General features: G+C 39.5%; 45 protein-coding genes, 1 other RNA gene and 7 pseudogenes (2 of these 53 running past the window's edge). 33 read left to right on the plus strand and 20 right to left on the minus strand.

All coding sequences use genetic code 11. From position 1 onward, the window contains the following. The 3 genes in view from AC4MBN_RS03215 to AC4MBN_RS03225 are tightly spaced (at most 8 nt apart) and all read right to left on the minus strand, a layout consistent with a single transcriptional unit that may run on beyond the window. Window positions 1–187 carry the 5' portion of an acyltransferase family protein gene (locus AC4MBN_RS03215; RefSeq protein WP_491880643.1) on the minus strand. Its footprint begins 920 nt before the window's first position, so 187 of the gene's 1,107 nt are visible here — the first part of the coding sequence; the start codon lies at window positions 185–187; its stop codon lies beyond the left edge, outside the window. Between the two features lie 3 nt (window positions 188–190). Next, a complete protein-coding gene (locus AC4MBN_RS03220) occupies window positions 191–3,802 on the minus strand; it encodes an AAA family ATPase (protein WP_491880644.1) in 3,612 nt (1,203 codons plus the stop codon). Window positions 3,803–3,810: 8 nt separating this feature from the next. Continuing rightward, complete coding sequence (locus AC4MBN_RS03225) at window positions 3,811–5,064, minus strand: exonuclease SbcCD subunit D (RefSeq protein WP_419375206.1); 1,254 nt, start codon at window positions 5,062–5,064, stop codon at window positions 3,811–3,813. A 628-nt stretch (window positions 5,065–5,692) separates the two neighbouring features. Between AC4MBN_RS03225 and AC4MBN_RS03230 the strand changes: the two genes are divergently transcribed. Both AC4MBN_RS03230 and AC4MBN_RS03235 read left to right on the plus strand, forming a co-directional pair. After that, on the plus strand, window positions 5,693–6,139 hold the full coding sequence (locus AC4MBN_RS03230; RefSeq protein ID WP_419363095.1) for an ABZJ_00895 family protein: 447 nt from the start codon (window positions 5,693–5,695) through the stop codon (window positions 6,137–6,139). A gap of 193 nt (window positions 6,140–6,332) precedes the next feature. After that, complete coding sequence (locus tag AC4MBN_RS03235) at window positions 6,333–7,238, plus strand: TIGR01777 family oxidoreductase (protein ID WP_491880645.1); 906 nt, start codon at window positions 6,333–6,335, stop codon at window positions 7,236–7,238. On the opposite strand, the gene thiO is transcribed toward AC4MBN_RS03235, so the two are convergent. Both thiO and hemB read right to left on the minus strand, forming a co-directional pair. Next, the gene (gene thiO, locus AC4MBN_RS03240; RefSeq protein ID WP_491880646.1) at window positions 7,227–8,348 is read right to left on the minus strand and encodes a glycine oxidase ThiO; all 1,122 of its coding nucleotides are present in this window, start codon (window positions 8,346–8,348) and stop codon (window positions 7,227–7,229) included. The genes AC4MBN_RS03235 and thiO overlap by 12 nt on opposite strands. 20 nt (window positions 8,349–8,368) lie before the next feature. Next, entirely contained in the window at window positions 8,369–9,382 is a 1,014-nt protein-coding gene (gene hemB, locus AC4MBN_RS03245) for a porphobilinogen synthase (protein ID WP_034171477.1), read from the minus strand. Window positions 9,383–9,487: 105 nt separating this feature from the next. Here hemB and AC4MBN_RS03250 point away from each other — a divergent pair, with 105 nt between their 5' ends. The 3 genes from AC4MBN_RS03250 (at window position 9,488) to AC4MBN_RS03260 (ending at window position 12,928) form a co-directional block, all read left to right on the plus strand. Continuing rightward, complete coding sequence (locus AC4MBN_RS03250; RefSeq protein ID WP_034703122.1) at window positions 9,488–9,985, plus strand: thioesterase family protein; 498 nt, start codon at window positions 9,488–9,490, stop codon at window positions 9,983–9,985. Between the two features lie 264 nt (window positions 9,986–10,249). Further along, on the plus strand, window positions 10,250–11,395 hold the full coding sequence (locus tag AC4MBN_RS03255; protein ID WP_419363104.1) for an HlyD family secretion protein: 1,146 nt from the start codon (window positions 10,250–10,252) through the stop codon (window positions 11,393–11,395). Window positions 11,396–11,401: 6 nt separating this feature from the next. Continuing rightward, window positions 11,402–12,928, plus strand: coding sequence for a DHA2 family efflux MFS transporter permease subunit (locus AC4MBN_RS03260; protein WP_491880647.1), 1,527 nt, complete (start codon window positions 11,402–11,404; stop codon window positions 12,926–12,928). A gap of 47 nt (window positions 12,929–12,975) precedes the next feature. Here the strand turns inward: AC4MBN_RS03260 and glpK are convergent, their stop codons facing one another. Beyond that, window positions 12,976–14,460: a glycerol kinase GlpK gene (gene glpK, locus AC4MBN_RS03265; RefSeq protein WP_491880648.1), complete on the minus strand. Its 1,485-nt coding sequence runs from the start codon at window positions 14,458–14,460 to the stop codon at window positions 12,976–12,978. Between the two features lie 130 nt (window positions 14,461–14,590). Between glpK and ssrA the strand changes: the two genes are divergently transcribed. After that, window positions 14,591–14,950: a transfer-messenger RNA gene (gene ssrA, locus AC4MBN_RS03270) on the plus strand. 96 nt (window positions 14,951–15,046) lie between these two features. On the opposite strand, the gene AC4MBN_RS03275 is transcribed toward ssrA, so the two are convergent. From AC4MBN_RS03275 to AC4MBN_RS03295, 5 genes are all read right to left on the minus strand, one after another. Beyond that, window positions 15,047–16,216 (minus strand): tyrosine-type recombinase/integrase, encoded by a 1,170-nt coding sequence (locus AC4MBN_RS03275; RefSeq protein WP_491880649.1) that lies wholly within the window; start codon window positions 16,214–16,216, stop codon window positions 15,047–15,049. A gap of 497 nt (window positions 16,217–16,713) precedes the next feature. Then, on the minus strand, window positions 16,714–17,322 hold the full coding sequence (locus AC4MBN_RS03280; protein ID WP_491880650.1) for an HAD family hydrolase: 609 nt from the start codon (window positions 17,320–17,322) through the stop codon (window positions 16,714–16,716). A 125-nt stretch (window positions 17,323–17,447) separates the two neighbouring features. Then, complete coding sequence (locus AC4MBN_RS03285) at window positions 17,448–18,194, minus strand: hypothetical protein (RefSeq protein WP_180131593.1); 747 nt, start codon at window positions 18,192–18,194, stop codon at window positions 17,448–17,450. 18 nt (window positions 18,195–18,212) lie between these two features. Next, window positions 18,213–18,560 carry a hypothetical protein gene (locus tag AC4MBN_RS03290; RefSeq protein ID WP_491880651.1) on the minus strand — a complete coding sequence of 116 codons (348 nt, stop codon included), beginning with the start codon at window positions 18,558–18,560 and terminating at the stop codon, window positions 18,213–18,215. 661 nt (window positions 18,561–19,221) lie between these two features. After that, a complete protein-coding gene (locus tag AC4MBN_RS03295) occupies window positions 19,222–19,965 on the minus strand; it encodes a hypothetical protein (protein WP_491880652.1) in 744 nt (247 codons plus the stop codon). A gap of 628 nt (window positions 19,966–20,593) precedes the next feature. On the opposite strand from AC4MBN_RS03295, the gene AC4MBN_RS03300 reads away from it, so the two are divergent. Continuing rightward, a complete protein-coding gene (locus tag AC4MBN_RS03300; protein ID WP_004730533.1) occupies window positions 20,594–21,517 on the plus strand; it encodes a MobA/MobL family protein in 924 nt (307 codons plus the stop codon). Between the two features lie 42 nt (window positions 21,518–21,559). Here AC4MBN_RS03300 and AC4MBN_RS03305 read toward each other — a convergent pair. After that, window positions 21,560–21,846: pseudogene (locus tag AC4MBN_RS03305) on the minus strand (IS3 family transposase); the annotation flags it as partial. Between the two features lie 329 nt (window positions 21,847–22,175). Between AC4MBN_RS03305 and AC4MBN_RS03310 the strand changes: the two are divergent. The 6 genes from AC4MBN_RS03310 (at window position 22,176) to AC4MBN_RS03335 (ending at window position 30,392) form a co-directional block, all read left to right on the plus strand. After that, window positions 22,176–23,744 (plus strand): type I restriction-modification system subunit M, encoded by a 1,569-nt coding sequence (locus AC4MBN_RS03310; protein ID WP_491880653.1) that lies wholly within the window; start codon window positions 22,176–22,178, stop codon window positions 23,742–23,744. Next, a complete protein-coding gene (locus tag AC4MBN_RS03315) occupies window positions 23,744–24,931 on the plus strand; it encodes a restriction endonuclease subunit S (RefSeq protein ID WP_491880654.1) in 1,188 nt (395 codons plus the stop codon). Before AC4MBN_RS03310 ends, AC4MBN_RS03315 begins: the two co-directional genes overlap by 1 nt. A 44-nt stretch (window positions 24,932–24,975) precedes the next feature. Next, window positions 24,976–26,088: a hypothetical protein gene (locus tag AC4MBN_RS03320; RefSeq protein ID WP_491880655.1), complete on the plus strand. Its 1,113-nt coding sequence runs from the start codon at window positions 24,976–24,978 to the stop codon at window positions 26,086–26,088. Window positions 26,089–26,099: 11 nt separating this feature from the next. Then, a complete protein-coding gene (locus AC4MBN_RS03325; RefSeq protein ID WP_491880656.1) occupies window positions 26,100–26,951 on the plus strand; it encodes a hypothetical protein in 852 nt (283 codons plus the stop codon). An 18-nt stretch (window positions 26,952–26,969) separates the two neighbouring features. After that, window positions 26,970–27,335, plus strand: coding sequence for a hypothetical protein (locus AC4MBN_RS03330; protein WP_104498412.1), 366 nt, complete (start codon window positions 26,970–26,972; stop codon window positions 27,333–27,335). 180 nt (window positions 27,336–27,515) lie between these two features. Continuing rightward, window positions 27,516–30,392 (plus strand): type I restriction endonuclease subunit R, encoded by a 2,877-nt coding sequence (locus AC4MBN_RS03335; protein ID WP_491880657.1) that lies wholly within the window; start codon window positions 27,516–27,518, stop codon window positions 30,390–30,392. A gap of 41 nt (window positions 30,393–30,433) precedes the next feature. On the opposite strand, the pseudogene AC4MBN_RS03340 reads toward AC4MBN_RS03335, so the two are convergent. The 5 genes and pseudogenes from AC4MBN_RS03340 to AC4MBN_RS03360 all read right to left on the minus strand — a co-directional run. Then, window positions 30,434–30,550, minus strand: a pseudogene (locus AC4MBN_RS03340) (IS5/IS1182 family transposase); the annotation flags it as partial. 130 nt (window positions 30,551–30,680) lie between these two features. Then, window positions 30,681–31,184 (minus strand): hypothetical protein, encoded by a 504-nt coding sequence (locus AC4MBN_RS03345; protein ID WP_491880658.1) that lies wholly within the window; start codon window positions 31,182–31,184, stop codon window positions 30,681–30,683. Window positions 31,185–31,446: 262 nt separating this feature from the next. Continuing rightward, window positions 31,447–32,361 (minus strand): IS5 family transposase, encoded by a 915-nt coding sequence (locus AC4MBN_RS03350; RefSeq protein ID WP_491880659.1) that lies wholly within the window; start codon window positions 32,359–32,361, stop codon window positions 31,447–31,449. A gap of 236 nt (window positions 32,362–32,597) precedes the next feature. Further along, a complete protein-coding gene (locus AC4MBN_RS03355) occupies window positions 32,598–32,846 on the minus strand; it encodes a hypothetical protein (RefSeq protein WP_491880660.1) in 249 nt (82 codons plus the stop codon). 103 nt (window positions 32,847–32,949) lie between these two features. Continuing rightward, on the minus strand, window positions 32,950–33,117 hold the full coding sequence (locus AC4MBN_RS03360) for a hypothetical protein (protein WP_491880661.1): 168 nt from the start codon (window positions 33,115–33,117) through the stop codon (window positions 32,950–32,952). Between the two features lie 136 nt (window positions 33,118–33,253). Here AC4MBN_RS03360 and AC4MBN_RS03365 point away from each other — a divergent pair, with 136 nt between their 5' ends. The 8 genes and pseudogenes from AC4MBN_RS03365 to AC4MBN_RS03400 form a co-directional block, all read left to right on the plus strand. Then, window positions 33,254–34,000 carry a YdaU family protein gene (locus tag AC4MBN_RS03365; RefSeq protein WP_491880662.1) on the plus strand — a complete coding sequence of 249 codons (747 nt, stop codon included), beginning with the start codon at window positions 33,254–33,256 and terminating at the stop codon, window positions 33,998–34,000. Window positions 34,001–34,011: 11 nt separating this feature from the next. Beyond that, window positions 34,012–34,749: an ATP-binding protein gene (locus tag AC4MBN_RS03370; RefSeq protein ID WP_075175388.1), complete on the plus strand. Its 738-nt coding sequence runs from the start codon at window positions 34,012–34,014 to the stop codon at window positions 34,747–34,749. A 108-nt stretch (window positions 34,750–34,857) separates the two neighbouring features. Continuing rightward, complete coding sequence (locus AC4MBN_RS03375; protein ID WP_491880663.1) at window positions 34,858–35,457, plus strand: DUF6088 family protein; 600 nt, start codon at window positions 34,858–34,860, stop codon at window positions 35,455–35,457. A 160-nt stretch (window positions 35,458–35,617) separates the two neighbouring features. Beyond that, window positions 35,618–36,378 (plus strand): annotated as a pseudogene (locus AC4MBN_RS03380) (IS3 family transposase); the annotation flags it as partial. A gap of 89 nt (window positions 36,379–36,467) precedes the next feature. Further along, on the plus strand, window positions 36,468–37,487 hold the full coding sequence (istA, locus tag AC4MBN_RS03385) for an IS21-like element ISAba8 family transposase (protein WP_159153814.1): 1,020 nt from the start codon (window positions 36,468–36,470) through the stop codon (window positions 37,485–37,487). Continuing rightward, window positions 37,487–38,260 carry an IS21-like element ISAba8 family helper ATPase IstB gene (gene istB / locus AC4MBN_RS03390; RefSeq protein WP_160232339.1) on the plus strand — a complete coding sequence of 258 codons (774 nt, stop codon included), beginning with the start codon at window positions 37,487–37,489 and terminating at the stop codon, window positions 38,258–38,260. Before istA ends, istB begins: the two co-directional genes overlap by 1 nt. Continuing rightward, window positions 38,260–38,727: pseudogene (locus AC4MBN_RS03395) on the plus strand (IS3 family transposase); the annotation flags it as partial. The gene istB and the pseudogene AC4MBN_RS03395, both read left to right, overlap by 1 nt. 18 nt (window positions 38,728–38,745) lie before the next feature. Continuing rightward, a pseudogene (locus AC4MBN_RS03400) lies at window positions 38,746–38,922 on the plus strand (methylenetetrahydrofolate reductase C-terminal domain-containing protein); the annotation flags it as partial. Between the two features lie 38 nt (window positions 38,923–38,960). Here the strand turns inward: AC4MBN_RS03400 and AC4MBN_RS03405 are convergent. Beyond that, a pseudogene (locus AC4MBN_RS03405) lies at window positions 38,961–39,179 on the minus strand (IS701 family transposase); the annotation flags it as partial. A gap of 419 nt (window positions 39,180–39,598) precedes the next feature. Here AC4MBN_RS03405 and AC4MBN_RS03410 point away from each other — a divergent pair. The 3 genes from AC4MBN_RS03410 to AC4MBN_RS03420 all read left to right on the plus strand — a co-directional run bounded on the left by AC4MBN_RS03410 (window position 39,599) and on the right by AC4MBN_RS03420 (window position 44,774). After that, window positions 39,599–42,550: a S8 family serine peptidase gene (locus AC4MBN_RS03410; RefSeq protein ID WP_491880664.1), complete on the plus strand. Its 2,952-nt coding sequence runs from the start codon at window positions 39,599–39,601 to the stop codon at window positions 42,548–42,550. A 474-nt stretch (window positions 42,551–43,024) separates the two neighbouring features. Further along, window positions 43,025–43,279, plus strand: coding sequence for a hypothetical protein (locus AC4MBN_RS03415; protein ID WP_491880665.1), 255 nt, complete (start codon window positions 43,025–43,027; stop codon window positions 43,277–43,279). A 109-nt stretch (window positions 43,280–43,388) separates the two neighbouring features. Then, window positions 43,389–44,774 carry a methylenetetrahydrofolate reductase C-terminal domain-containing protein gene (locus tag AC4MBN_RS03420; protein ID WP_005267252.1) on the plus strand — a complete coding sequence of 462 codons (1,386 nt, stop codon included), beginning with the start codon at window positions 43,389–43,391 and terminating at the stop codon, window positions 44,772–44,774. 276 nt (window positions 44,775–45,050) lie between these two features. On the opposite strand, the gene AC4MBN_RS03425 is transcribed toward AC4MBN_RS03420, so the two are convergent. Next, a complete protein-coding gene (locus AC4MBN_RS03425) occupies window positions 45,051–46,592 on the minus strand; it encodes a PepSY-associated TM helix domain-containing protein (RefSeq protein ID WP_075175392.1) in 1,542 nt (513 codons plus the stop codon). A gap of 402 nt (window positions 46,593–46,994) precedes the next feature. Beyond that, window positions 46,995–47,663, minus strand: a complete 669-nt coding sequence (locus AC4MBN_RS03430; protein WP_075175394.1) for an epoxyqueuosine reductase QueH — start codon at window positions 47,661–47,663, stop codon at window positions 46,995–46,997. A gap of 443 nt (window positions 47,664–48,106) precedes the next feature. Between AC4MBN_RS03430 and AC4MBN_RS03435 the strand changes: the two genes are divergently transcribed. From AC4MBN_RS03435 to AC4MBN_RS03475, 9 genes and pseudogenes are all read left to right on the plus strand, one after another. Beyond that, window positions 48,107–49,408 carry an MFS transporter gene (locus tag AC4MBN_RS03435; RefSeq protein WP_067728744.1) on the plus strand — a complete coding sequence of 434 codons (1,302 nt, stop codon included), beginning with the start codon at window positions 48,107–48,109 and terminating at the stop codon, window positions 49,406–49,408. A gap of 353 nt (window positions 49,409–49,761) precedes the next feature. Further along, window positions 49,762–50,760 carry a putative oxygenase MesX gene (locus AC4MBN_RS03440; RefSeq protein WP_166137904.1) on the plus strand — a complete coding sequence of 333 codons (999 nt, stop codon included), beginning with the start codon at window positions 49,762–49,764 and terminating at the stop codon, window positions 50,758–50,760. 43 nt (window positions 50,761–50,803) lie between these two features. Then, window positions 50,804–51,832, plus strand: a complete 1,029-nt coding sequence (locus AC4MBN_RS03445; RefSeq protein ID WP_166137901.1) for a methionine synthase — start codon at window positions 50,804–50,806, stop codon at window positions 51,830–51,832. Between the two features lie 97 nt (window positions 51,833–51,929). Further along, window positions 51,930–52,424, plus strand: a complete 495-nt coding sequence (locus tag AC4MBN_RS03450) for a flavin reductase family protein (RefSeq protein ID WP_144725265.1) — start codon at window positions 51,930–51,932, stop codon at window positions 52,422–52,424. A gap of 41 nt (window positions 52,425–52,465) precedes the next feature. After that, window positions 52,466–53,266, plus strand: coding sequence for a sulfite exporter TauE/SafE family protein (locus tag AC4MBN_RS03455; protein ID WP_144725263.1), 801 nt, complete (start codon window positions 52,466–52,468; stop codon window positions 53,264–53,266). Window positions 53,267–53,373: 107 nt separating this feature from the next. Beyond that, a complete protein-coding gene (locus AC4MBN_RS03460) occupies window positions 53,374–54,291 on the plus strand; it encodes a LysR family transcriptional regulator (RefSeq protein WP_253168107.1) in 918 nt (305 codons plus the stop codon). Between the two features lie 378 nt (window positions 54,292–54,669). Next, window positions 54,670–55,602 carry an IS5-like element IS17 family transposase gene (locus tag AC4MBN_RS03465; protein WP_419365521.1) on the plus strand — a complete coding sequence of 311 codons (933 nt, stop codon included), beginning with the start codon at window positions 54,670–54,672 and terminating at the stop codon, window positions 55,600–55,602. A 53-nt stretch (window positions 55,603–55,655) separates the two neighbouring features. Beyond that, a pseudogene (gene ampC / locus AC4MBN_RS03470) lies at window positions 55,656–56,606 on the plus strand (class C beta-lactamase); the annotation flags it as partial. A 272-nt stretch (window positions 56,607–56,878) separates the two neighbouring features. After that, a protein-coding gene (locus AC4MBN_RS03475) for a LysR family transcriptional regulator (protein WP_491880666.1) crosses the window boundary here: on the plus strand, window positions 56,879–57,671 show its 5' portion. 125 nt of this gene lie beyond the right edge of the window; 793 of the gene's 918 nt are visible here — the first part of the coding sequence; it begins with the start codon at window positions 56,879–56,881; the stop codon falls past the right edge of the window.

Below are 57,671 nucleotides of genomic sequence, written 5' to 3' on the forward strand. Positions count from 1 at the left end.
TAAGCACAAAAAAGATCATCACAGCAGCCTGGCCTAATAGACGTACCCAGGAATATAAGCTCAGATCAAAAGGTGCAATAAAGGCCTGAAAACTATGACTAAATAGCACCACAATGGCGCTGATCCCCCGCAAGCTCTCGAGCTGTAAGCTGAAATGGGGCGAGAGCTTGTTCGGGGTGGAGTTCATGCTTTAACCTATAATCTGAATGGTACTGGCACCGGCACCAACCGGTTTAACCTGAATCTGAACCGGAATCCGTTCATGCATCTCCTGCACATGTGAAATCAGCACTACTTTACGGCCCTGACTCTGCAAATGATCCAGTGCATTCATGACCATATGTAAGGAAGCCGGGTCTAAAGTACCAAAACCTTCATCAATAAATAGCGATTCTAGTTTCATTGAGCCGGAAGCCATATTGGCAATCGCCAAGGCCAGAGCCAGAGAGACCAGGAAGGTTTCACCGCCAGAGAGTGACAGGACAGGACGCACTTCGCTGTTCATATCCAGATCGATAATCGCCAGACTTAAACTGTCTGGAATCCGGTACAGCTGATAACGCGGAGCCAGGGGCTGTAGTTGCTGATTGGCATATTCGACCAGAATATCCAGATGATGTTCCTGCGCGATTTTCTGGAATTTGGTGCCTTCCTTATGGCCGATCAGATCATAGATCCGGCCCCAACGATATTCTTCAGCTTTGACCTGTTCAATCTGATGCTGGTAGCGTTGTAAGGTCGACTGGTTATTGGCATGTATTCTTAATTTGGTGGCTACTTCATTACAGGCATTTTCCTGTTCAGCTTTTTCCTGTGCCAGACTACTTAAGCGCAGTTCAACTTCTTCAAAGCTAAGTTCAGGCTTGGACTTCAAATGATGCTGATATTGTTCTTCCAGAATGTCCCAAGCCGTTTTGGCATTTTCAACCGCCTGATGTTGTGCCTGTAATTGCTGGCGAATTTGCTGATGCTGTTGCAAGTCAATATTCAGGCAATGCTGGATATGTTCGGCATCAAACGTAGGATGTGTATTTTGCCAGTCCTGAATAGATTGCTGGCATTGCTTGATCTGTTGTTCCAGTTGCTGAATCTGGGTGATGAAACTCTGCTTTTTCAGCTCAGCCTGTCGTAAATGCTGATCATGCTGCTGGGTAACCAGACTCTGTGCCCGTAACTGTTCATCCAACGCCTGTTGTTGTTGCTCCAAATGGTCACGCCATTCCTGTGCTTTAGGATAAATCTGTCCGGCATGGGTGAGGGTCAGATGGTTGAGCTGTTCACGTAGTGCTTTGCCCATATTCAGCGCCGTATTCATCTTTTGCTGTAACTGAGCATCATATTGTTGATGCAGGCTGAGCTGATCACGTGCCTTTTCAATCTGCTGGTTTAAGCTTTGCATATGAGTCTCCAGGGTTTTGAATTCCTGAGACTGTTTCTGACGTTGTTGTAGTTGTTGAGATAACTGCTGACAACTTGATGAGGTATCAGTAATCCAGGATTTCTGCAAGGACTCAGGCAGTAAATTAACAACCGGCTGAATCATTTGTTCTAACTGTGAATGCTGCTGCATGCTAAAACGTAGCTGATCCAGCTGTTGCTGTTGCTGGCGCCATTGTTTCCAGTCACTTTGCTGATTTTGCAGGGTTTGTGCTAGCTGCTGTTGTTCTTGTTGAAGTTGAAGCACATGCTGGCCAAGCTGTTGCTGCAAATGATCTGTGCTCTGGCTTAGATCAAACTGTAAACCGAAGTGTTGCAAATCCTGACTCAGTTGAGCCTTTTGCTGTGCAAGGGTCGTATTGAGTTGACTGCTGCGTTGCTGATGTTGCTCAATTAGGGTTTGTAGTTGAGATTGCTGGATTTGTGCTTGCTGATATGCTTGAGTCAGTTGCTGTAGTTTTTTCTGAGCTTCCTGAAGCTGCTGATCATGTAGCTGTTGCAAAGCATTTTCTAGCAGTTCCTGATGCTGTACAAAAGGATGCTCATGACTGCCACAGACCATGCAAGGTTTATTTGGTTTCAGCTGTGCACGTAATTCCTGCACACTTTGTGCCTGTAATAAACGTTGCTGAGCCAGTACTTGTTGCAATTGTTCAAAGGCTTGTTCTGCTTCCTGGCGTTGTTGCTGTAATTGAACAAGTTCAGTTTCTAGTTGCTTTAAGCGATCATGATGGTTTTTTAAATCTCGGTTCAATTGCAGGCTTTCAGCTTCTAAGCCAACCATTTGCTGTGCGGTGCGCATTAAAGCTTCAAGCTTCGAATGCTGGGTACTGAGTTGCTGTTGTTGGGTCTGGAACTGTTGGATCTGCTGTTCAAGCTGATCCAGATGAGTATAACGCTGAGTGAGTTCCTGCAAGCTGGCAGATAAAGCCTGTTGCTGCTGTTCCAGTTCAGTGCGGCTGGATTGGAAAAGTGCCGGGTGCTGCCACATGAATTTCTGGTGCAGTTCTTGATAATCCTGTAAGCGTTGCAGAGTCGCCTGCGGTTCGTCATCGAAAACCGCTAAGAAGCTCTGATGTTCCAGTTGCTTTTGAATCTGATGGTACTGAGCCTGAACCTGTTGTAAATGCTGTTCAGTCTGCACCAGTTGATTCTGAACAGGCTGAATCTGCTGGGTTCTATAGGTCTGCTGTTCAGCTAGAAGCTGTTTATACTGCTCGCCAATCGACAGCATTTCATGATCCAGCTTGAGTCCCTGATCCAGATAAGGTTTGATCTTCTGAAAGTCTTGTTGCTGCTGTTGTTGCTGTTGCTGAATGTGGTGCAACTTGTGCTGTTCACTATCACGCTGCTGCTGCACTGACGTGAATTCGGCAACAAAGTTTTGTTGCTCAGTCAGTAAATGGCTACGCTGCTTCTGAAACTGCTGTTGCTGGACAAACTGTTCCCGAATCTGCTGAAACTGGTCCAGTTGATCTAATAACTGTTTTTGCGGTGCCATTTTCTGTTCAGCATCCAGCTGAACCGTATAGATTTCTTTTTTGGCCTGAATTTCAGTATAGAGATAATGCTGTTGGCGATGCCATTTCAGGTCATTTTCCAGTACCTTTTCGCTCTGGTTTAGATGCTCAACCGCCTGTTTTAAAATAGTGTGTTGCTGCTGTAAGGCAGCAATATCTTCTTCAGATAATAGTTCCAGATGACCGATTAATTTTTCCAGGTCAGCGCGTTTCTGCTTCACTTCACTGTGTTTTTCAAATGCTTTCTGGCTGACCAGACTGAAAATCTGAGAATTGGTCAGATATTCGAGTAAATCGGCACGTTCATTATCTTTGGCTTTTAAAAAGGCACCAACCTCAGACTGTGCTAATAGAACCGCACGGGTAAACTGCTCGAAACTCAAGCCGACCAGTTTTTCAATCAGCGGCGTGCATTCAGAAATCTTCTGGTTTAGAATCCGTTGATCATCCAGACAGGTAATGGCACGATCGACCTTTAAATTACCATCCACTTTCTGCCGGGCACGACGAATTTCCCAACGTGCGGTATAACGTTTTTGGTCTAAGGCAATAAACTCAAGCTCGGCAAAACCCTGTACGCAACCACGGCGCAGAATATTTTTGGAATCCTTGATCGAGACATCCTGTCCACCTGCATCTTTCAGACTACCTGTGGCACCTTTTAAACGTGGAATTTCGTTATACAGCGCCAGGCACATGGCATCGAGCAGAGTAGATTTACCAGCACCGGTTTTTCCGGTAATCGCAATCAGTCCGGCATGTGCCAGTGGATTCGATTCAAAATCAATATGATGTGTACCAGCGAGAGAGGCGAGGTTATTTAGGCTCAGACGGATAATTTTCATGGCTGATCCTAAGCTTGTTGTTTTTGTGCAAGTTCATGTTGGGCTTCGACCAGTAACTGCTGAAAATCCTGCTGCACCGAATGATCCTGGCTATAGCCCATTTTTTCCCAGATATTGAAAAACAGTGATTCAGGTGTTGGAGGTGCCAAGTCAATTTTAGAGCTATCAGCCTGATCTTCTGCTTGTCGTTGATAAATTCGGCTGATGCGTAGCAGACGATAACGATTTGGCGGCAGTGCCTGTTCAATCTGCTGACGTAAATCTACCGGTGGCGGTGCATCGGTAGTGTATTCAATTTCCAGAAAATGTCGTGCTGCCAGATGCTCAATTTCCCCAGTCGGCAGTGCTTTTACTTTGCTGAGCAGATTTTCCAGATTTTCCCGGATTCTAAACAGCTCGACAGTACGAGGAACTTTCAGCGCTTCAAACTGAAAACGCTGTTCAGCATTTTGCTCAGGATCGATTCTGACTTCAACGACCTGATGCGAATAGTTGATCTCACTAAAGGATAAGGGAATCGGGGAGCCACTATAGCGGATATGCGGCTGACCGACTTTTTGTGGTTTGTGCAGATGTCCCAGAGCGACATAGTCAATGACTTCATCAAATAACGCCGTTGAGAGAGCTTCTTCATTGCCGACAATAATGGGGCGTTCGGAATCGGAAGTTTCACCGCCTTGCATATGCGCATGTGACATGAGAATCAGTGCCTGATGTGGCTGCTTACGTGCTTTGGCTTCGGCAATCAACTGTTGGTGCAGATAGCTGATGGCATTCTGGCTATTATGGGTATGTTCATTAATGCCGGTAATTTCGGCACTGCGTAAATAAGGCAAGGTTAGGCACCAGGCAATAATCTCTTGCTGCTGGTCATAAATCGGAACCAGCAAACGATCCAGATCAAGAGCATTGTCCGCAGTCCGGCCGACAATACCCACCGCTTTGGCATTAAATTTGGTCAATAAAGGCTGAACCTGTTCAATTCGATAACCTGAATCATGGTTGCCGGCAATCATCAGGGTTTGCATATACGGTGCCAGTTCATGGGCATCAGCAAGAAACTGGTATAGCTGTCTTTGGGCACTGGAAGCAGGATTGATGACGTCAAAAATATCACCAGCAATCAGTAGGGCATGTGGCTGTTTTTCCTTGATTTGTTCAAGGAGCCAATTCAGGAATTGTGCATGTTCAAATTCACGGTCATGGTTATGGAAAAACTGTCCCAAATGCCAATCAGAAGTATGTAGAAAATGAACTGCCATGTATACCCACCTTTATTTTTGCCTTCCTACTATAGAAAAAAGCCCAGCTAAAAATCTACTTGAAAAAAATATTTTGATCTATTTCATTGCTACACGTCATTGAAACTATTTTCAGCGTAGTTTTGAATATCAGAATAATACTAGTGAAATCAATAAAATGTGATGTTCATATATAAAGTATTGAATACAGCGTTTTTATTTTAAATTTTACTTCAGGCAATTTCATAACATCTGAATCGCAGAACCAATATTTTTTATAAAAATTGCTAAAAACAGACTTGAAAAAATGCAGCCGATCATTATTTTATGCTGCATAAGAAACTGATAAAAATTTGCAGGCGAATTGCTAAAAACGGTTCGTCCAAAAAATAAAAACCGACGATTCGAGTGATGATGAAATCGTCGGTCAAAGATTTGTGTATAGTGAAAATTTTGGCTGCTATTCAAAATTTTCTAAAACACTGGACTTATTGCTTTAGCAAAGAGAACGAAAATTTGTGGATGCCAGTCCAAATTTCCGAACCTTGTACCCTATATAACGTCAGCATCTCGCTTTAGGTTGACAATAAAATGAAAAAAAAATTAATTTTTTTTATACTAGTTGATTAATCGTCCTTGAGTCCTGCTGATGGTGTCTCTAACTCGCTATTTTCTCTGGTTTTTCTTCCTATGCTTTATTTTTACCTGCATTTGCGGGGTTGTGGCGGCGTTGATGCCGACTGGCATGGGCGCAGTATTAACCATTGTGCCTTATCTGGTGGCGATGATCTGGGTACTGTTTAAGTTTTTAAAAAAGGAACAACGGGCGCCCACCCAGGTAGAGCGTAAAAAATTCACCTTGGGATTTAGCCTGATTTATTGGGGCTATAACCTGGCATTTTTAATTTTAGGGATTGCCATTGCGACGCGTTCCAATCCGAATGCCTGGCAGGACTTTTTACTATATCTGCAACAGCCACAATTTATGAGCATTGTCGTGATTATGTTCCTGCTCATCGCGATTCCGCTTTATCTGCTGACCTACTGGTTTTATGGCAAACAGGCACAGCGTATGGCTGATAAAATGTTTGGCTAAAATTTCCTACGCTTTATATCAAAATCGTTGAGATCAAATTCAAGATGCTAAATCAGGCTGATAGAAAATCAGAAGTTTTCCGTATAGCCTGATAACAATTCCTCATTTACCGATCCAGCCTATTTCATCCAACATTCTGATTCATAAGTGACGTATAATTTGGGCAATACAATAATAATGGCTCAGAATAACCATGTATAAACCTGTAGTCCTTATGACAGGCGCCAGCGGTTTTATTGGCAGCCATCTGGTGAAATTTTTACTGGCTCGTGATTATGCAGTGATCGGCCTGACCCGACAGAAAAAATTGCGAGAAGAACATCCTGATTTTCACTGGATTAATGATCTGGAAGAATTGAAAAATCATCAGATTGACTATGTGATGAATCTGGCTGGTGAAAGTATCGGTCAGGGTCGCTGGACAGCCGCACGCAAAAAGAAATTGCTGGACAGTCGATTAAATACCACCAAGCAGTTATATGATTATCTAGAGAAAAATCAGATCAAGCCCAAACGTATTATTTCGACTTCAGCGGTTGGCTACTACGGAATCGATCCGCAAGAACGCTGGGATACGGTGTGTACTGAACAAAGTCCACCACAATCCATTTTTATGTCAGAACTGTGTGAGAAATGGGAAAAACTGGCCTTGTCCTATACCGGGCAGGACACCAAAATTGTTCGCTTTGCTGTGGTGTTTGGTCAAGGAGGCGGGATTCTTCCGCAGATGTTATTGCCGATTAAGCTGAATATGTTTGGCCGGATTGGCCATGGGCGCCAACCGGTGACCTGGGTGCACCTACAGGATGTCATGCGTGCGATTGAATTTCTGATGCAGCAGCCAACCCAGCAACAGGTATTTAATGTAGTTGCTCCAGAAAAAGTCAGTCAGGCGCAGTTTGCCCGGATCGCGGCACAGGTGCTGAAAAGAAAACCTTTATTGCCCTTACCAGCTTGCAGTATGAAAATGATGCTAGGTGAACAGTCACAACTGATTCTGAATGGTCAATATGTCCAGCCCAAAGCTTTGCAGGAAGCCGGATTTGAATTTAGCTATCCGACCCTGAAAGAAGCCTTGATTGAAATTTTAAACCGTTAAAGAGTGCAGCTGTAAACGCTGTATCGGACTATAAGGCTGTGGATCTACGATAGTCGGTTGTTCCAGGATTAACTGAGACAGCAGTTTTCCAGAAGCAGCGCCCATACATAAGCCATTACGGAACTGGCCGAAATTGGTCCAGAGATTGTCTAGGTGCGGAATTTTGCCGATATAGGGAATGCCATGAGGAGAGCTTGGTCGTAGACCAGCCCACTGTTTCACAATTGGGAAATCAGCCAATTCTGGTACCATTTCCAGGCAGGCTTCCAAAATATCCTGACGGATTTCAGCAGAAGGCGAAGTATCAAAACCGACCTGACGCATGCTGGAACCACACAGTACATGACCATCACGACGTGGAATCAGATACATGACCTTGTTCATGCACATGGTTGGCAGCCAGTTTTCTGGTGTTTTAAACAGTAGCATTTGTCCTTGAACCGGATGAACTGGAATATCCAGACCGAGCTGTTCAGACCAGTGTGCAGACCATGCACCGGTGGCAATGACGAACTGATCTGCTTTAAAGCTCAGGCCATTTTCAGTAGAAACACTGTGCACATGATCTTGCCGGATACTTAGCTGAGTGATTTTGCAATGCTCTTGCCAGCTGACACGCGGATGCTGCTTGAGGTAAGCAATAATGGACTGTAATAGTCGCGGATTGCGGATATTGGAAAGTTCTGGAAAATAGATCGCCTGTTTAAATTTTGGATCTACTTTACTATTAATCTGCTGGATTTGAGGCTGATTCAGATATTCGGCATGTTGCTGTGGATCCTGATATTGCTCGGCATAGCGCAGTCCGATTTCAAAATCCGTTTCATCAAAAATCAGCATACCGGTTTCATGAATCTGGAAATCAATCCCGGTGATCGGTTGCAGTTTCTGGTTCCAGGCTTGATACAAGGGTTTGGCATGGCGGGCGAGGGCATTGACGGCATCGGGATAACGCCAGGGATACATCGGGGAGAGAATGCCACCTCCGGCCCAAGAAGCTGCCTGTCCAGCCGCGTGTTGATCAAAAATCGTAATAGAACATCCCTGTTCAAGCAATTCCAGAGCTGACATCAAGCCGGTGATGCCTGCTCCGATAATGGCGATATGCATTGCGCCAAGGTCCTTCTATTTTATTTCATGTCTTTCAGTTTGAGCGCAGCTTCTTCCGCGAAGTACGTCCAGATACCATCTGCACCGGCACGGCGGCAGCACATCAAGGATTCAAGAATCACGCTATCAGATAACCAGCCATTCTGAATCGCAGCAGCCAGCATGGCATATTCACCACTAACCTGATAAATAAAGGTGGGTATGCCGAAGGTATCTTTGACTTCACGAACCACATCCAGATAAGGCATGCCCGGTTTAACGATGACCATATCTGCACCTTCCTGAATATCGAGGGCAATTTCATGCAGTGCTTCGGCACGGTTACCGAAATCCATTTGGTAATTGTATTTATTGCCGCCTTTCAGGTTGCTGGCAGAACCAACCGCATCACGGAATGGACCGTAGAAGCTAGACGCATATTTGGCTGAATAAGCCATAATAGAGGTATAGATATGGCCATTCTGTTCAAAGGCCTGACGAATTGCACCGATGCGGCCATCCATCATGTCACTTGGCGCGACAATATCGGCACCAGCTTCAGCATGGCTTAAAGTCTGTTTGATCAGTGCTTCAACGGTTTCATCATTCAGCACATAACCGGTTTCATCAATGATGCCATCTTGGCCATGCGTGGTATAAGGGTCTAACGCGCCATCAGTAATCAGCACCATTTCCGGTAATTCTTTTTTCAGCAGGCGAACAGTCTTCTGTACCAGACCATCTTCATGCCAAGCCGCTTCTGCAGTCAGACTTTTATCTTCTTGTGGTGTGACCGGGAACAGCGCCAGTTTATTGACACCCAGTTCCAATAAACGTTCTGATTTTTTTAACAACAAGTCAGCAGACAGGCGCTGCACATTTGGCATACTTGGAATGTCTTGGGTCTGGTTTTGTCCCGGCAGCACAAATACTGGATAAATCAAGTGATCAGCACTGAGATGGGTTTCACGTACCATAGAACGTAAATGCTCATTTTTACGAATACGACGCATGCGAGTTGCAGGAAACGCGGGACGATTGAACGTATAGGTCATAAAAATCTCAGTAATCAGTATTAAACTAGGCCCCTATTGTAACCCTATCTGAATTTTTTGGGCATAAATTAGCGGTTTTTTATTGTTGTAGCTTCGGGCAGACTTATGACTAAGACAGAAAGAAATTGGACAGGTAATATACATTTAGGTGCAAAAGTGGATATTGAAGTGGTCTTAAACCAGTTGGTACACGCTTTTAATACCTCTCCTTTTTTTAAGCATAATGGCATGACCATGCGGGTGGTTGATGGTCAGATCGAAGCATATGTTGAAATGCAGGATTTCATGATTGGCAATGTGGCTTTTCAGATTCTGCATGGCGGTCTTGCAGCCACCATACTCGACAGTATTGGCGGAATTGTGGCGATGGGGGAACTGTACAAGAAAGCCGAACCGGAAACCATTGCCGATACGATTAAAAAGGTATCACGTCTGGCGACGGTAGATATGCGCGTGGATTATCTGGCGCCCGGTCGTGGCAAATATTTTATTGCCCGTGCAGAAACCTTACGTTTGGGGCGTAAGGGTTGCACCATGCGCATGACCATGGTCAACGATGATGACAAGCCGATTGCCACAGCGATTGCTTCATATGCCTATTAATTAAATTTATCTTCTCGATTTTGGCTCACTCTGGGCCCGAACTAAGCCCTTATTCCTGGAATAGGGGCTTAGTTTTTTAAACTTCCGAGTAATATTTTTTTGCATATTTTCTAATTTTTATTATTAGAATGCATGAAAATTAAATTAATACGGCTTTCTCATTTTACCCATTGATCAATAAACGGGATATGAATCTATACATTCATGTCAGTGCTGGTCAGTGTGGCTGCGTGACCAAGTCTGTTGGATTTAGGAAAAAAATCAATGACAGATGTACAAGACACCCTGCCAGAAAACGCATCTGATGCAACTTCGGATCAAGCTTTAAAAAATAAACGTAAAAAGGCCCTGAGTATTGTTGCCATTCTTATAGTGATTGCACTGGTGCTATTTCTGGTTTGGAAATTCTTCCTGAACAATTCAGTCAGTACAGAAAATGCCTATGTGGGTGCTGAAACGGCTTCTATTACGTCTATGGTGAGTGGTCAGGTCGCTGAAGTATTGGTTCATGATACCCAAGCGGTCAAACAGGGCGATATCCTTGCCAAAATTGATGACCGTGATGCCAAAATTGCAGTGGCTCAGGCACGTGCAGAACTGACCAAAGCCAAGCGCCAGTACAAACAGACTGCGGCCAATAGCGGGGCTTTAAGCTCACAGATTGGGGTTAGTGATGATGCAATTCGCAGTGCCGAAGCCCAGCTGGCTCAGGCTCAGGCAGCTTTACATAAAGCACAAGATGAATATACGCGTCGTGAAAAACTCAGTGCGAGCGGTGCAGTGTCTAAAGAAGAACTCAGTACAGCACAATCTGCATTGGATACGGCCAAAGCTGGCGTAGCTTCTGCTGAAGCGGGTCTGGCACAAGCAAGATCCAGCCAGAAAGCCGCACAAAGCAATTTAGCGGCGAATGAAGCCTTGATTCAAGGTGCGAATGAAAATTCGACTCCTGATGTACTTGTGGCTGAAGCCAGACTGAAACAGGCCGAGCTAGACTTAGAACGTACTGTAATTAAAGCACCTTTTGATGGGGTGGTTTCACGCCGTTCAATTCAGGTGGGTCAACGTGTTGCGCCAGGTACAATGCTGATGATGGTCGTACCAGTAGATCAGCTCTATGTTGATGCCAATTTCAAAGAAAGCCAGCTGGAAAAAGTCCGTGTCGGGCAGAAAGCTGAACTGACGTCTGATCTGTATGGTAAATCGGTGAAATATCACGGCACTGTGGTTGGCTTCTCTGGCGGTACAGGTTCAGCTTTTGCTCTGATTCCGGCTCAGAATGCAACGGGTAACTGGATCAAAGTGGTACAGCGTTTGCCAGTGCGTATTCAGCTGGATCCGAAAGAGCTGGCTGAGCATCCGCTACGTGTGGGTCTGTCGATGGAAGCTGAAATCCACTTCAAGAAGTAATTCCCGATGAATAAATATGTTCCATATGGGAATCTGACTGGCGGCAAGCTGATGCTGGCGGCCTTTGTGCTGGCATTGGCCAATTTCATGGTCGTGCTGGACATGACCATTGCCAATGTCTCGGTGCCGCATATTACCGGTAGTCTGGCAGTTTCCAGCTCGCAAGGCACCTGGGTCATTACGTCTTATGCAGTCGCAGAAGCGATCTGTGTACCTTTGACAGGATGGCTGGCGGGTCGCTTTGGTAGCGTGCGCCTGTTTGGTGTCTGCCTGCTGGGTTTTACCATTTTTTCAATTCTGTGCGGGATTTCAACCAGTCTGGAAATGCTGGTATTTTGCCGGATCGGGCAGGGGCTGTTTGGCGGTCCAATCATGCCGCTGAGTCAGACTCTATTGCTACGCATCTTCCCACCTGAAAAACAATCCCAAGCGATGGGTATGTGGGCGATGACCACCGTAGTCGGTCCAATTCTTGGTCCAATTCTTGGCGGTACGATTAGTGATAACCTGTCCTGGCACTGGATTTTCTTTATTAATATCCCGGTGGGTCTGTTCTGTGGTCTGGCTGCATTGAAGCTATTAAAACCAGCCGAAACTGAAACCAATGCTTTGAAGATTGATAAAGGTGGTTTGTTCCTGCTAATTCTGTGGATTGGTGCGCTGCAATTGATGCTGGATCTTGGTCATGAACATGACTGGTTTAGCAGCTCCTTTATCGGCACATTGGCGGTGCTTGCCATAGTTGGTTTAATCATCTTTACCATTTGGGAACTGACCGAACGGCATCCGATTGTAGATATCCGGATCTTCCGATATCGCGGTTTTACTTTTGCCGTACTGTCACTGGCCTTTGCCTTCGGTGCCTTCTTCTCCAGTATTGTTCTCATTCCACAGTGGGTACAGATCAATCTCGGCTATACCGCCACTTGGGCAGGTTATTTAACCGCGACCATGGGTTTTGGCAGTCTATTGATGTCACCGATTGTGGCGAAGATGGCGACTAAATATGACCAGCGCATTCTGGCCAGTTTTGGTTTGACCTTGCTTGCCGTGGTGACCTTAATGCGGGCATTCTGGACTACGAATGCGGATTTTATGGCATTGGCCTGGCCGCAGATTCTGCAAGGTTTTGCGGTACCATTCTTCTTCATTCCACTCTCCAATATGGCATTAGCCTCAGTACAGCCACAAGAAATGGCATCAGCCGCAGGTTTGATGAACTTTCTGCGGACTATGGCTGGAGCGATTGGTGCTTCAATTGCAGTCACGATCTGGGATGATCACAGTAAAGTGGCACGCAGTGAGCTGGTCGGTAAACTGAATGTCGAAGAAACTCAAAATACCCTAATAGCTCAGGGCATGAGTTCGGACAGTGCCTTAGGTTATATTTCCAGTCTGGTGGATAAAGAAGCATTAACGCTGTCTGCTAATCACCTGTTTTTGATTTTGGCAATGGTCTTTGTTTTTGCTGCTTTAATCGTCTGGCTGGCGCCACGGCCTAAAGCGGGTGTGGGTGGAATGCCATCGCATTAATATTTTCCAAAAAAGCCGCTGAATATTCAGCGGTTTTTTTTGGGGGCTTATAAATCTGATTTGGCTCGTTTTAAAGCATTCTGCCACTTGGCTAAATGTGCTTCACGTTCATCGGACTGCATTTTCGGTTCAAAGGCCCGGTCTAGCTGCCAGGATTGAGAAATTTCATTTAGGTTAGAAAATACCCCGGACTTTAGACCTGCCATGGCTGCTGCTCCCCAAGCCGTGGATTCCAGCATCTTCGGACGTAAAACAGGCACATTGAGCAGATCAGCCTGGAACTGCATCAGCATATCATTACAGCTCGCACCGCCATCAACCCGTAACTCTTTTAAAGGGTGGGCAATATCCGATTGCATTGCAGTCAGTACATCGGAGACCTGAAAAGCAATGGACTCTAATGCAGCTCGGGCAATGTGGGCTTTATTGGTTCCTCGCGACATGCCACAAAGCAGGGCACGCGCTTCACTATCCCAATGCGGTGCACCGAGCCCAGTAAAGGCGGGGACTAAGACCACGCCGTCAGTATCTTCTACTTTACAGGCCAGCTTCTCTATATCACTGCTTTTCTGAATGATGCCGAGCCCATCACGCAGCCACTGCACCACAGCACCGGCCATAAAAACGCTACCTTCCAGGGCATAACTGGTCTGTTCCTGTGCCTGCCAGGCGAGGGTAGAAAGTAATTTGTTCTGGCTGAGCTGAATATCATGACCGGTATTGAACAGCATAAAACAGCCGGTGCCATAGGTATTTTTTGCCATACCGGGTTCGAAGCAAGACTGGCCAAATAAGGCAGATTGCTGATCACCCAGAATACCGGTAATGGGAATCGTAGCCCCTAATAAACCCGGTGCCGTATCTGCAATATGACAATCAGAACTGATGATTCGTGGCAAAACTGAAGCGGGGATATTAAACAGGTCGAGTAGTTCGTCATCCCAGCGTTGAGTTTGCAGATTCATCAACATGGTGCGGGAAGCATTACTCGCTTCAATAATATGCTCAGCACCTTGAGTCAGGTTCCAGATCAGCCAGCTATCAATGGTGCCAAAAGCCACATGACCTTGCTCTGCGAGTGTACGTAAGCCATCAATATTTTCTAATAACCAGACCAGTTTCCCGGCACTAAAATAGGGATCAATCCGTAATCCGGTTTTTCGTTGTACCTGATCCATCAAGCCCTGCTGAATCAGCTGATTACACCAGTCGGCTGCACGACGATCCTGCCAGATAATCGCTGGTGCAAGAGGCTTCCCATTACGACAATCCCATACCACAGTCGTTTCACGCTGGTTGGTCAGGCCAATCGCTTTAATATCTTTGGCCAGAATCCGGGCAGTAGCAAGCGCCTGTTGTACCACTGCAATTTGCGAGCTCCAGATTTCCTGTGCATCCTGCTCAACCCAGCCGGAATGTGGGGTCTGGATATGAGTTTCGCGTTGAGCTGTTGCCTGAATCTGTCCGTGTTCATTAAAGATGATTGCACGGCTAGACGTCGTTCCCTGATCGAGTGCCAATAAATAGCTCATAATTTTTTTAAATGCTGACTTGAATTATGAAATATTAGCGCAATTATGTAATCAGGCGCATTCAAAAGTGTATTTGTGTAGAAAATGCATCGTATTTTTTGCCAGTTATGCTATGATGAGCTTGTACTTTGGGGATGTTCTTGGCTTCGACGCCGATGATGAAACTCATAGATGCATGCCGAGAGCGCATTTTCTCTCGTAAATAAAATTTGCATTTAAATAGTCGCAAACGACGAAACTTACGCTCTAGCAGCCTAAGGGCTGCTTGTCCGCATCTCTGAATACTTGTGGTTAGAGATCCCGACTGAAGCGAACGCACACAAGTCCGTATAGAGTCAAGCCTCGGGGCTTTATACCAAATCTAGAGGATCGCACCTTGAACCCTGTTCGTCGGGTCTCTTGGTGTTAAAACAATAGACGATATCTAAGCATGTAGTATTCTCGAGCGTAATGTTGGCGGACGCGGGTTCAACTCCCGCCATCTCCACCAAAATTCTTGTTATAAATCAGCCACTTATATTAAGTGGCTTTTTTATTGCCACATATTTGCCACATTTTTTATTCCAAGAGCTTTTGATTTCAAAGTTTAGGCTGTACGTGCTACGCTAAGTTTCGCAATTTCTTGCTTATTTTTATCCCCGTGCAACCATTTTGTATAGCGTTTGATCAGCATTTGTAGGCTATGTCCAAGTTGATCGGCTACAAACATTGGATTGACGCCATCCATGAGCAACATCGTCGCATAAGTATGCCTTGCATTGTATGCAGGGCGGTGACGTATAGAACACGCTTTCATCGCTTCTACAAGACGCTCTCTAGGTGGTTTTTCATTAAAGAAGGGTTCCTTAGTCTTAGGACATAGCATCACATAGTCTGTTTGGTAGCCTTGATCCTTTTTAAATTGAAGCAAAGCTTTCAAAGCCAGAGTTGATCGTTCATTCAGATATACTTCTCGAGACGTATGTGTTTTTGTCACCTTTTTTTCTAAACCACGTACACGGCTTTTGCTGACCTTGAATGTACCGTTGAACCAGTCAATATCACTTTCTCTAAGAGCAATCATTTCGGAAGGTCTACAGCCTGTCCAGAAGGCAAACTCAAAATACCACCGATAAAATTTGTCCTCATCATGTAAGCTTTTGTCGAGCCAAGCTAGTAAGGCTTCCATCTCCTTACGTGTGAAGGGGTCAGGTGTTTCCACCTGAACCTTACGATTCTTAATTTTATTCATAGGGTTTACAGAAATCTGATTATGCTTAACAGCCAACTCGAAAACTCCACGTAAAGGCGTGGCGCAATTATTAAATGTTTTCGCTGTTTGAAAATCACGATCGATAATGACTTCCTCAATATCTTCAGTCGTGATATTGGCTATTGGTGTTAATGCAAAATAAGGCATCCAATGACATTCTAAAATTTTGCGATAGCCATTTTTTGAATCTTTATTGGCAATCGAAAACTTTAAAAATTTTTGTGCAACTTCTTGAAATAAGACTTGCTGACCATCCATTGATTCAGTTTCTGTAACATCAAGGCCTTTTGCTTGTGCTATATCATTCTCAGTTAAAATCCCCCATTTGGCTTTATTTATGAGGTCACTTCTAATTTTAGCGGCTGTACGGATACCTTCCGCAGTCGGCGGGTGTGGGAGTGTAATGTAGTAGCGCTGCTTTTTAGAGGTGAAGTTGATTTCGAGTGCATTCTCCCTAATTCTAACGCCGGTTGGTAACGTTTTTGAGTTTGTTCTGTCAACCATTGGTTATAACCTCTAAGTGAGTAGTAAATATTTCCATCTTGTTTTGTCCAAACTAAATCTTGTGGCCAATTTTTTCGCCGATGTGTAAGTTTTTGTTCTTCAATGCCTGTAAGCTTTGAGAACACTGAAGCATCTACCCAATCGATAGCTGTAAGCCCTAGTTCTAAAAGAACATCTAAAATTTCGTTTTGCATAAAATTACTTAGCCAATTGAGCTGATCTAAAAATTATTCACGGCTAGGCATAAATTTCCCTAGTCATAAATCGTCATGTGGAAAACTTAGCACATGACATTTTTTAAAAACTCGTTTCGTTTAAAACTTCAAAAAAATGGTTATTCAAAAAAATTATGAAATAAAAAAATCATATTTATGCTTACTGAATTAATGATTTAATCCCATTTGTTAGGTACAAAATTTGGTACTTAAATCCTCAATATCATGAGTTAAGTACCAGATTTGGTATCTTAAAAATCAGCTCGAAAAAAGATTTATAATTTATTTTTTTAACAAGGGTTGGAGCACATCTAAAAGACTCTCACCATTTTTACGATCAATTATTTTTGCAGACATGCCTAATTTTTGCGGCCCATCCACATCAGCAATTTGAGTATCACCAATGAACAGAACTTCATTGGGGTGGCATTGCAATTGATTTAAAAAGTATTGGTATATCATCGAATCAGGCTTATAGGTGCCTACCTTGAAACTCCATGCATAGGCATCTAAAAGCGGAAGTATGCTTTGTGCTCTTTCACCATAAGGTGTCGCTGCATTGGAGCAGATCGCCAATTTGTATCCTAGATTTTTAAGTTCAATGAGCGTTGGAATTGAATCTTCAAAAGCATGCATATGCTTTAAATCATTTTGAAGATCGTTGTTCATTTCAGCTAACAAGGGAGCGGGTAGTTGATAACCGAAATAAGAAGCGATTGTCTCAAAATTGCCATCTAGCGACATGATCATCGCAGCATCATTTGGTTGTGGTTTTCGCCCTTGTTGTTTAAGCCATTTCATCATTTTTTTATAAGGTGATTGACTATTTTTAATTTCAATTAGCGTTCCAAAAACATCAAAGGCTACTGCTTTATAAGGTCGTTTACTCACTATTCTTATCTCATTAAAAGTTTAAGCATATGGTCTAGCGTTTTATATCAACTCTTTTATTCATCAAAATTTAAGTCAGAATCATTTAAAGAGGATGGCGAACTGAACTTTCCTGCTTTATTTGATTAACTTAAATTCAAACCTATCTGTTCAGGTGAATGCCAAAGCATTTTTAAGTGTCCTAGTTGGTCTCTGAGATGAGCGGCTTTACGGATGATATATTTTTTTTGTTTCAGCCATTCATCCAGGCGCGCATCGTCATAATGGATGTCTATCTTCAGTTGTAAAAGCTGGTTATATAAGCCACGCTTTTCAGATGACATGGCTTCTAGAATAGATGGTGGAGCCATGGGCTCTAATGGATGTAGCAACCCACCTTCAGCCTGACAAGACTTGGTCTTTGCTTGTTGAGAAGAAGCAGACACTCCGCTAACGGTTAGCCCTTTTTTCATTAACTTTGATAATGGCAGAGTTGGAGATTCAGCCTGATTGTGATCTTCAGTTTCAGCATTTGCAGGTTCAGTAGATTCTTTCAATAGCTCGCTGATTTTTCGGTAATTAATGCTATAAAAGTTGGTTTGAATCCATTTATTTTGAGATAGTTTTTTGACAACCAAAATGCCCACTTTCTTTAGCTTGGAAACTATACGTTTGATCGTGGAGGGACTGTATGTACCTAAGGTCTTAGCCCATTGCTCATAGCTGTGATAAAAGTACTTTCGTTGCTGTATTACTTGAGCTTCACCACTTTGCAGGCAGTAATGAAGCTTTTGAAGGAAGATCGCTGATGGCACTCCATACGCTTGGGCAAGCGTAGGAGATGCAATAAGAGGATAGTCGCCTTGGACTAACAGCTTTGTTTTTTTAGTCATGAGAATACTCACTTAAGGCTAGTAAGTGGTATTAGAGGATTTTGGGCGTGGACGTTGCTGAGTTCGGCGTAGCCAATCTTCAGGATACTCCTGACTATAAGAATCGCAATGCTGACCAGACCAATACTCCTGATTGTACTCATTTTGGAATTCATAGCTGGGAGTAGCAGTTTGAAACGGTTGCTCAGTTTCAACATGGAGTGGAATGTCTTTAGGAGTGTTTATTTCTACTTGGTCTAAAGTCTGGACAATATCCAACAAAGCTTGACGCTGTTTGTGAGATAGATGTTTTGCGCTTTCAATAAGAAGTTGTTTGGCAAGTTTTTTTGGCGTGCAAGGGGGTGCACCATTGAATTTGTGATTCATAGCAGTAATCCTAGATAGGTTTTGATGACCTACCACCTTCTCACTTTCCACTTGAGATGGTGGCGGTATAACAGGGGTGGAAATACTGAATCTAGGATCAGCCAGCCGAAGCTGCCCTGTCAAACCGCCATAACGACTGCTTAACAGTAGACAAAAAAATAGCCGCAGGCGCGACAATTTATTGCCCCTAGATAGTAACAACAGGTTTTCCACTCCTGAACACAGATTTTGCTGTGTTGAATTTAGGTTATCCCGCTATGCTAAATAGGTCAAGGCCTTGAAATAAAATTTTTTAAAAAGATGAAAAGTAGAGTGATAGCTAACATGTGCTAAATATATTAAATTATTTTATTTCTTATTTTATTTATAAAGAAGAACAGATCAATTTGACCTAATGGAGCGGATCTGTTTGAGATGATCGTAAGTTTCAGTATGGTCTTAACTGCAACTTAAGGCACTTTGTGAGTTTCCAGTTATAGAAATATTTTTATAAGAAGCAGATGTACTTAGTCCTATTCTTAATTTTTGATCAATCGAACATTTGAGTGTGAGTTAAATAGAGAACAGTATTCGGCTCATTGGGTGAGCCGAATAAGATTGAATTGAAGTGTGTTATCAGAAGGTAATGCCAAAATGTTGAGAGCTATTCATTGGTTTAACTCTAATCAATATCTTTTTTAAGTGATGGATTTCTAGGATCTGATGAAATCGCTTTCAGTGTTTCATCAAGTTTTGAAAAGTTAGGAAGATGCTTGTTTTTTTCAAAATCAAAAATGTCGCGTAGAGTTGGATGGTGCTCAATCTTAGATTTATATATGAAATAAACATACATCATATCTATTAGGGTATCTATTATGGGACGACCGTACACAGCAAAAAATGCTTCATATATCTTACTGAAAGATGCACCAAAGAAAAATATTACACTATTTCTCTTTTTCCTTTGTTTTAATTTTTCAGCTAGAAGCTGTTTTTCATATTCAGAAAGAGTATTTTTAGAAATACATTGTTTTATTTTTTCATTATTATTAATGCGATAACTATTCAGTAATTCTTGCAGATTAAAGTATTCATGATGATTAAAATCTAAATACTCTTTTTCTTTTTGTAGAATAATTTTTTCAATATCTGTTAAATTTTTAGATGGAATGGTTTTTATATGTTTTAATGTTTGATAGTTTTTGCTTCTTTGATTTTCTTTATATTGGCATGCATTGATTAGGGTTTTATTAATTTCTGAAAATTTTTTTAAATCTATTTTTGTTAAATCTGTATTCTCGAGAATGTTAATTAAATTTATTTCACATGGATATTTAGGCGTGATAAATAATTCTTCTTTTTGTGTATAAAGAAAATTATATAAATCACTTTTTGTGATAATTTTTTTAGGTCTACCTGCTGCCATTTTAAGGCTCCTTGTATTACGTTAGAGGAAAGCTCTATCTTTAACAGGAATCCAAAATGCATGATGAGTTTCATGCAAAATCTCAAAAAAATAGCTATCCTGCTCTCCACTTAGTTACCCGATTAATAAAGCTGGCGCTTTTAAGAATTTTTTGGGCTGCGCACAAAAAATTCTTATCTCGTCTCCGTGTCTTTTTATTCCATCATTTGCATTGCAAATGTTGTACTAAAAAGACACTACTACTCGCCCTGTGGGACCAAAAGCCCAATTAATATAATTTTAAGATTTTGATATATATGTATATATTTTAAGGGGATGCTTTCTGTATGTACGTTACACTATAAAGGGTAAAGCGTTACACTATAATTTATGGTGCGTTACACTATAAAAAATGTGCGTTACACGATAGAAATAGGCGTTACACTATAAAAATCATCTAGAGGTTCGATTTCTGATTATTGAAGATCACTTTTTGATCTTCAGATCTTGATTAAGATCATATCGCTACTGAATCAATCATGAAAAACCTATTTAGAAATATAACCACTTTCCTGAACTTTTTCTTTTAAATTAAATTATTAGAATATTTAAAAATATATTAACTCTTTGATAAGAGAGTTAATAAAAAATGTTTTATTTTGATTTAAGACATAATCGTAAACAGAGTTCTAAAAGTTCATTTAATGGCTTTTGTTATATTACTCGAACTAAGCATTTTAAGTTAAACAAGATTGAGTTAAATGAAGAAGTTGAATTTGTTTGCTCAGGTAATATGCCTAAGTGGGCAGAATATAAGCCGGATAGATTTTGGGTTGCTGCTGATAAATATGAAAAAAATAATAGTCGTACATCCAGTCATATTACTATTGCTTTACCTAAGCAATTAAATTCTGAACAGCGAATAGAATTATCAAAGAGTTTAATAAATGCTTTTTGTGAGGAATTTAAATTTCCATATAGCTGTGCTATTCATAATCACAAAGGGGTTTTAGATGGTGAGAATGATCAACCTCATTTACATTTACAATATTCTGAACGAACAACCCTTGATGATTTTGAACGACCACCCGAGCTGTTTTTTAGGCAATACCGGCCTAAAAATCCTGAACGTGGCGGAGCACAGAAGATTACTGCTGATGTGTTGGGTTTGGGACGACATCAAATTAGACACATGCGGCAACTCACCGAAAAACTAATCAATGAGTCTTTAGAACTATATGCACCGATGAAGACAGTTCGTATATACGATATTGAACTTCAAGTGCCTAACCGAGTTTCCTGTCTGTCTAATGAAGATTACAATGCCAAATTTGGAACGAAACTTAAAGATACGCCTCAAATCCCACATTGGAAGCTTTATAGTTCAGATCCGATTGATCAGTTGGATATAAAGCCCTTAATTGAAAAAGTGAAGACCATCCGACAAGAAAATTTATATGAATTATATAAAGACGAATACGAATTGGAACTCCAGCGTATGCATACGATGAAAGCTGAAATCAACAAAGTAAAAGTAAAAAATCATGATGCAGATTGTGGTATGTCTATGTGACTTTACAATTAATTATTTGGCCTAACTGTCAAGTACGATCAGTTGAATATTCAATCCTTTGAGCAGATATGGATATTTACGGTGAGCTTGATTGGCCTTACTTAGATTTGGTTTACGATATAACGCATTAATGCCCATTTTCTTCATTAAAGTACGTGTATAACGTCGTCCTATATGATGTCCTTGACGGTTCAATAAATCGCGCATCATACGGCTACCTACAAAAGGGTATTGCATATGTAATTGATCCATACAGCGCATCAGCTTCAGATCTGATGCACTCACAGGTTTTGGGGGATAGTAATACAACCACGGGAGACTTTCAGCAGCAGCTTTAAAATCTTTGAATGATTTCTTCTTGGTCTACGTGCCATAAAATACTGCTTATACCGATGCTTATAACATCATTCGAGGAGCAAAATATCACTTATAGTTGTTGTTCAAATTTCCTGATCCACCTCTGTTTTTCTGTAGTGAAGATTACTGGAGTAGGCTGCTATATAGTTTAGATTATGTCTCTATCTAGCGCCTGAATTGACAGATTACATCGCTTGACCACGACAATTCATGTCCTTGTCCACCTTTTTACTGCTGCATAATTTAGAATTTTAGGTAAAATCACTTGATTAATGATTTACTTATTTGGAATTCTATAACAATGACCCAGGTGCAACTGCAACAGCTACAAAAACAACTCTGGAATATTGCCAATACTTTGCGCGGCACCATGGGCGCCGATGAATTCCGTGATTACATTCTGGGTTTTATTTTCTTTAAATATTTATCAGAAAAATCGGTGAACTTTGCCAATGAATTGCTCGATGGTGAGGAGGTCAGCTTTTTAGAATTAGATGAAAATAATGCTGAGCATGTGCCGTACATCGAAGAAATTAAAAAGAATGCCATTGCCGAAGTGGGTTATGCGCTTACACCCAAACAGCTATTCCATACCTTAGCCGAGCGTGGTCGTCAGGGCGAATTCATTTTGGATGATTTAACTGCGACCTTAAAATCAATTGAACAAAGCACGTTAGGCACCGACTCTGCCGATGACTTTGCCAACCTGTTTGAAGACTTAGATCTAAACTCGACCAAGCTTGGCAATAATGCCAGCGACCGTAATGCACTGGTGGCGAAAGTCCTGAGTCATTTAGATGATATTGATTTTGATATTAGTAATACCGAAGCCGATGTACTGGGCGATGCCTACGAATACCTGATTGGCGAATTTGCCTCAGGCGCGGGCAAAAAAGCGGGGGAATTCTATACCCCGCAAACGGTATCGACTTTACTGGCAAAGATTGTCACCCAAGGCAAAGACCGTTTACGTTCAGTCTATGACCCGACTTGCGGTTCAGGTTCGTTATTGCTTCGGGTAAAACGTGAAGTGAAAGATGTCGACATGATTTACGGTCAGGAGATGAACCGTACCACCTACAACTTGGCACGCATGAACATGATTCTGCATGATGTGCATTTTGCCAAGTTCGACATCAAGCAGGAAAATACTTTAACCCGTCCGCAACATTTAGATAAAAAGTTTGATGCGGTGGTAGCGAATCCTCCATTTTCTGCAAAATGGTCTGCCGATCCGTTATTTTTACAAGATGAACGCTTTGCCGCGTATGGCAAACTGGCGCCAAGTTCTAAAGCTGATATGGCTTTTGTACAGCATATGCTGTATCAACTGGATGACAATGGCACGATGGCGGTGGTGTTACCGCATGGCGTCTTGTTCCGTGGTTCCAGTGAGGGCGTGATTCGTCAGTATTTGATTGAACAGTTGAACGTGGTGGATGCAATTATTGGTCTGCCTGCCAATATTTTCTATGGTACCTCGATTCCGACCTGTATTTTGGTGTTGAAGAAAAATCGTGAGCAGAGCGGTAATATTCTGTTTATTGATGCCAGCAATGATTTTGAAAAGCAGAAGAACCAAAACAAGTTATTGCCTGAGCATTTGGATAAGATTGTTGCGGCATTTGAACAGCGTGAAAATATTGAAAAATATGCGCATGTGGCGACTTTGCAAGAAGTGAAAGATAACGATTACAACCTGAATATTCCGCGTTATGTGGATACTTTTGAAGCGGAAGCCGAGATTGATTTAGATGCGATTGCAAAACAGCTTCAAGCTTTGGAACAAGACAGTCAAAAGACCGATGCCATCATTGCAGATTTCTGCAAAGAGCTAGGCATTGTTTCACCTTTTGCGGAGGTGAAGTAATGGCTACGCCAAAGTTAAGATTTAAAGAGTTTGATGGGGATTGGTCTGAATCAAAATTAAAAGATTGTATAGATTCAATTGATTCAGGTTGGAGTCCTCAATGCGAAAGTTATCCTGCTGATGAGAATGAGTGGGCTGTTTTAAAAACCACATCAGTAGATTGGGATGGCTTTAAGGCTAATTTTAATAAAAAACTTCCATCTAATTTAGAAGCTAGATTTGAGATTGAGGTAAAGCCTAACGATATTTTGGTTACTCGAGCTGGCCCAACTGAACGTGTAGGTGTAGTGGCAGTCGTTCCACATAATGTACGCTCGAAATTAATGATTTCCGATAAGTTAATTAGATTGAAAGCAAATAATGAGAATAATCCTGAATTTTTAGGAATTAGCCTGTCATCTGTAAAATGTCAAAATCAGCTTCAATCTAAAACTTCAGGATTAGCAAAATCGCAGACAAATATTTCTCAGAAAATTTTATGTGATGTAAGTTTGATGACTCCTGCAAAAGCAGAACAAACCAAAATCGCTTCTTTTCTATCGAACGTGGATGAAAAGATCAGTCAACTCACGCAAAAACATGAGCTGTTGAGCCAATATAAACAAGGCATGATGCAAAAGCTGTTTAGCCAGCAGCTTCGTTTTAAAGCGGATGATGGTAGTGAGTTTGGGGAGTGGGTAAATTCATATATTGGTAATGAGTGCAAAATTACTACTGGAAACAAAGACACACAAAATAAAGTAGATGATGGGTTGTATCCATTTTTTGTGCGATCTCAAACTGTTGAAAAAATTAATTCATACAGTATGGATTGTGAAGCAATTTTGACTTCTGGTGATGGTGTTGGCGTTGGGAAAAACTATCATTACATCAATGGTAAATTTGATTTTCATCAACGTGTATATTGTCTATACGAGTTTTCTGAAAGGCTTGTAGGTAGGTATCTATATATTTATTTTTCTAATTATTTTTATGATCGAGTGAAGAGATTATCGGCAAAAAATTCTGTAGATTCTGTTCGTATGGATATGATTTCAAAAATGGAAATTAAATTACCTTGCTTAGAGGAACAAACTAAAATCGCCAATTTCTTATCTGCCATTGATCAAAAAATTGAAGTCGTGGCACAACAAATTGAACAAGCGAAAACTTGGAAAAAAGGCTTGTTGCAGCAGATGTTTGTGTGAATTTTAAGCTTTAGAGTTTTTTAATTTTTTTGTATGGGTGTGGAATGTTGGACTGGCAAAAGTGGAAATATGAAAATAGAGACAAGATTAAGCATATTGTTGGGTATGAAGAAAAATTTGTAGATGAAATTTTAAGTCAAATGCCAGAAATCTCCCCCGATGATGTTATCGCTCAGTATCCATTTAAAGATAATAAATCTGGTAATCGGTATATTGATTTCATGATCGTTAATAAAAGCAAAGGCTATCAATTGCCAATTGAGTTGGACGGTTACGCAAAAATCAATAATAAGGGGTATGAAAAGTTTAACGACTTTCTCGAGCGTCAGAATGATTTAATTCAACAATTTGGAATTGTCTTACGCTATACCAATAAAAAAGCATTTCAACAACAGCAACAAGTGATCCTTGAGATTCGTAAAGCATTACAAGCTCAAGTGAGCCATCAAATTACTGAACAATCTAAACAAAAACAGATTCAAGTGCTGATCGCTGAATATGAAGCTAAAATAGCCAATTATGAAAAACAGCAAACTACAAATAATTCACTAAATCATTCAGATGTTTCAAATGAGCTAAGCAATGTCAGAAAAGGTATAGATGCATTTAAACAAAATCATTTACAAGAACTACAAAATGTACAAAAAGAACTTTCAGAGATGAAAGGAAGGCAAACACAAGAGCTTGGCTCAGTTAAAAATGAAATCAAAAAACAGATTTATATCGGAGTAGGTCTTGTTGCCTCTATTGCGCTAGGCGCAGTGTTATATATAAAATCAACCTCACAATCTGCTGAAAATATACCCATAACACAGCAAGTTTCATCTAGTTATCTTTCATCAGATGTTCAGGCAGATCAAAATTCAACTTCAAGTACTAATCATATTCAATCTATTCAAGCTAGTATGTATATTGGTCAAAATCGAATAGTATGCGGTAAGGTAGCCCAATTAAAAGAGTTCTCAAAAGGGGTGTATTTGAACTTTGATCAACCTTATCCAAAAGCAACATTTACAGTAGTCATTTGGAATAATAACTCTCACATCAGCAAACAACTGCGAAATGTAGAAAATAATACACTCTGTGTAAAAGGGATGATCGAGAATTACAAAGGCAAACCTCAGATGATTCTAGGCTCATTGGATCAAATCGTGTAAAGAGATATTTAATGATTGCTTTCATAATTTTTTTTGCTGGCTTAGTTGCTATCGGGATTGTTTTAAGTATTTGTAATTTCTTTTCAGAAACCTATCAGAAGGTGAAAGAAAAAGAGCGATACGATCTTGAACAAAAGAAAAAACAAGATGAGTTTGCGCTAGAAGCACAGAGGAAGAAGGCTGAACAAGAATTAGAGTTTAGAAAGCAAGCAGGTCTTGATCCTATATACCAAGAACAGACTCGCAAGAATAAACAATATAAGGCTGTAATTGTTAGCTTGATTGGTTTGATAATTTTTATTGGTGGCTATATTTTATTTTCAAACAATGAATCTCCAGTTGCTAGAGAAGATCACATACTTCTTAACGCAGAAGAAATAGCAGATGCCACACGACAATTGCCAGTGGACAGTCAACAAAATCAAGACTTGCCAGAAAGATTTACGCCATCGAATGTGCATGAGCAACAAATAGAAACTGATACAGCATCAACTACTAAACCAATTGATCAACCTAAAATTGAAGAGCCAAGACAGGCTGTTTTAAATCCATTTGAAGGCAATATAGACGATACAAATTTATCGACATCTGGTCAAATTTCAGTATATGAAGCAGATGCACATATTGGAGAAAGTACGACTGTGTGTGGTGAAGTGAGTCAAATTTCACAAACATCAAAAGCAACGTATATAAATTTTGGAGGTATATATCCAAAACATAAATTCAGTGCAGTAATTTGGTCAAACAACATCATGCCGACATCAGAGGGTAGCAATATTTGTATCACTGGCTTAATCGAAAGCTATAAAGGTGTTCCTCAAATTGTGATTCGCTCTGTTGAAAATCAGATTTCAAGCTATTAAATACTTAAGGTGTTCCCTATGCTAAAAAAAATATTAATTACTTCTTTGTTGTCTATGGCGAGCTTAAATGCTTTTTCGCAGGAAATTAAAATTGAGGCAATTAAAGCTCCATTCCATGTTGGTAAGACCGTGATGGCATGTGGGCAGTTAGCTGAGATTAAGCATTTAGAAAATCGGCATTATTTAAATCTTGATCGAATGTATCCGAATCAAACGTTGACGCTTTTAGTTTGGGACAATAACTACAAATGGTTTGAAGAGCGCTTCGGTCGTATTGATGGCATGGTAGGTAAGCGTTTCTGTGCTCGAGGAACAATTGAAGAATATAAAAACAATTTGCAAATGAAGGTGAATAATCCTCAGTTTTTGAGATTAATGCACTGATTCTTTAAAAGTTTTCTATGTGGTATTCCTCTTATCAAGTCTTTAAATGAGATTAATGAAAAATATGCGTTGCACAGATTTTGTTTAAATAGAGTCTAAAATTTGATAAATAGCTAAAACTATGCTTAGTTATTGTATTGGTTAAGTTGTTGTTAAATATTGATTTAAAGTGATGGTGAAATGACAGTACAAAGCGAATATCAACTTGAAAATGAACTGATTAGCCAGCTCAAGCAATTGGGATATGCTGCGGTGACCATCAAGGACGAAAGCCAACTACTGTCTAACCTAAAAAACCAAGTCGAACGTGCCAATGGACTTGCGCCACTGTCAGAAACGGAATGGAAACAGGTCATCAGTTTTTTGAACACGGGCACCGTGTTTGAACGCGCCAAGAATCTGCGTGATCTGTTCCCAGTCAAATTTGATGATGGGACCAGTAAACACCTTTTTTTCCTGTCTGATGATCCTAGCAAAAATATTTATCAGGTCACCAATCAAATCACCATCGATCACCGCGACTATAATGGCCGTACCAGCCGTTTTGATGTGACCTTACTGGTCAATGGTTTGCCTTTGGTACAGATCGAGCTGAAAAAACGCGGCATGGAAATTGCCGAAGCTTTCAATCAAACCCAACGTTATATTCGTGAAGCCTATTGGGCAGGGCAAGGGCTGTTTGGTTTTATTCAGCTGTTTGTCATTAGTAATGGTGCCAATACCCGTTATTACTCCAACGGCACCACAGGCATTGAGTTTGCCTTTCCCTGGGCCGATGTCAGCAACAAACACATCAATGAAATTGTCGACTTTGCCGAAGCTTTTTTAAATCAGCAGCATCTAACCCAAATGCTGACCCAGTACATGGTGCTGCTAGAAACCACCAAAAGCCTGATGGTACTGCGTCCCTATCAGATTTATGCAGTACAGAAAATTGTGCAGCATGTGCAAAACTCCGATCAGAACGGCTATATTTGGCACACTACAGGTTCAGGCAAAACCCTGACCTCATTTAAAGCCAGTCAGATCATCATGCAAATGCCTGATGTGGAAAAAGTCCTGTTTGTGGTGGATCGTAACGACCTCGACACACAAACCTCACGCGAATTTAATGCTTTTAAAGCCGACAGCGTCGACAGCACCGATAACACATCGACCTTGGTAAAACAGCTCGATCAACGTCATGACAAACTGATTGTGACCACCATCCAAAAGCTCAATCGGGCCATCAGCACTGAACGTTATTTAGAATCGATTGATTATCTTAAAAATAAAAAAGTGATCTTTATTTTTGATGAATGTCATCGCAGTCAATTTGGTGAGACTCATCAGAACATCAAAAAATTCTTCAGCAATGCACAGATGTTTGGTTTTACCGGTACGCCTATTTTTGAAAAGAACAGCCAAAGCAAAGCAGGTTTAAAACTCACCACAGATTACCTGTTTAATGAGTGTTTGCATAAATACGTGATTGTCGATGCCATCCGTGATCGTAACGTCTTGCAGTTCCAGATTGATTATCGTGGCAAATACACCGCCAAAGGCATGGCGACGAATGAAAGTTATGAGGAAGATGTAGAAGGCATCGATACCAAAGAACTGTATGACAACCCGCAACGCCTAGAAATGATTGCCCGCTACATTGTCAATATCCACGATACCAAAACCCGTAATCGTGAATTTACCGCAATGTTCTGTGTCAGTTCGGTCGAAACACTGACCCAATATTACGACCTCTTTGAAAAGGTGCAGGCTGAAAAGCAAATTGAAGATGAAGCACAAGGTCGGATATTTAAACCGTTGACCATTGCCACTATCTTTTCTTATGCGGCAAATGAGGCTGTACCGACTGATGACTTAAATGGCTTAATTCATGAAGAAGCCGCAGATATTCCAACTCAGGTCAATTCATCCAGTCGGGATAAGCTGGATCGCTACATTGCGAATTACAATCGACAGTTTAAAACCAACTACAATTCTGGTGATCAATTTTATGCGTACTACCGCGACATTGCACAGCGCGTAAAAAACAGACAGATTGATATTCTAATCGTGGTCAATATGTTCCTCACGGGCTTTGACTCTAAGCCGTTAAATACCTTGTATGTCGATAAAAACCTAAAATATCATGGCTTGATTCAAGCATTCTCTCGTACCAATCGTGTCTACAATGATAAAAAACCATTTGGCAATATCATCTGTTTCCGCAATCTGAAACGCGCCACAGATGAAGCGCTGGCGCTATTTTCCAATAAAGAAACGACCAAAATTGTACTTGTTCCTAGCTATGCGGAAATTGAACAGGATTATCAAGCAGCGGTGAGCAAACTGTTTGCCTTAACGCCCAATTACCAATCAGTCGATGATCTTGTTACTGAAGAACAGCAATTGGAATTTATTAAAGCTTTCCGTGAAGTGATGCGCTACAACGCGCAATTACAAACTTTTATTGAATATGACCAGGATCAAACCGCATTAGATAAACAGCACTTTGCCAACTTTGCTTCCAAGTATGCTGACCTATGCCGTGCCGTTAGAAAGACCACCAAGAAAGAAAAAGTATCGGTGCTGGATGATGTCGATTTTCAACTGGATTTACTGCATAGTGATCGCATTAATGTTGGTTATATCATCAACCTGCTACAGCTTGTTGTTGATACAGACTCAGAGGACAAACGTCAGAAGTACCAAGCGCAAATTTATGACTTAATCAGTAGCGATATTAGCTTGCACGATAAGCAAGGCCTGATTCAAAAATTCATTGAAGAAAACATGCCGAAGATGATCAACGGCCAAAGCGTACAGGATGCCTTTGCACAATTTTGGGATATAGAAAAAGAACAGGCTTACCAGCAGCTTTGTGAACAGGAAAATCTAAAGCCTGAAGTGATGAAAGATGTGCTGGAACATTATGAGTTCACTCAGCGGCTGCCACGTAAGGAAGAGTTGAAGGACTTACCGAACTATAAAGTAAAACTTTTTGAACGGGATAATGTCTTCACTAACTTGCTGGTCAAGACACGGCAGTTGATTGAGAAGTTTTATGTGGGATTTTAATTGAGGTAAGGCTTTGTTGCACAAACCTAGCTTAGAAGGGGCGCATACCATTGCGTAGCAGGATCAAACCAAATGGCAATATTTCCGCGACTCATGAGTGCTCGGTTATATGCGGGCCAATTGGTTGTGCGGTAGATTTTGTGTGTAGGCTTCTTCATTTGAAAATTATATCGCTGAAAAAGCCTTTACAGATAGGTTTGTGCAACAAAGCCATTTTATTTTGGAAGAAGTGTAAATTTAATATCTACACTTCTTTTAATATTATGTATATAGAATGCTAAAATAAGATTATTCTTTGATTCTATTTAGATACTGCAAATTAAAAGGTTTTGAAAAAAAAGTATATATTAAAAATATTAATCCATATACAATAAATAAAAATATTAATGCCAAACTTTTCATTATCACTTCTCCCGAAGTTATATTAAAAATACTCAGCATAATATTACTGTAAATAAAATTAAAAATTGGATAACCTATCAAAAATATAACAAATAATTTTACTGTAATTTTACTCTTTCCATATATGCGAAACAATAATAAAAAAATAATCATAATTAAGACTGGAATCATAACCATGACTAAAAAACTATTTGCAGATGGCAAACTGTTTAGATGACTATAGTTTTCTCTCAAAGAGGAACTATAATCAACGTAAGCACCTGCCGCACTGCCAAAAGCCAAAAAACACTGAAATATTAAGTAAATCAAGAACCACTTAAAAGCGGAACTTTTGTTATATAACTCATGATTTATCTTTTCTTCATCAGATAAGTATTTCCAATTTGCCATAAATTCCCCTCATTGCATATTTTCACTGAAAAACATAAAGATTTAAAGATTTTTTACTTTTCAATATGTTACTACAAACTAGCCTTAGTTCAATTTGTTTTATCAGCATTTAATAGAAAGTATCATCCTAGCTATAAAATGTGTATTTTTAAAGCTAAATATTAGACCTCTTGCGAAAGTAAAAACTACCTCAATATAGATTTCATGAAAGGCTTTGTTGCATAAAGGTTTGAAAGGCTGAGTTCCCTTAAGCTACTCAAATTTAAGAGACAACTTGGGTATGAGGGCGACCTAATTCTGTGAATTTATTCAAGACTGCCATGCGTGCATGGATCTCATTCACCTGACTTGGAAAACTCCGCGCTGTTAATTTATCGCCTAATAATTTGATGCAATGCATCTTGGTTTCAACCAAACTTCGACGGTGATAACCAGACCACTTTTTCCAAAGCGATCTGCCTAGCCGTTTGACTGTCTTTAATAATTCGTTCTGCTGATCCTTCCAAGGCTTTGCATTCTTTCTAGGTGGAATGATCGCATGTGCATCTCGATCTAAAATGACTTGTCGGCAGTGCTTTGTGTCATAAGCACCATCTGTATAAACAGAATCAATTGGTTCATCCAAGGGAATTTGAGCAAGTAAATCTTCGAGTACTTGAGAATCACTGACATTATTTGTGGTGAGTTGTACTGCACGTATTTGCAGGGTTTTAGCATCTATAGCAATGTGAAGCTTACGCCATTGGCGACGATATTCAGCCCCATGTTTCTTGCGTTTCCATTCGCCCTCACCTAGAAACTTCATGCCTGTAGAGTCTACAAGTAGATGCAGCCCCTCGCTACTTTTTTGGTAGCTGATTGCAATATCAATATGCTTTTGTCTTCTACAAAGCGTACTGTAATCTGGTGCGGTCCAATTTAATCCGCAAAGTTCAATCAGACTTTGCACAAAGCCAGTGACCATACGTAAAGATAGACGGAATAAGGATTTAATCATTAAGCAGCATTGGATAGCTGCGTCGGAGTAGGTTTGATTTCGCCCTTGTTTGCCTTTTGATGGAGCATACCATTGCGTAGCAGGATCAAACCAAATGGCAATATTTCCGCGACTCATGAGTACTCGGTTATATGCGGGCCAATTGGTTGTGCGGTAGATTTTATGTGTAGGCTTCTTCATTTGAAAATTATATCGCTGAAAAAGCCTTTACAGATAGGTTTGTGCAACAAAGCCCTTTTAAACTCAATTATTTTTAGGGGGGATTACCTTTGCATTTATATAAACCTTAAAAATTATTTACTAACAAAAGATCTCTTGCTTTGGTCAAAATTTAATCAGTGATAAGCGTTGATTTTTTAAATAAATATCAAAGTCTAAAATAGTCAAAAATGATACTTTCGCAAGAGGTCTAAAAATTAAAGCTTTCTAAATAATTCTTTTGCATTTAGATATTCTTGTTGGTCAATACCTAAATATCTTAATAAAGCAGGTGTTTTTATTGAATCTAAATTATATAAAGCCCAATAAAATGTTTCATATCTATTTTGCTTTTTAAAATCTTTTATTTTTCCATTTATATAGGATTCATCTAAATCATCTTCAATAAATAATTCAATTATTTTTAAAGCGATACGGTTTAAATTATTGATATCAATATTTTTCATTTTTTTACCTATTTGGATGAATTTTAATACACAGAATTATGTATTGCCAATTATTTTTATTTAAAATTCATTGAAAAGTGAAATAGTTTTTTTTGGTTAATATTTAGAAATTGACAGGATTTTTAAATATTGCCACATTTACCACATTTACCACATTTACCACATTTACCACATTTACCACATTTACCACATTTACCACATTTACCACATTTACCACATTTACCACATTTACTACATTTACCACATTTACCACATTTACCACATTTACCACATTTACCACATTTACCGTTTGTTCTTAATTCCTACAGTATAAAAAACAATTTTTCGATTTTTTATATGAAATCAATCTTCGTTTTCTTAGATGGATTAATATTGAGAGAATTTATTTAACAGGTTAAAGAGAAAAAATGAATTATTTCAATTTTCACATTGGTGATTTTAATAGTTCAACCCGTCATCTAAGTATTATCGAGAGAGCAATATATCGAGATTTATTAGATATTTATTATGAAACTGAAAAACCGATTTCTGCAGATGAGCTTGATAGAATTTTCCGAAAAATTCTATGTAAAAGTGAAGAAGAAAAAAATATTACAATGAGTATCCTTGATGAATTTTTTGAATTGCGAGATGGTAACTATCATAACAGGAGGTGTGACAAGGAACTCGAGGAGTATCGAGCAAAGCTATTTAATCTATCTAAAGCTGGAAAGGCTTCTGCTGCGAAAAGGAAAGGTCAACATCAGTCATCTGATGAACAACAGAATAACGGATGTTCATCAGATGATCCTAACCAAGATCCAAGATCCAAGATCCAGCAACCAATATCCAAGAACCAAAAATTAAATTTAGAAGTTTGTTCAGTTGAAGATTTATTAAAATTATGGAACCCAACAATTGATACGGTAAATCAATATCTCCAAATATCAGGATTACCAACTATCACAGATACTGATTTTAAAAAAAGGAAACCTGAATTTTTGGCTTATTATCGATTACAAATTATTAAAGGAAAGCTTGATGGTACAGAACTTATGGGGAAATTTATTTCTTGGATAACAAATCAAAAGGAGAAAATAAATGATAAAAAGCAAGAAGTAAAACGAAAAGGGGAAAGCCCTTGGAAAAAAGATGAAAATCTTGAGAAGTTGTAGGAGTGATGAAAATGAATACTTTAATCAAAACACTTGATACGTATTGTGATATTCACCATATTCCTATGAGTAAATTTGGGCCTATCCATTATTGTAAAGAGTGTATTCAAAAAGAAAATAATGAAAGACCTAAATATTCACTACCATCTGAAGATTTTTTAAGAAGGAGAAAACACGTTGAATTTATGGATATCGGTATTCCTAAAAGACATATTAATGCTTCTTTTGATAATTATAATCTTACCTATAGGTCTCAAAAAGAAGTATTAAATACAATGGTTGATCTAACAAATAATTTTAAAGAAAGAAATTATCAAAATTTAGTATTAATTGGCAAAGAAGGGACAGGTAAAACACATTTAGCTTGTGCTATGGCAAAGGAACTTAATGAAGCTGGTATAAGTGTCAAATTCATGAAAAGTTTTGATTTGGGGTGTTTATTTGTTGAGAATTGGGGAAATGAAGAATTTTTTGAAACTGAAGAAATCGAGAAGATATCAAGTTATGATCTTCTTATCGTAGATGAATATGGTTTATATGATCAAAAAGAGCATCATAAGGATTATGTCGATAAGGTACTTTTGAAGCGTTATGATTTAAATAAACCCACGATTATTATTTCTAATCTAAAAGAAGATGAACTTATCGATACTTTAGGTTTTAGGTTATGGTCACGACTTAATGAAGATAGGGTTACTGTTCTAGAATTTAAATGGGATGATTATCGAAGGGCAAATAAATTTGTCTAACTGCTTTTTATCAATTAAAGGTGGTTGCTTTGGTGATCACCTAAAGTTTGGATAGTACTTTGTAAGTATATTAATTATCTGATTATATAAAAAAGTGAGTTTGCCTTTGTGAAGTCTTCTAAAGAAGAGACACTTGTACTGGAAGAGTATGCAAAATTTGAGGAAGGGACTTTATTCTCAATTTTGGATTTCAGTGTCGATGTACGTGATAAAAAGCTGCAATGGATATTAAGAAACGTTATCAAAAAAGGCGAAGTCCTAATGGTCTTTCCTAACATTTATTACAAAGTACAAATAAACAAATTTTTTCCAAAAAGAATATTGAGTCCTGATATACAGCTTGCACTAAAAGCTTTATCTAAACGTACAGGTGAGAAGTTTCAGGAGCATGGTGGAGTTTCAGCGAATCGTTTAGGGTTAAGTACTCAAGTACCTGTGATTGATGTTTTCTACACCAATAAAAAATCTCGTGAATTCCATTACTTTGGCCATACTGTGAGACTGATTCATACTCGTTGTCATGATGTATTTCAGTATCCTCATGAAAGAGTTGGTTGGGGTGTATCAGCACTTTATTTTCTTGGCCCTAAGGTGGTTGATTTGGAAATGATTAACAAATTAAAAGAAGCGTTGGGTGAAGAGGATTTTCAGACATTTTTGAGAGTTAAAAAGCCAAGTTGGATTAATAAATTAATAGATAAATTATAGTTGAGATATAGAAATAATAACTACTTGGACAACCATTCTTGCTAAGTTGACTGAGCTTCAGATTTTAATAGATATAATTCATTAATAAGCAGAAACTGAATAGCCACCGATTTTGTAGACACCTTTTAGTTAGATAAAATGGCTAATTAACGAGGTGTTTATGAGCAGTAGCAAACGATATCCTGAAGAATTCAAAATTGAAGCAGTAAAGCAAGTGACTGAAAAAGGTCATAGTGTATCTGAAGTGGCCACACGTTTAGGTACAACCACGCATAGTCTGTATGCCTGGATCAAGCGTTATGATCCTCAGGAACCTAAAATCACAGACTCTAGGGATGCAGTTTCAGAATTGGCAAAGCTAAAAAAGGAGCTGCAACGGGTTACCGAAGAAAGGGACATATTAAAAAAAGCCGCGGTGTACTTCGCAAGCCAGTCCAAATGAGGTATGCCTTTATTCAGGACAATAAGCACATATGGCCTATTCGTCGTTTATGTTCGACTTTAGATGTTCATCACAGTGGTTATTACGCATGGTTAAAGCAACCCACGAGTAAAACCACAAAGAAACGGCAACTGCTTGCAGGCTTAATTAAACAGTTTTGGCTGGAATCTGGAGGAGTCTACGGCTATCGCAAGATTCACTGTGATTTGAAAGACGCTGGCGAAAATTGCGGTATCAACCGGGTACATCGGTTAATGAAAGCGGATGGGCTTAAATCACAGCGCGGCTATCGCAAGCCTAGAGCTTATGCAGGTACGCCAAGTATTGTTTCCGCAAACACCTTAGAACGACAGTTTAATCCAACTCAGCCTAATCAGCGGTGGGTGACTGATATTACTTATATTCGCACACATGAAGGTTGGTTATATCTTGCTGTGGTAATTGATTTATTTTCACGTCTTGTTGTTGGTTGGTCTATGATGTTAGCGGCAGTGTAAAAATGACCCCCTAATGGCATTTAAAAACTGACCCCCTTGGTTAATATAGCGGTCATTTTGGACTGCTCAACATGTTAACTTTGGAGCAAGCAGTGACAATCCAAATACTTCATCAACAAGGTAAATCTATTAAAGCCATTAGTCGTGAACTGGGGGTGTCCAGAAATACCGTACGTAAATATTTACGGCAAAACACCACACCTCAGTATCAGCGTATACAGCCTAGAATAAGTATCCTTGACCCATATAAACCTTATTTACTCCAACGTGTAAACGCAGCTCATCCTGAATGGATTCCTGCTGTCGTGCTCTACCAGGAAATTTTAGGGTTGGGATATCCAGGAAAGATCAGGATCTTGAGGGAATATCTTGCAACATTAAAACCAGTTGCTCAACCGGAACCGATCATTCGTTTTGAAACCCAACCTGGCCAACAAATGCAAGTGGATTTCACCACGATTCGACGCAACAACACGACTTTGAAAGCCTTTGTCGCAACATTAGGGTATTCCAGAGCGACTTTCGTGAAATTTTATGATCATGAACGTACCGATGCATGGATCGATGGTCTGGAAAATGCATTTCAGTTCTTTGCAGGAGTACCTCAGGAAATCCTGTTTGATAACGCTAAAACGATCATGATTGAACGGGATGCCTATCAGGAGGGGCAGCATAAATGGAATCCCAAACTGCTCGACTGCGCCAAGAAATACAGCTTTCGTCCTCGCGTATGTAAGCCCTACCGTGCACAGACCAAAGGCAAAGTTGAACGCTTTAATGGATACCTCAAATCAAGCTTTATTGTGCCATTGAAAGCAAGCCTGAAGACTTCGGGTTTACTGTTAGATGTTGATGTCGCCAATGCCCACATTGGCCGGTGGCTGCATGAAACCGCCAATCAGCGGATTCATGCCACCACGCAAGAAAAACCGGCTGTTCGACTGCAACAGGAGCAGCAAAAATTTACGCCATTACCGCAATCAGATACAGGTTCTAGCACTGTACCTGTTGCAGCAGCACAGCATGTCATGCCCTACGAGAGTTTGCAGCATCCCTTATCGGTATATGATCAGTTGCTAGGAGTTTCCTGATGAATCTGCAATACGACCGTATAGAGCAGCTTTGCCAAAAGCTCAATCTGCCTGCCATCGCATCACAATGGTCACATCATGCACAACAAACATTAGGTCAAGATGGAAGTTATGCCGACTTTGTTGAAGCGATCTTGACGCATGAATATGCTGCCAGGCAACAGCGCAGTCAGCAGGTACTGATGAAACTCTCAGGCCTGCCTCAAGTCAAAACCCTGGAAGACTATGATTTTAATTATGCCCTAGGGGCCCCTAAATCACAGGTGATTGAACTGTTCAATCTGAGCTTTATTGCTAGAGCAGAAAATGTGGTGTTTCTGGGGGCTAGCGGAGTAGGAAAAACACACTTATCTATGGCATTAGGCTATAAGGCCATCATGAACAACATTAAGATCAAGTTCATTACCGCAGCGGATTTAATGCTGCAACTGAGTACAGCCTATCAGCAAGGTAAATTGAAAACCTATATGCAACGGGTGATACTCGCCCCAAAATTACTGATTATCGATGAAATTGGTTATTTGCCCTTTGGACGTGAAGAAGCGAATCTGTTCTTTAACGTGATTGCCAAGCGTTATGAAAAAGGCAGTACGATATTGACGAGTAACTTACCCTTTAGCCAATGGTCTAAGTCATTTGCGGATGATGTCACGTTGACCGCTGCGATGTTAGATCGGCTATTACATCACTGTCATGTGGTACAAATATCGGGTGAGAGTTATCGTTTGAAGGGTAAAAAAAGAATTGGGATTCAGCCCCAGGTTGAAACTTAATACGAGATCAAAGGGGTCAATTTTACTTTGCCATTTGTAAGGTAAAAGGGGTCAATTTTAGAATGCCGTTGACAATGAAATCGAGAATGACTACAGATCTGGTTTTAGATGCATTATTGATGGCACTATGGCGGAGAAAACCACAGAATAAAGTTCTGATCCACTCTGACCAAGGCAGCCAATACACCAGCCATGAATGGCAAGCATTCATTAAACAACACAATCTGGAATGTAGTATGAGTCGCAGAGGAAACTGTCATGATAATGCTGTTGCTGAGAGCTTCTTTCAGTTGCTGAAGCGGGAGCGTATTAAGAAGAAAATTTACGTATCGAGATCAGATGCTCGAGCGGATATATTTGAATATATTGAAATGTTTTATAACTCAAAACGAAGACATGGTTCCAATGGACAACGTTCTCCATTAGATTATGAAAAGGCCCATCAAAAGATGGTTATGTGTGTCTAGAATTTTGGTGGCTATTCAACTACCTTAAACCGCTGTGAATTTGGAGATCGGGAATGCATTCATTCTGTGAAAGCTCGACTTGCCAAAGCCGTGGGACAAACGGAGGTTCTAAAAGAAAAATTGATTCCAACTGTACCAATTAAAGTACGTAGAACCAGTTCTTGGAAAAATTGGTATCTGGCGACAGAAACTTAGTTTTCGTTATCCATGGCATTCGAATAGAATTTCACACCTATTACTTGAAACTTTTCAATATGTTGAGTTGCTTCTTGATATAGGTCGAGAGGTGTGTAGTCTTCACGCTTCAGAAAGCGATTTACACTATCATGCGAGATGTTATAAGTCTCGGCAAGTTGTGTGCAGCTAATAGAGTTCGGTTCTGTCATGAGAAAGCCCATATAAATGGGTAGAGTACAAGTTGCTGTAGAAGCATTTTTAATTCGTCTGATCACAGATACTTTATAAAGTATTTTAATACTTTTTTGAATCCGTCAATGCGTAAGTCCTATACTCCATAAACCCTTTAAATTAATTAGGTGGTTTATGTCGCACTTCAAGTTTTACTCTGCCATGCATTCAAAATATTTATAAATTTTAAAAATAGTTTCATGATTTCTTATAAATAAATTATATGAATATTAGACCTCTCGCGAAAGTATCATTTTTGACTATTTTAGACTTTGATATTTATTTAAAAATCAACGCTTATCACTGATTAAATTTTGACTAACACAAGAGGTTTATTCTACTTTTGAATAATTGTTCTAAGATTTTTTTTAATTATAATTAAAATTATATATTTGTTTTAAAGAATTATATATTTGTTTTAAAGAATTATATATTTATTTTAATTGAAAAATAGGGGTGTTGAGTGTTCAATAATTTCTTTACAAAAACGGTTTTATCAGTAGCAATAACCTCCATTTTAATTGGTTGTGGTGGTGGCGGAGGTAATTCTGCATCAAATGGTCCAAATGTAACCACACCACCAGTGGGTGGGGTTGAGAATCCAGATACAGGTACTGGTTCAGATACAGGTACTGGTTCAGATACAGGTACTGGTTCAGATACAGGTACTGGTTCAGATACAGGTATTGGTTCAGATACAGGTATTGGTTCAGATACAGGTACTGGTTCAGATACAGGCACTGGTTCAGGTGGTAAAGAGCCAACTCCTGAACAGAGTTACGTGTATAAAAAAGAAAACTTTAATGTTGTAGAACCTAATACATCTGCAAATAAAGTAAAAGTTGGTGTTATTGACTCTGGTGTTCGTAAAAATGAAGTCTTAGAGCATGCAGTTAAAAAAGTTTATCAATATATTGAAGATTATGAAGCAGGTGAGATCACTGTTACCGATCTCACAAACGCAGGAATTGATATTCAGGATTTAAGTATTAATAATCATGGTACTTTGGTTGCAAGTGTTATTGCTGCTAAGAAAAATGGCGATCCAGAATACAAATATATTCCTGAAGGTGCTGCTAAAGATATTGCCGAAATCTATGGCGCACGAACTTCGGATGAAAATGGTGGTCTAGGTTATACATCAGGCGCTCTCCTTGCTATGCAAGACCTGCATGATAAGCATGGTGTGAAATTATTTAATGGTTCATTTGGGACTCGTTCTGCTGAACCTGAATACCAGAAGACACTTACTAAATATGCAATGAATTTGGTAGATGGTGGTTCATTGATTGTTTTCTCAACAGGTAACGATGGTTCTTTTACGCCTAATATTGAAGCTTTGCTTCCAACTTTTGTTGGGGGTGAAGGTATTGAGAAGGGGCTTTTAGCTGTAACTGGTGTGGATTCTACTAAAAAAGCTCTTTACCGTGCAAAAGATGGTACGGGTGCAAATGCTTGTGCTGGTGCTGCTCGTTGGTGTGTGGCTGCTGACTTTGAAGTTCCTGTTTATAGCGAAAGTTTAAACGGTAATGCTGTTTTTGTCGGTACATCTGCATCTGCACCGCAAATTACTGCATTGGCTGCTCAAATTTGGTCTAAATATCCTTGGATGACAGCCGACCAAGTGCGTCAAACTATTTTGACTACTGCTGATTATGTTGATGATGGTTCAGACCAAAAATTATTTAATGAAACTTTTGGTTGGGGTTATTTTAATCAAGCTTCAGCTTTGAAAGGCCCTGAAATGTTCAGCCGAATTTTTGGTGAAACCTTTAATGCAGAAGTTGATTCAGGTCTAGCTATTTTCTCTAACAACATCACTGGTGATGCAGGGTTAGTAAAAGGTGGTAAGGGTACATTGGTACTAAGTGGCAATAATACTTTCTCTGGTAATACTGTTGTAAGTGATGGTGAATTACGTGTGAATGGTAGTATTAAATCTCCATTAACGTCTGTATACAGCACAGGTTTATTAACAGGTGCTGGTGAGGTGGGTGCTGTTGATAATGGTGGTACTGTTTCAACGGAAAAGGGTCGCTTAACTATTGCTGGTGACTACAATCAGTATGAACAAGCAAAATTAGTGTATGGATTGGAACACTATTTAACTGTTACTGGTGCTGCTAATCTAGATGGTGCGTTAGAAGTTACTGCTCAAGATCAAAAAATGGTTACTGCTGGTAAACATGATGTAATTAAAGCAGGTTCTATTACAGGTGATTTTAATACGGTTGCTGCTAATAGTGCATTCCTTCAAATCGGTGAAACCACTAAGGATGCTAATACTTATTCAGTAGATGTTCAGTTAAAAGATGCTAAAGTAGCAGGTACTTTGAACGGTGGTCTGTCTAATGCTTCTGGTGATTTAGTTAACCAACTTATGGCTAAAGCGAATGCGCAAGCTGTGAATGGTGAATCAACTGAATTAACCAGCTATGTAGCGAAAGTACAGCAAGCGGTGACTGCTGAGCAAGCACAAGCTGTCTTGAATACTAATGCGGGGGCGTTATTTGCGGAAACACCATCTGTATTATTGCACAACGATGCAATGACCAATGCACAAGTCGCTCAACGTGCATTCCAAGTATCTAAACAAGGTGTAACAGGTGCGTGGGTAAATGGCGCTTATCAGGAGACTTCTACAAAAGCTAAAGGATGGGATAAGGTTGATTCAGAAATCTCAACTTTGACCGCTGGTTCAGATTTCCAAGTGGCTGATAATGCGATTTTAGGTGCTTATGTTTCAACTTACAAAGATGACTCTAAGTTTTCAGAATCAAATGGTACAAGTGAAACTGACCTGACTACCTTTGGTGTTTATGGTAAATGGAATACCGCATCAGACTTGTATTTCGCAGCTAATGCTCAATATGGTTTTGGTGATGTTGAATTTAAACGTAGCGTAACAAACGGTGTGGATTCAGAGCAAAGCAATGCTAAATCTGATTTAGATAAGTATGGTGTATACGGTGAAGTAGGTTATAGCTTCATTAACAATCAATGGTCTGTATCCCCATATGCTGCACTAAGCTTTAACAGTGTTACTTTGGACAAGGTTAATGAATCTAGTGAAATGGGTGTTACTGTTGATGATGTAACAGCTAAAGAAAATAAACTGCACGTAGGTGTTCGATTCGACTATCAAGTTACTAAAAACTTGGCGCTAGGTGGTTATGGTGAATATGCTAATGCGGTAGATCGCTCTTTACCAAATGTTAACTTGGTATCAAACGTAGATAATGCTGTTGGTGTGAGCTACCAAGCACCTGCTTACGACAAGGATTACTTCTTGTATGGCATTACATTCAACTATCTAACAAACAACTCTAAATGGAATATGTTTGGTGATGTAGCAGGAAATGCGAAAAATTCTGATGATATACAAGCTCAATTAGGGCTTAAGTATATGTTTTAATGTGAAATTGTTTTGTAAAATTTAATCATTAATCAGATTGTTAGGTGAGTTTAAGGCTATTGAAATATCTTATAAATTTTAAATAAATAAGTATTGAGATTTCAATTATGTATGCTTTATTGACTAACATCAAATGTTAACTTAGCTAAATTAGCATATAAAAAAGGCTATTTTCTAGGAAAATAGCCTTTTCTCTTCAAATTGAATGAGAAGACATGTCAAAATTTTGGGAGAAATTGGATTAGCTACTTTTCTAAGAAAGAACGTCTGTTTCTATGAAAAGGTTATGCAAACTTAAGATTTATTAGTTCTAAGCGGCTTTGTTGCACAAAGATTTCATAACTATATGATTTTAAAAGTTTTGATTATTTTTTGATCCAAAATTAAATTTATTTAAATCAGATGCTTACATATTTATGCAACAAAGCCGTAAAGATGTTAAAGGATAAAGAGTTTATTGGTCGAGTATGTCGAATGACAAATACCAATAACCCAATTGATTTTAGTGTGTTAAAGGTAATACGTTCTACGGAAAGTAGTATTCTAGGTTTCGAGATATCTAGAAAAAATACAAATGGTGCTCAATCAGAAACGGCTCTAAAAGATGATGTGAAATTTCAGGATCATGACAATTGGATAAGCGGTTCTGATCTGATCATTCAGCTACTTGAGCAAAAAATTAATACGCTTAGGCGTCAAATTAAAATCAGCTCAGCTAAAAGAAAATAAAGAATGTGAACAGGAGAGAACATTCAAATTGTATTTATCTACAATGACATGTTCTTTCCTGAATTTTAAATAATGTTTTAGCTTTAGGATATTTGGTTAATCAAGGGACATGCTTAATTTTTTTCAACACTTAGAACATTATAAATTTTGTATTTTAGTTGAATATTTGACTTCATCTAAAACTCAACATGTAGCACAAGATATTGCGGGTTTCTCAGCTTTTATTGCAATTGCTGACCGTGTCCATTCAGACCATGATATGGCACCGCTTGAGGCTAGTCAGCATTATTCAAAATCGAGCGATAAAGTTCTGCATTTTTCTGGGAAAGATCGAGATATTCAGGATTTTGAATTATTTTTAGATCAAGCCAAATCAGCCAATATTAAGAATCTTTTATTGCTGACAGGCGATAAGCTCAAAGAGCACAGTTATGGGGGGGATGAATCTGGACGTACCCGATATCTAGAATCGGTGAATGCCGTGATGGTAGCCAAGCGCCGTGGTGGATTTCATCTAGGTGTGGCTTTTAACCCGTTCAAATATGCTGAAGCTGAGCGTGACGCACAATATCTAAAACTACACAAAAAGATGAAGGCAGGCGCAGATTTTATTATTACCCAATTAGGGTATGACATGGATGCTTTAAAACAAGTAAAGGCTTTTTTAAATCGTCATCATTACCAACAAAAAATACTTGCTTGTGTTATGCCGCTGAGTTTTGCTCGTGCCAATTTTATGGTGAAAAATAAAGTCGCTGGTATTGTGATTACACCCTATATGTTAGGGGTGTTGGCTCAGGAAAAACAGGATGGGTTGAGTGATCGGGTTCATTTACGCTGTGCTTTACAGATCCTGATGTGTAAACATCTTGGGTTTGCCGGAGTTCACCTTTCAGCCTGTTACAAGCCTGAAGAGCAGATGCTTTTGGAAAGCTATATAGAACAATATCGGCATCTGGATTTGAATGCACTTGAAGCTCTCTGGAATTCATTATGGCAAGTGAAGACTGGAAAAGAGTTCATGCCAGAATTGCCTTATTACTCCCGTCAGCCGACATCCAGTCAGTTGATTAAATATCAGCAACTACATTTCATGCATGAGGCATTGTTTGAGTCCAAAATTGCCAAGGGTATCGGACGCTTTATTTTTAAAGCCTCATTTTGGGAGCATACACCTGCTGCAAAAGCATTACTGAAAACTGAATTTATCTCTAAGCATGGCGTTGTGGGCTGTGAAAGCTGTGGTCAATGCAGGCTAGGAGATACTTTATATATCTGTCCTGAAACCTGTCCAAAAGGATTGGCGAATGGTCCTTGTGGGGGGACTACCTTAGACCGCTGTGAATTTGGAGATCGAGAATGCATTCATTCTGTGAAAGCCCGGCTTGCCAAAGCCGTGGGACAGACTGACGTTCTAAAAGAAAAATTGATTCCAACTGTACCACTTGAAGTACGTGGCACTAGTTCTTGGAAAAATTGGTATACAGAAGCTTAATTCATTACATTAATTACGTTTAATGAATATCAAAATCAAAAGAATAGGCGTGATCAAAAGATATAGTGAAATAAAACCAATACTGTTTCCATAATGTGAGCAAAGTGGAAACAAGGATAATCCTAAAAGCAGTATTCCTAGAAATCTAGAGATCTGGGGATACTGACTAAGTACAGCAAAGCGACTTTGTTGTGTTTTTATACGCTGCTTTGAGCTCACTGCAAAAAATAACAGCATAGCTAAAATGATCAAGCCTAGACCAATGATAAGTTTCATTTAGCGTATACCGTTTATAAACTGATTTTGAGTCACTTGGTTTGATGCAATTGGTGCTATTTTTTGATGTAAAAATATAGCCAACAAAGCAAACAGAAGAATGAGTAGATCAACTCTCAAGAACATCCAATACGATGAGAATGAAGAAATAAGATGATGATTGAATAAGTAGCATAGGTTTATGATAGGTAGTATAAGAGCGAGAATGATGAAGCCCTTGAGTAAGCTTTTCCAAAGTTGATGCTGTGGCATTAAACAAGCGATTAAAAAGCAAATGAACCACACTGAGAAAAATGTAGTAATTTCATAATTGGGTAAATTGTAAGGTGCTGTCACTAAGCGGTTTATATAGAAATAACTCAGTACGGCAATACCAAGACCTATAGTTGCAGTCATATTAAGTCTGTTGACCAGATATGCACCAAGATGAAAGCTTTGTTTTTTATTTTTTATCTGTCTTTTTAAGCTCCATAAAAATAAGCCTGAAGCAATCATTGTTGCTCCGAGTATGCCCGATAAAAACAAGATGAATCGTAAACTCGGCTGTGCATAACGTGCCATGTGTAAGCCATATATTCCATTATTCAAAGTTGCTAATGCACTTGTATTTCGATTGTTTTTAAGCAATTCACCTGTATGTGCATTAAAAATAAACTGATCTTGGTTACGTGTGATCGTACGATCTTCTTTTTTATTAATTGTTATATGGGCCGATGATGTATTTGGACTTTTTACTGTAATTGTATCTAAGGGTGCAACTCCCCATTGTCGAGTCGTGTGCTTTAAAAAGTATTGTATAGGGCGCATTTCTGCTTTTTCAGGAGTTGAAAGTAAATCCTGCTGAGGTATTGTACGGATCTCTTCAAAATACTGAAAAGGATTGTCAGGATAGCTGAGTTTTAAATTTGCAGGGAAGAGTACATAAAAGAACATCGCCAAGCCTGTAAATGCCGTCACAAAGAAAAACGGCATCGCTGTGACAGCGGATACAGTATGATAGTCAAGATAAGAGAGTTGTCCCTTATTAGTACGTAAAGTAAAAAATTCGATCAGTAATTTTTTATGAGTAATCACACCAGAAATCAATAAAATTAATAAAATAAAGGCAGTAAAAGTGACGATGATCTGTCCTGTCATATAAGACATGCCATAGAGTTGAAAGTGCAGTCGATAAAAGAAATCACCACCTTGGGTATTTAATAACTGTAATTCACTGCCAGTTGAAGCATTTAATATTCTATTTTCGAAAGCACCTTCAGCCGTTTGCCAAAAGACACGATTTACAGGTGCATTATCATGAGCAACATGGATAAACCAACTTTTTGCATCGGGAGCATGTGTTTGTAAATAGGCAAAAGCGGATTGAGCTGCCTCATTAGAGCTAGTTTGCATAGTTGCAAATTGAGGTTGCATCCAGTAATTGATTTCAGTTTTATACAAACTCAATGATCCCATCACAAAAATGAGAAAGAGCAACCAACCAAAAATTAAGCCTAGCCAAGAATGCAAAGTTGCCGTAGATTGTCTAATCGATTTCAGCATGAATTATCCTAAAAACTTGTGTGTAAGAAATAAAATGCTGAGTACAATCAGGCTTAATAGAGACAACCATTTCAGGTTCTTGATACAAAAAATCAAAATGACAAATGCGATATAAAAGATAAGTGCGACCAATGAGCCAAGCAAAACAGATTCGGCTTTAGGTAAAAAAGATTGGCATAAATGAATCAAATTGAGGGCAAAAAAATAAGTGCATAGATAGCCAATACCAAAGCCAATCATAAAGCGATAAAGTGTAATTAAATGAAGTTTCAAGGCGTTTGATCGCAGTATATTTGATGATGAAATTGAAAGCTAAATAGCCAATCTTAGAGAGTTTTGATCTGTATAACTCTTTTGAATTACAAAGATGAGATACCCAAATAGATTGGCTATTTTAGCGTATTAAGTCTCGTCATCCATGGCATTCGAATAGAATTTCACACCTAATTTAATCCGTTCACGACCTTGGCTCATACGCCAACGGTTGGTGTCGCGCAAGGAATAGACACAGCCACAATATTCTTGTTGGTAGAACTCTTCCTTCTTGCTGATTTCGAGCATACGAACAGCACCACCATTTTTACGCCAGTTGTAATCCCAATAGGTAATGCCTGGGTAATGTGAAGCAGAACGATGACCACAGTCATTAATCTGCTGCATGTTCTTCCAACGGGAAATACCAAGCGAGCTACTTATTAGACTGAAGCCATTTTCGGCTGCATATAAAGCTGTACGCTCAAAACGCATATCAAAGCACATGGTACAACGGATGCCTTTCTCAGGTTCATTTTCCATACCTTTGGCACGTGCAAACCAATTGTCAGTATCGTAATCACAGTCGATAAAAGGGATATTATGTTTTTCGGCAAAGCGAATATTTTCTTCCTTACGAATTTCATATTCTTTTATCGGGTGAATGTTAGGGTTATAGAAAAAGATTGAAAAGTCGATACCTGATTCAATCAAGGTTTCCATCACTTCACCTGAGCACGGCGCACAGCAGGAGTGAAGCAGGAGTTTGTCATGACCTTCTGGGAGAGTCAGTTTTTGACGTTCAAGTTTATTTGACATGGAAATAGGGCTTAAATCTAAACCCTACATCTTAACAATCTAATCTCATGGTTAAGGTGATTTTTGCTCATGTTTAAATGAGTGATCTTCAGGATGTAAGTTGTGAATTAAATTCATCTTTTGGTGAGGAAATATCGTTTTACTCATGTATTGGTGTGGGTATAAATTGCACTGGTGAAATATGATTAGAGCTTAAACAAATCAATTGAATGAAGCCAAATTTTAAAATTGAAGGCTGAGCTATTTTTTCTTTGGAAAAGCTAAAAATAGCTCATTAATTTGAATACTTAAATTTCGCTAAAAGTCATAAAAAAATTGAATCGGGTTCTAAACATATTTTGTTCAGTGTATATCTAAGCCGTCATCATTTTTTTTGTACAAATATAAATGAGAGCCGACTTATTTATATCTTTTGATTTTTTATCGAATGATGATGGTCTTTCATGGAATATGTAGAACACAACACCTCCACGGTCAATCCAAATTCTAAAACACGTGTTTTATTTGCGAGTCTGGTAGGTACAACAATTGAATTTTTCGACTTTTATATTTATGCCACGGCTGCTGTACTGGTTTTCCCGCATTTATTTTTCCCTGAAAGTAGTGGTAGTGCCGCATTACTGCAATCTTTAGCCACTTTTTCAATTGCATTTATCGCACGTCCAATTGGCGCTATTATTTTTGGACATCTTGGTGATCGAATTGGCCGTAAAGCCACACTCGTTTCTGCATTGCTATTAATGGGGATTTCTACAGTTTGCATCGGACTATTACCGACCCATGCACAAATTGGTGTGGCTGCACCCATCTTGTTAGCATTGTGTCGTTTAGGGCAAGGGCTTGGTTTGAGTGGCGAGTGGAGTGGTGCGGTATTATTCGCCACAGAAAATGCACCAAAGGGTAAACGTGCATGGTATGGCATGTTCCCACAGCTCGGTTCTCCAATTGGTTTTATTCTTGCGGCAAGCTCATTTTTATTATTAGGTGCATTTTTATCAGATGAAGCCTTTATGCAATGGGGCTGGCGAATTCCGTTTATTGCAAGTGCATTGCTAGTATTCGTTGGCTTATATATTCGATTAAAACTACACGAATCTCCAGCTTTTCAAAATGTTTTAAACAAGCAATCAGCAGTTAAAGTACCTTTGAAGGATGTGCTCACCAAACATATTGGAAAAGTGGTATTGGGTATGTTGGCGACAGTATGTACCTTGGTTGTATTTTATTTGATGACGATATTTGCATTGAATTGGGGGACAACCGCATTAGGGTATAGTCGAGATACTTTTTTAAAAATCCAACTGATTGCAACAGTGTGTTTTGGTCTGTGTATTCCTATCTCTGCATTATCCGCTGAGAAGTTTGGTAGAAAAATAACATCCATTGCCATTTGTATTCTGACCATGATCTTTGGATTGTTCTTCTCAACATTTTTTGTTGCTGATAACGTATTATCAGTATTGGTGTTCCTGTGCCTTGGTTTAAGTATTATGGGCTTAACTTATGGACCACTTGGGACCATTTTGTCTGAAATTTTCCCTGTTTCAGTTCGATATACAGGAACAGCCTTGTCTTATAATTTTGGTAGTATTTTAGGCGCATCATTTGCCCCTTTGATTGCAACTCAATTGGCTCAAAATTATGGTTTGCATGCTGTGGGATATTATTTATCTATCGCGGCAGGTGTTTCTCTATGTGCTTTCATGTGTATTCGTGAAACAAAAAATGAAAACATTATGAGCTGATTGTTTTATTGCACATGATGCTCAATTTCGGGCTTATTCAATCGTATATTTTAAAATGAATAAGCCCACAACTCAGATACACCTTATCCCAACTCGTTTTCTCATCATTAAATGTTCATCATTGTATCGATATACAGATGCATTCGATTTCTATTTAATACGTGTCCAACACTTGATCTTTCAATATGGATATTTGATGAGGCGATCTCATCCATTGCATGTTAAAAAAACACCAACATGAGATTTACTCATCTCATCCTGAATTTATATCGTTTTACTCATTTTATGATTCACGTTTAAATAAAGCCATTCAGAAATTTAGATTTTGTAAAATTTTTTAGGTGGCAATCTCCATGAGTCAGAAATTTGCATGTTCAATCAAACGCATTCGTTTCGATGAAAACTATGAACCAGCAAACAATACACGTTTAACCACGAATTTTGCTAACTTGGCCCGTGGTGAAAGCCGCCAAGAAAATCTGCGCCGTACATTGGCGATGATCAATAACCGTTTCAATAGCCTTGCAACTGTAGATAATCCTAAAGGCGATCGCTATTCACTTGAAATTGATATTATTTCAGCGGCGATTGATATTGAAGGTAATGGTCAAACTTTCCCATTCATTGAAACTTTAAAAAGCACCGTGATCGACCATAAAACCGGTGAACGTCTTGAGGGTATGATTGGTAACAGTTTTTCTTCTTTTGTGCGTGATTATGACTTCAGCGTGGTACTGCCAGCACATGGTTGTAAGTTCAATGAGCAACCTGAAGGCTTTGGTGATCTACACGGGAAATTGTACTTACACTTGGTGAATTCAGACGTATTTAAAGCAGAATTTAAGCAAAACCCAGTGATTTGTTTAAGTATCTCAACCACGAAAACCTATTACCAAACAGCCAATGTGCATCCAGTACTCGGGGTTGAATATACCAATGACGATTACTCACGTACCGATGCCTATTTTGCCAAAATGGGTTTAAGTGTTCGTTACTTTAAGCCTCAAGGTGCCAATGCACCGCTCGCATTCTACTGCGCAGGTGATTTATTACGTGATTACACTGATTTTGAATTGATCAGTGCGATTGCGACCATGGAAAGTTTCCAAAAAATCTATCGTCCTGAAATTTACAACACCAATTCACCTGCAGGTGTGGAATATCAACCAAGTCTCAGCTATGGCGATTATTCTTTGACTCGTGTTGTCTATGACCGTGTAGAACGTGGCGAATTGGCAGTGAAACAAGGGAAATGGACCGAAGAAAACTTTATTAAGCCTTATAAAGACATTCTTGATGAATGGGCAGCCAATTTTAAAGTTGAAACAGCACAACAAGATACTGCTGCTTAAGCTGACACAATTTAACGATATACAAATTTAGAGAAAGAAGACTATGGCTATTTTACTCCCAACATCAACAGCAGGCAGCTTACCGAAACCCACTTGGCTGGCAGAACCGGAAAAATTATGGTCTGCTTGGAAACTTGAAGGTGAAGAATTATTGGAAGCAAAACGTGATGCTTTAAAATTATCACTTCATGAGCAAGTGACTGCGGGTATTGATATTGTCAGTGATGGCGAGCAGACCCGTCAGCACTTCGTAACCACGTTCATTGAACATCTTGAAGGTGTGGATTTCGAAAAGCGTGAAACCATGCGTATTCGTAACCGTTATGAAGCAAGCGTACCTTCAGTGGTCGGTGAAGTATCACGTAAAAAAGCTGTATTTGTAGACGATGCTAAATTCTTACGTAGCCAAACCAATCAACCGATTAAATGGGCGTTGCCTGGTCCGATGACCATGATTGATACACTTTTTGACGGTCACTACAAGAGCCGTGAAAAATTGGCTTGGGAATTTGCCAAAATTCTGAATCAAGAAGCTTTAGAGCTCGAAGCGGCAGGTGTCGACATTATTCAGTTTGATGAGCCTGCATTTAATGTGTTCTTTGATGAAGTAAATGATTGGGGTATTGCGACATTAGAGCGTGCGCTTGAAGGACTCAAATGTGAAACAGCTGTCCATATTTGCTATGGCTACGGCATCAAGGCAAATACGGATTGGAAACAAACATTGGGTAATGAATGGCGTCAGTATGAAGAATCATTCCCTAAATTACAAAAGTCAAAGCTAGATATCATTTCGTTAGAGTGCCAAAACTCACGTGTACCGATGGATTTAATTGAACTGATTCGTGGCAAAAAAGTCATGGTTGGTGCAATTGATGTAGCAACCAATCAAGTTGAAACTGCAGAAGAAGTCGCAAATACCTTACGTAAAGCATTGCAATTTGTTGATGCAGACAAGCTGTATCCTTCAACCAACTGTGGTATGACACCTTTATCTCGTAATGTTGCACGTGGCAAGCTTGAGGCGTTAAGTGCAGGTGCTGCCATTGTTCGTAAAGAATTAGAGGCTTAAATCAAACGTAGTTTGATGCTGAGCAGGGTAAATGGTGACTGAATCATTTGTCCTGTTCTAAGCAAAAGCACGTGATTATACATTTGAGATGAAAGAGATGATTGAAGCAACAGACTTTAGAAATGCAATGTCTTTACTCACCACAGCAGTGAATGTTATTACGACTTCGGGTGAAACAGGTATGCATGGATTTACTGCATCTGCCGTATGTAGCGTGACGGATACACCGCCAATGTTATTAGTCTGTATGAATCAATCCTCCCGTTCACATGCCCATTTTGTTGAAAATAAAGTCTTGGCTGTAAACGTACTAAGTACTCAGCATGAACAGCTTTCAAATGCTTTTGCTTCAAGTAAATTCAGTTCTGAAGAGCGTTTTCAACTGGGTGAGTGGGGCAATTTAGAGACAGGCTCGCCGATTTTGGAAGATGCTTTGGTCAGTTTTGACTGTCAGATTGAGAATATTCAGCAAGTGGGTACACACAGTATTTTCTTGTGTCGTGTGCTTCAAGTTCAACAAAGCGATCAAGAAGAAAGCCTGGTGTATTTTAACCGTGCTTATCATCAAGTGGGGCAGTTGGAACATGCTTAACTCAACGCCTTAATTCCTTCATTTTTTAAAGTTAGTCTATTGTGGAACTTATAACCTTTTTAGTCATCGGTGCTTTTGCTGGTTTTGCAGCAGGGTTGTTTGGTGTCGGTGGTGGTACGATTATTGTGCCACTGCTTTTTATTGTCTTTACCCAAATGGGTTATGACCCCGATGTTATTATGCACCTCGCATTAGGCACATCTTTAGCGACCATCGTTGTCACTTCAATTAGTTCATTGATGGCACATCATAAAAATGGGGCTGTGATTTGGTCTATTTTTAAAAATCTAGCACCATCTATGGCACTTGGTTGTTTTTTTGGGGCGGGTATTGCAGGTTTGATATCAGGATTACATCTACAAATCATTGTCGGCTTATTCCTGATTTGGGTTGCATATACCATGTTTACAGGTGCCAAAAAGGTAATTGACCCAACAAAAATGTTGCCATCATCAGGTCAACAAATTGCTGCTGGTAGTGTCATTGGAGTTGCATCAGCGATCTTTGGAATTGGTGGTGGAAGTCTGACGGTTCCATATCTCAATAGCTATGGGGTGGTCATGCAGAAAGCAGTTGGTACATCTGCTGCCTGTGGACTACCCATTGCTGTTGCTGGTGCATTAGGATTCATACTTTTTGGCATGAATGCTGAAATCAATGTGCCGAATACCATTGGTTATGTTCATATTTATGCCTTCATTGGAATCAGTATCATGAGTTTCATCACTGCAAAATTTGGTGCTAAGGCTGCACATGCTTTATCGCCAGCGATGCTCAAGAAATGCTTTGCGATTTTACTGGTCATTGTAGGATGCTTCTTCCTTGTGAAAGGATTCATTTGATATCACGCACTGATTATTCATAATGTTAAATAGCCTGCTTTATGTGGGCTTTTTAATCTAGATTTTAATATATCCTGACAAGGATAATTCTTTGAGCTTCTCCCAAGATGATTGAATTAAAACACTTAAAAATGCTTTCAGCTTTAAGAGAACATGGTTCTTTAGTCGCAGCAGCGAACGATCTTTGCATTACACCTTCAGCGGTATCTCATCAGCTACGTGAGCTAGATCAATGGTTTGGTGTAGAAGTTGTCAATCGTCGTACACGTCCTATCAGTTTCTCTAATGTTGGCTTACGTCTATTGAAATTGGCCGATGAAGTATTGCCACAAGTTCAAATTACACAAAGCGACATTACACGTATTATTCATGGGCAAACTGGTCGGATTACTTTTTCTTCCGAATGCCATAGTTGTTTCGATTGGCTCATGCCCTTACTCAATCAATACCGTATTCAATATCCCGATGTCGATTTGGATTTTGCATCAGGATTTGAAGCAAATCCACATGAGTTATTGCAAAATGGCGAATTTGATTTATTGATTACTGCAGATCCGATTGCTTTGAAAGGTGTTGAATACTTTCCAGTGTTTGAGTATGAGTCTCGACTTGTCTTATCGACAACACATCCATTGGTGCGTGCAGAACACATTACTGTTCAAGAGTTGGCTGAAGAAACGCTTATTACATATCCAGTGGATAAACATCGTTTGGATATCATGTCTAAGCTATTTATTCCTGCAAATATTCAGCCGAAAAATATTCGAACCACCGACTTGACCCAAATGTTGATTCAGTTGGTTGCAAGCGGTCGTGGTATTGCCGCATTGCCTGATTGGGTGGTGAATGAATATGAGCAAAAAGGTTGGGTCACTTCACGACGTCTTAATTGTGTTGCACCTGAAGGTTTACGTCGTACCTTATATGCTGGTTTTAGAACGGATGAAAAAGACAAAGATTACTTTGATGGTTTCTTAAAGCAGCTTGAGCGATTCTCAAAGAAAAGAATCTCTTACTACAGTTAGTTCTCTGAGTCTTTATCATTGCATTATCCTAGGGGGGATTTAGACAATAATAGTTTTATGATTCAATGCACTAAATCAAATTTGGGTTCACATTGGGTAAAAAATAATTGCCACATTTTTTGCCACACTTTTTTTAAATCCTATCAAAAACTATCAAATGAAATTATATAAATGATTGAAAATACAAACAATTATATTTGATAGATTTTGATAGAGTTAAGCTTTAGCGGGTTCAACTCCCGCCATCTCCACCAAAATTCTTGTTATAAAAAAGCCACTTATATAAGTGGCTTTTTTATGTACACATTTTTTTATATTAAGAACGGCTTTGTTGCACAAACCTATCTGTAAAGGCTTTTTCAGCGATATAATTTTCAAATGAAGAAGCCTACACATAAAATCTACCGCACAACCAATTGGCCCGCATATAACCGAGTACTCATGAGTCGCGGAAATATTGCCATTTGGTTTGATCCTGCTACGCAATGGTATGCTCCATCAAAAGGCAAACAAGGGCGAAATCAAACCTACTCCGACGCAGCTATCCAATGCTGCTTAATGATTAAATCCTTATTCCGTCTATCTTTACGTATGGTCACTGGCTTTGTGCAAAGTCTGATTGAACTTTGCGGATTAAATTGGACCGCACCAGATTACAGTACGCTTTGTAGAAGACAAAAGCATATTGATATTGCAATCAGCTACCAAAAAAGTAGCGAGGGGCTGCATCTACTTGTAGACTCTACAGGCATGAAGTTTCTAGGTGAGGGCGAATGGAAACGCAAGAAACATGGAGCTGAATATCGTCGCCAATGGCGTAAACTACATATTGGTATAGATGCCAAAACCCTACAAATACGCGCTATTCAGCTCACAACCAATAATGTCAGTGATTCACAGGTGCTTGGTGATTTACTTAATCAGATTCCACAAGATGAGCAGATTGACTCTGTTTATACCGATGGAGCTTATGACACCAAGCAATGCCGTCAGGTCATTGCAGATCGGCAAGCACATGCGGTGATTCCACCTAGAAAAAATGCGAAACCATGGAAAGATAGAAAGAGTAGCTCGCTAGAGCGAAATGAATTACTTCGAACAGTTAAACGTTTAGGCAGGACATTATGGAAAAAATGGTCAGGCTATCATCGCCGCAGTTTGGTGGAAACCAAGATGCATTGCATCAAATTATTAGGCGATAAATTAATGGCAAGAAGCTTTCCTAGTCAGGTGAATGAAATTCATGCACGTGTAGCAGTCCTCAACCGATTTACGGAATTAGGTCGACCACTTACCCAAATTACGCCTTAAATTTGGCTCAATTAGGGGCGCTTTGCATTTCAAATCTTTGTGCAACAAAGCCCCTGCAATCTCATATCGACCATAAAACTGTAAATCGACAAACAATTTTTGAATTAGGTTCTGTAAGTAAAATTTTTACGGGCATTGCAGGGGGCTATGCCAAGAGTCAGGGCAAGCTTTCTTTTAATGATCATCCAGCTAGGTATTGGCCTGATTTAAAGAATTCAGAAATCAACAAAGTCAGTTTGCTGGAATTAGCGACTTATACGAGTGGAAACTTACCTTTGCAATTCCCGGATCAGGTTAAGACTGATCAGCAAGTTTTAGAGTATTTCCAAAATTGGCAGGTTAAACATCCGCCTGGCCAATATCGGCAATATTCAAATCCAAGTATTGGCTTATTTGGTGAGTTAAGTGCAAGATCAATGAATGTTCCTTTTAGCGTATTGCTGGAACAGACGATCTTTCCAAAACTTAATTTAAAGAATACCTATCTCAATGTTCCGAAAGCACAAAGGGTTCACTATGCTTTTGGTTATGATCAGAATAATCATCCGGTGCGGGTAAACCCGGGAGCTCTGGATGCTCAGGCTTATGGGGCGAAATCTACACTTCCCGATATGCTGAAATTATTAGATGCCAATCTGAATCTGAAAAAGAACAAGCCTGATATTGAACAAGCGCTTCTGGAAACTCATCATGGGTATTTTAAACTTGGAAAAATGACCCAAGCACTCGGTTGGGAGACTTTTTCATATCCGACGACGCTCGATATTTTGCTGGAAAGTAATTCTGAAAAAGTCGTGATGCAACCCAATCGGGTAGACAAAAATACTGTTCAGGCAAAATCACAAGTTTTTCATAAAACCGGTTCAACCAATGGCTTTGGCACCTATGTACTATTTATTCCGGAAGAAAATTCTGGACTGGTCATGCTGATGAATAAAAAAATTCCCAATGCAGAGCGAATCAAGGCGGCCTATCAAGTCTTTCAGGCCATAAAAAACAGTTAAGTTTATTAAGCCTGAATAAAAGGAAATGTCTCATGATTTTTAGCTAGGGTATTTCCTTCTTTTGAAAAGAGGTTGATTCTTAAACTCTAACTGAAGTAAAAGCCTCCTAATTTCGGAGGTTTTTATTTTGTATCGATAAGAGTGGTAGATTTTACTGGTTGAGAAAAATTCATCCTATAAATTTTAAAATGAAATTTAATAATATTAAAGTTCAAAATAGGGTAAGCTTATTTAATTAAGATTGGATCAGATTAGATAGTTTCAGGTCATTCATGTTAGAACTTCGTCATTTAAAAACCTTAGTCGCGTTACGGGAACATGGTTCACTGGTTGCAGCAGCAGGAGATCTTTGTCTCACGCCTTCAGCTTTGTCCCATCAGCTTCGTGAATTGGATCAATGGTTCGGAGTCGAAGTCGTTAATCGCCGTAGTCGCCCGGTGAGTTTTTCCAATGTCGGGCAGCGCTTGCTGAAGCTGGCAGATGATATTTTGCCTCAAGTCCATGTTGCGCAGAGTGATATTACTCGTATTGTGCATGGGCAGACTGGACGGATCATTTTTTCTTCCGAATGCCATAGCTGTTTCGACTGGTTGATGCCTTTACTGAATCAATATCGTATTCAATATCCAGATGTAGATTTGGATTTCGCTTCTGGCTTTGAGGCCAATCCGCATGAACTGTTACAAACTGGGGAATTCGATCTACTTATTACCGCCGATCCGATTGAACTAAAGGGCATAGAGTATTTCCCGATTTTTGAATATGAATCGCGTCTGGTTCTTTCTAATACCCATCCTTTAGTGCGTGCTCAAAACATTAGCATCCAGGAATTGGCAGAAGAAACATTGATTACTTATCCAGTGGATAAGCACCGTCTGGACATCATGTCACATCTGTTTATTCCAGCGAATATTTTACCGAAACAGATTCGAACCACCGACTTAACTCAAATGTTGATTCAGCTGGTTGCCAGTGGTCGGGGAATTGCAGCCTTGCCAGATTGGGTAGTGAATGAATATGAACAAAAGGGCTGGGTGACTTCATGCCGTTTGGAGTGTGTAGCAC

Source organism: Acinetobacter sp. CAU_H_60, assembly GCF_058599385.1.

Excerpts from the sequence above, each read along its gene's own strand:
- AC4MBN_RS03460 (WP_253168107.1), top strand. The coding sequence starts at position 53,374 with ATGATTGAATTAAAACACTTAAAAATGCTTTCAGCTTTAAGAGAACAT.
- glpK (WP_491880648.1), bottom strand. The coding sequence starts at position 14,460 with ATGAGCTATTTATTGGCACTCGATCAGGGAACGACGTCTAGCCGTGCA.
- AC4MBN_RS03370 (WP_075175388.1), top strand. The coding sequence starts at position 34,012 with ATGAATACTTTAATCAAAACACTTGATACGTATTGTGATATTCACCAT.
- AC4MBN_RS03345 (WP_491880658.1), bottom strand. The coding sequence starts at position 31,184 with ATGGCAAATTGGAAATACTTATCTGATGAAGAAAAGATAAATCATGAG.
- AC4MBN_RS03445 (WP_166137901.1), top strand. The coding sequence starts at position 50,804 with ATGGCTATTTTACTCCCAACATCAACAGCAGGCAGCTTACCGAAACCC.
- AC4MBN_RS03465 (WP_419365521.1), top strand. The coding sequence starts at position 54,670 with ATGAAGAAGCCTACACATAAAATCTACCGCACAACCAATTGGCCCGCA.
- AC4MBN_RS03315 (WP_491880654.1), top strand. The coding sequence starts at position 23,744 with ATGGCTACGCCAAAGTTAAGATTTAAAGAGTTTGATGGGGATTGGTCT.
- AC4MBN_RS03320 (WP_491880655.1), top strand. The coding sequence starts at position 24,976 with ATGTTGGACTGGCAAAAGTGGAAATATGAAAATAGAGACAAGATTAAG.
- AC4MBN_RS03235 (WP_491880645.1), top strand. The coding sequence starts at position 6,333 with ATGTATAAACCTGTAGTCCTTATGACAGGCGCCAGCGGTTTTATTGGC.
- AC4MBN_RS03365 (WP_491880662.1), top strand. The coding sequence starts at position 33,254 with ATGAATTATTTCAATTTTCACATTGGTGATTTTAATAGTTCAACCCGT.
- AC4MBN_RS03325 (WP_491880656.1), top strand. The coding sequence starts at position 26,100 with ATGATTGCTTTCATAATTTTTTTTGCTGGCTTAGTTGCTATCGGGATT.
- AC4MBN_RS03225 (WP_419375206.1), bottom strand. The coding sequence starts at position 5,064 with ATGGCAGTTCATTTTCTACATACTTCTGATTGGCATTTGGGACAGTTT.
- AC4MBN_RS03300 (WP_004730533.1), top strand. The coding sequence starts at position 20,594 with ATGTTTTATTTTGATTTAAGACATAATCGTAAACAGAGTTCTAAAAGT.
- thiO (WP_491880646.1), bottom strand. The coding sequence starts at position 8,348 with ATGCATATCGCCATTATCGGAGCAGGCATCACCGGCTTGATGTCAGCT.
- AC4MBN_RS03415 (WP_491880665.1), top strand. The coding sequence starts at position 43,025 with ATGACAAATACCAATAACCCAATTGATTTTAGTGTGTTAAAGGTAATA.
- AC4MBN_RS03275 (WP_491880649.1), bottom strand. The coding sequence starts at position 16,216 with ATGGTTGACAGAACAAACTCAAAAACGTTACCAACCGGCGTTAGAATT.
- AC4MBN_RS03250 (WP_034703122.1), top strand. The coding sequence starts at position 9,488 with ATGACTAAGACAGAAAGAAATTGGACAGGTAATATACATTTAGGTGCA.
- AC4MBN_RS03255 (WP_419363104.1), top strand. The coding sequence starts at position 10,250 with ATGACAGATGTACAAGACACCCTGCCAGAAAACGCATCTGATGCAACT.
- AC4MBN_RS03330 (WP_104498412.1), top strand. The coding sequence starts at position 26,970 with ATGCTAAAAAAAATATTAATTACTTCTTTGTTGTCTATGGCGAGCTTA.
- AC4MBN_RS03450 (WP_144725265.1), top strand. The coding sequence starts at position 51,930 with ATGATTGAAGCAACAGACTTTAGAAATGCAATGTCTTTACTCACCACA.
- AC4MBN_RS03430 (WP_075175394.1), bottom strand. The coding sequence starts at position 47,663 with ATGTCAAATAAACTTGAACGTCAAAAACTGACTCTCCCAGAAGGTCAT.
- AC4MBN_RS03295 (WP_491880652.1), bottom strand. The coding sequence starts at position 19,965 with ATGGCAGCAGGTAGACCTAAAAAAATTATCACAAAAAGTGATTTATAT.
- istB (WP_160232339.1), top strand. The coding sequence starts at position 37,487 with ATGAATCTGCAATACGACCGTATAGAGCAGCTTTGCCAAAAGCTCAAT.
- hemB (WP_034171477.1), bottom strand. The coding sequence starts at position 9,382 with ATGACCTATACGTTCAATCGTCCCGCGTTTCCTGCAACTCGCATGCGT.
- AC4MBN_RS03310 (WP_491880653.1), top strand. The coding sequence starts at position 22,176 with ATGACCCAGGTGCAACTGCAACAGCTACAAAAACAACTCTGGAATATT.
- AC4MBN_RS03335 (WP_491880657.1), top strand. The coding sequence starts at position 27,516 with ATGACAGTACAAAGCGAATATCAACTTGAAAATGAACTGATTAGCCAG.
- AC4MBN_RS03290 (WP_491880651.1), bottom strand. The coding sequence starts at position 18,560 with ATGAATCACAAATTCAATGGTGCACCCCCTTGCACGCCAAAAAAACTT.
- AC4MBN_RS03435 (WP_067728744.1), top strand. The coding sequence starts at position 48,107 with ATGGAATATGTAGAACACAACACCTCCACGGTCAATCCAAATTCTAAA.
- AC4MBN_RS03420 (WP_005267252.1), top strand. The coding sequence starts at position 43,389 with ATGCTTAATTTTTTTCAACACTTAGAACATTATAAATTTTGTATTTTA.
- AC4MBN_RS03230 (WP_419363095.1), top strand. The coding sequence starts at position 5,693 with ATGGTGTCTCTAACTCGCTATTTTCTCTGGTTTTTCTTCCTATGCTTT.
- AC4MBN_RS03285 (WP_180131593.1), bottom strand. The coding sequence starts at position 18,194 with ATGACTAAAAAAACAAAGCTGTTAGTCCAAGGCGACTATCCTCTTATT.
- AC4MBN_RS03350 (WP_491880659.1), bottom strand. The coding sequence starts at position 32,361 with ATGAAGAAGCCTACACATAAAATCTACCGCACAACCAATTGGCCCGCA.
- AC4MBN_RS03440 (WP_166137904.1), top strand. The coding sequence starts at position 49,762 with ATGAGTCAGAAATTTGCATGTTCAATCAAACGCATTCGTTTCGATGAA.
- AC4MBN_RS03425 (WP_075175392.1), bottom strand. The coding sequence starts at position 46,592 with ATGCTGAAATCGATTAGACAATCTACGGCAACTTTGCATTCTTGGCTA.
- istA (WP_159153814.1), top strand. The coding sequence starts at position 36,468 with ATGTTAACTTTGGAGCAAGCAGTGACAATCCAAATACTTCATCAACAA.
- AC4MBN_RS03355 (WP_491880660.1), bottom strand. The coding sequence starts at position 32,846 with ATGAAAAATATTGATATCAATAATTTAAACCGTATCGCTTTAAAAATA.
- AC4MBN_RS03220 (WP_491880644.1), bottom strand. The coding sequence starts at position 3,802 with ATGAAAATTATCCGTCTGAGCCTAAATAACCTCGCCTCTCTCGCTGGT.
- AC4MBN_RS03260 (WP_491880647.1), top strand. The coding sequence starts at position 11,402 with ATGAATAAATATGTTCCATATGGGAATCTGACTGGCGGCAAGCTGATG.